The organism is Trueperella bonasi (genome assembly GCF_030811535.1).
Lineage (GTDB): Bacteria > Actinomycetota > Actinomycetes > Actinomycetales > Actinomycetaceae > Trueperella > Trueperella bonasi.
The window spans coordinates 1,554,598-1,612,268 of sequence record NZ_JAUSQX010000001.1; the positions used below are offsets into that span (position 1 = coordinate 1,554,598).

Consider the following 57,671-nt stretch of genomic DNA (forward strand, 5'->3'; position numbering starts at 1 on the left):
CGATCTCGAAATTCTTCGGGGATTCCTCGAAGGGGCTCACGGATATTAACCCGGTGGCGCTGGGCCTGGGAATCGCGCTGGGAATGGCGATCGGCACCGTGAAAATTCCGCTGCCGGGTGGTTCAGCGATGGCGATCGGCGCCGCGGCCGGAGCGTTGATAGTTGGCTTGATTCTTGGGCGGCTCGGGCGGATCGGTGGTCAGGTGACCGCGCTGCCAAATACGACTGGTACCGTGCTTGCCGAGATCGGGTTGCTACTGTTTTTGGCGCAGGCTGGCACGAATGCTGGTGCGCAAATTTTGGCGGCGTTCTCTTCGGGGGCGTGGATCGAGATTCTGCTGCTCGGCGTGGTGATGACCAGCGCACTCGCGATTGGCCTGTTTTTGGTGATGCGCGGACTGTTTAAGATCGGTGCCACCCAGTTCTCCGGCCTGCTCGCCGGTGCCCAGACCCAGCCGGCCGTGCTTGCTTTCGCCAACTCGCGCACGAACTCCGATCCGCGTGTTGCGCTCGGCTATGCGCTGGTGTATCCGGTGGCGATGATTGGCAAGATCCTTGTGGCCACGATTCTCGGTTCGCTGTAGAGCGGCGGTGCTTGCGCTAGGCTTTCAGTTTCTTAGCGCTCGCCGAGCGGCCACCACGCGCTGCCCCTGTCGCTATTTTGTGAGCGCCACGTTTTGCTGCCCGCGGGGGTTCATTTCGCTTTCGGGGGGGGGGGGGGCGGTAAGTCGCCGGGAGGTCGGTAAGCCACAGGATTTCGGGTTTTTGCTGGCTTACGGATCTCCGGGGGACTTTATGGACCTCCCGCGGCGAGATGAAACTCCGACGCCGGCGCTGGGCGAGGTTTGTTCGCAAACGGGGCACTAATCACCTACACGGGGCATGTTAAACGTGTCCCATATAAGTGAAACCTGCCCGGTTTGCAAAGGGAGGGTGAGTCAAGGTGCTACACGGGCGGCTCGCCGAATATGCGCTGGCTTATGGGCCCAACGTCCCGATTGGTGGGACCATTATCCACCCATTGAGACGGTCCGAAATTAATTTGGCGCCGCCGTGATATGCGGATACGCTATTACCATGACGAACATTCTCGTAGTAGTAAGCCAGCGCACCGGTAGGTAACGCTGTCCTGCGGTGCGCCCCTCGAAATCCGAGGGGTTTTTTCATGCCCAACTCAGGACGGCCACCAGGTGCACGGCAAGCTGATACGACGTCGTCGTCGCCCCGAACTCAAGGAGGAAAAATGGCTAAGGCGCCAACCCCGCCCACGGCCGCGGACAAACCAACGATCCGCGAACAGGCCACAGGTGCAAGCGCGGTCATCCGCTCGCTCGAAGAGCTGGGAGTGAAAAGTGTGTTCGGCCTCCCCGGAGGAGCCGCACTCCCGTTGTATGACGCGATTTTCCAGTCCGATAAGATCCGCCACATTCTCGTGCGTCACGAGCAGGGTGCGGGCCACGCGGCCGAAGGATTCGCGGTATCGACGGGCGAGGTGGGCGTATGTATTGCCACCTCCGGCCCGGGTGCATCGAACCTTGTAACCACGCTCCTAGATGCCTACCTTGATTCGGTGCCACTCGTCGCGATTACGGGCCAGGTGGGCGCGAACCTCATCGGCACCGACGCCTTCCAAGAGGCAGACATGATCGGCGCCACGATGCCGTTTGTCAAGCACTCCTTCCTCATCACGGATGCTAATGAAATCCCGGCGCGTATGGCCGAGGCCTACCACCTGGCAAAGACCGGCCGCCCGGGCCCGGTACTTATCGACGTCACGAAGTCGGCGCAAAACGATCCGTGCGAGTTCGTATGGCCGCCCAAGATGGAATTGCCCGGTTACAGCCCGCAGGTCAAACCGTCTTTGCGGCTCGTTCGCGAGGCCGCCCGCCTGATTGCTGGCGCGCGCAAACCCGTTCTTTACGTGGGCGGCGGCGTTGTCCGCTCGCGCGGGCATGAGGAGCTGGCCAAGCTCGTTGAAGCCACCGGAATCCCGGTTGTTACCACGCTCCAGGCCCGTGGCGCCTTCCCGGATTCCGACGAGCACCACTTGGGCATGCCCGGCATGCACGGCACGGTTCCGGCGGTTGCGGCCATGCAAAAGTCGGACCTTCTGATCACGCTCGGCGCCCGGTTCGACGACCGCGTGACTGGCAAGCTCGACGAGTTCGCCCCCGATGCCAAGGTGATCCACGCAGACATCGACCCGGCGGAGATCGGCAAGAACCGCGCGGCTGACGTCGCGATCCTCGGCGACGTGAAAGAAACAATCGCGGCGCTGCTCGACGAAATGAAACCTACCTATGAACAGTACGGCAAACCGGACCTCACCGAGTGGTGGGCGTTCTTGAACCGGCTGCGCGATACGTATCCGGTTGGCTATGAAGAGCCCGACGACGGCCTGATGAGCCCGCAGTATGTGCTGTCCCGCCTGGGTGCGTTGGCTCCCGATTCTATCTTTACGACGGGCGTGGGCCAGCATCAGATGTGGGCGCAGCAATACATTTCGTGGAAGTTCCCGGGGCAACTCGTGAATTCCTGTGGAGCTGGCACGATGGGATTCGGCGTTCCCGCGGCGATGGGCGCGAAGGTCGGCAACCCGGATAAAACGGTGTGGTGTATCGACGGCGATGGCTCGTTCCAGATGACGAACCAAGAGTTGGCCACGTGCCGCCTCAACGACATTCCGATCAAGGTTGCGCTGATCAACAATTCCTCGCTCGGTATGGTGCGTCAGTGGCAGAACCTGTTCTACGACGGGCGCTTTTCGCACACCGAACTGAACACCGGGCACGGCACGGTGCGGATCCCGGATTTTGTGAAGATGGCGGAAGCCTATAACTGCCATGCGATCCGCGTGGAGAAGCCGGAAGACGTGGACGGCGCGATCGAGGAAGCGATGTCGGTGAACGATCGCCCCGTCGTCGTGGAATTCGTGGTCTCGCCGGACTCGATGGTCTGGCCGATGGTTCCCGCCGGAGTTTCCAACGACGATATTTTGTATGCGCGCGACCTGCGCCCCACCCACGAAGATGAGGAGCAAGCATGATTAGCCACCGCCACACTCTTTCGGTTCTGGTAGAGAACAAGCCGGGCGTGCTCGCACGCGTTTCGGGACTTTTCGCGCGCCGCGCGTTCAATATCCACTCGTTGGCAGTTGGCCCGACGGACGATCCGGAACTTTCCCGGATCACGCTCGTGGTTGACACGGATTACGAGTCCTTCGACCAGCTGACCAAACAGCTGAACAAGCTGGTGAACGTCATCAAGATTACCGAGCTCGAGGAGTCGAATTCGGTGCAGCGCGAGCTGATTTTGGTGAAGGTGAAGGCCGACGACGCCTCGCGCACCTCCGTCATTCAGATCGTGGAGCTGTTCCGCGCGCATATCGTCGACGTCGTACCGGATGCGGTCACGATCGAAGCGACCGGCGGGGAAGCGAAGATCAAGGCGTTGCTCGCTGCGCTCGAGCCGTATGGCGTGAAGGAAATCGTGCAGTCGGGTGCGGTGGCAATTGGCCGCGGTGCGCGCTCACTCACGGAAATCGTTGCCGCTGAGCGCAAGCAGCTGCGCGGTGCTTAATAGCCAGCTGTGCGGCGCTTAATAGCCAGCTGTGCGGCGCTTAGTAGGCGGGCGTCAAGGCGCATAATGGGACGCCCGCCCGCCTGCATCACAACCGGTTTAGAATTGAATTAGCCCACCTAAGGAGAAAATAGTGGCAGAGATTTTTTATGATACCGATGCTGATCTGAGCATCATCCAGTCCAAGAAGGTTGCCGTCATCGGCTATGGCTCGCAAGGCCACGCACACGCGCTGAATCTGCGTGATTCTGGCGTGGACGTCGTCGTTGGTCTTCGCGAAGGTTCGAAGTCGATCGCGAAGGCGCAAGACGAAGGCTTGAAGGTTGCCTCGATTGAGGACGCGACGGCGCAGGCCGACGTCGTGATGATTCTGACCCCGGATCAGCACCAGCGTCAGGTGTACGCCGAGCAGATCGAACCGAACTTAAAGGACGACGCCGCGCTGTTCTTCGCGCATGGTTTCAACATTCGCTTTGGCTACATTAAGCCGGGCGAGGGGCATGACGTGTGCATGGTCGCGCCGAAGGGCCCGGGCCACACGGTGCGCCGCCAGTATCAGGATGGCCGCGGTGTGCCAGACATCGTGGCTGTTGAGCAGGATGCCTCCGGGCAGGCGTGGGACCTCGCCCTATCGTATGCAAAGGCGATCGGCGGCACACGCGCCGGTGCCATCAAGACCACCTTCACCGAAGAAACCGAAACCGACTTGTTCGGCGAGCAGGCCGTGCTATGTGGCGGCGTTTCGCAGCTGATCCAGTACGGTTTCGAGGTTCTGACCGAGGCTGGCTATCAGCCGGAAATCGCCTACTTCGAGGTGTTGCACGAGCTCAAGCTCATCGTTGACCTGATCAACGAAGGTGGCCTGACCAAGCAGCGCTGGTCGATTTCGGACACGGCCGAATACGGCGATTACGTCTCCGGCCCGCGCGTGATCTCGCCTGAGGTCAAGCAGAATATGGAAGGCGTGCTCAAGGACATCCAGAATGGCAACTTTGCCAAGCGCTTTATCGAAGACCAGGATGCCGGCGCGCCCGAGTTCACCGAGCTGCGTAAGCAGGGCGAGGATCACCCGATTGAGAAGGTCGGCGTCGAGCTTCGTAAGATGTTCGCGTGGGAAACAGTGGACGAAGATTACGTTGATGGCTCCGCTGCCCGCTAAAGTGGCGGCTGCCCGGTAGGGTACAGGCCGATCGACGGCGCCTAGCTAATCGACGACGTCGAGGAGGGCGGTTCACGTGAGCCGCCCTCCTCGCATATCTACTAGTGCCGGTTCGGATTGCTACTAGCGGCTGCCTAGGGTGGCAACTGAGAGACGCTCGCAACTGACGGACGTCCGTCACAAAATAAGTCCGCCTGCCCGGGTTAAAGTAAAAGCCTGAGCCGAGATAACTCTGAGCCAACGTCTTTAGAGCCGTAACAAATAAGGAGGGCACATGTCTAACGTCCGCGTTGAAAAGGATTTGTTGGGAAGCCGCGAGGTACCGGCCGATGCCTACTACGGTATTCATACGCTGCGCGCGATGGAGAATTTCCAGATTTCCGGGCAGACGATGAATGATTTCCCCGAATTTATCCGCGGAATGGTGATGACGAAGAAGGCGGTGGCGCTTGCGAATCGTGATCTGCGCGTGCTTCCGAAGAAGACGGCCGAAGCGATTGTGGCCGGCTGCGATCTGGTGCTTGATGAGGGCAAGGCGATGGACCAGTTCCCGATCGACATGTTCCAGGGCGGTGCTGGGACGTCGGTCAATATGAATACCAACGAGGTGGTGGCAAATCTTGCGCTCGAGGTGCTCGGGGAGGAAAAGGGCTCGTATTCGGTGGTTAACCCGAATGATGACGTGAATAAGTCGCAGTCCACCAACGATGCGTACCCGACTGGGATTCGGATCTCGATTTACAAGCTGATCGAGACTCTGATTGAGGAAGTCCAGGCGCTCGCGGATTCGTTTGGCAGGATTGCCGAGGCAAATAAGCACGTGATTAAGATGGGCCGCACGCAGTTGCAGGATGCGGTTCCGATGACGGTGGGCCAGGAGTTTGGTGCGTTCCGTACGCTGATGGAGGAGGAGATTCGCTATCTTCGCCAGGAGATGCGTTTGCTGCTCGAGGTGAATGTGGGTGCGACGGCGATCGGCACCGGTTTGAATACGCCTGAGGGTTTCCAGGACGCGGCTGTGCGGCGGCTGGCTGAGGTGAGCGGGCTTGAGGTGACGGGCGCTCCGGATCTTGTTGAGGCGACGTCGGATACTGGCGTGTTCGTCGCGGTTTCTGGTTCGTTTAAGCGGTTGGCGACGAAGACTTCGCAGATCTGTAACGATCTGCGACTGCTGAGTTCGGGGCCGCGTGCCGGTTTGAATGAGATCAATTTGCCTGAGATGCAGGCGGGTTCGTCGATCATGCCGGCGAAGGTGAATCCGGTGATTCCAGAAGTTGTGAATCAGGTGTGTTACAAGGTGCTTGGGAACGCGACGGCGGTGTCTTTCGCGTCCGAGGCCGGGCAGTTGCAGCTGAATGTGATGGAGCCACTGATGACCCAGTGCCTGTTTGAGGATGTGTACATTTTGCGTAGCGCGCTAAAGACGCTGCGTGAGCGTTGCGTTGATGGCATTACTGTAAACGAGGACGTGTGCCGTGATCACGTGATGAACTCGATCGGCATTGTGACCTACCTGAACGATTTCATCGGCCATGATGAGGGCGATTCGATCGGCAAGGAAGCGGCGCAGACCGGTAAGGGTGTGCGCGAGATTGTGCTCGAGCGCGGCTTGATGACGCAGGAGCAGCTTGATGCGGCACTTTCGGTAGAGAACTTGATGAATCCGCGTTACATGGGCAAGATCTATGACGACGAATAGGCGCTGTTCGCCAGCTTTCTTGGCATCAGAGGACCGGATCTAGAGTCCTCATTGCCAAGTCGCTGGCAACTAGCAGCATCTGGTTGTCGTGAGAAACGACAGTCGCATTTGGTAACGCTCCGGCGGTTGCTAGGTGGATGGCGTCCAAAGTTCGGACATGACTCTGTATTGATTCGGCGCGTTGCAAGATGGTTTCGCTTACCGGAACTAGCGCTACGAAATCTAGGATCTCATCGCGCTCCAGAGGTGGGCGGGACTCTCTACGCAATACTGGAGTTATTTCGGTTTGCAAAATTCTTGATGACACGAGATCGGCATGTTCGGCGGCTTCGGTGAACCAATGAACCGTGCCGGGATGACCTTGTAGGACCATAATCGCGACCGAAGTGTCGAGGTAGTAGAGCGTCATCGGTCACCTTTGACCCATTCGATGGTTTCAGTGATCTCGTCCAATGATTTTCTGGGCCAGTTTGGGAGATCCTTAATTCGGGGTCTGTGGCGCGGTGTGCGTGCAGGAATGATTTGCAAGTCTAAATGGTCGCTCATCGGCACGAGCTTGGCAATCGGCCGCTTGTGTCGAGTGATGATGAAAGTCCTGCCGTCTTCGACGGCATTGAGGGCATGTGTGGGGTTTTGCCGGAGTTCCGCTAAAGAAAGTGTGTCCATGAAGAAATTGTAGCTTTATAGTCTACTTAAATCTAGATCTTTGCCTGCGAGGACCTTTGGCTAAATTCGAGGGGAAGTAACCCTCGTGTTTAGGCGCAACTCCTTGAATGTGGGTTCTTTGCAGTTCGAGGCGCTTTCTGTGAAAGCTTGTGTAAATTTGCCCGTTGCTCTAACACTTCACAAGTGAGGGCCCGAGGGTAGTGAGGTTCGGCGGTCTTGCGCCCGTTAGTAAGTAGTGCTTTCAAACATGAGAACTTTGGCGTGCACTCGTTCGATGTTCGCGAACAATTCCTCGACTGCGGGCGAGCTGCCCGCGTAGTCACGTAGCGGACCAACGTCGTCGTAGAGAACCTCGCTGAGCATCTCGAGTGACTCAAGCCGCTCGCGCACGTCGCGCTCCTCGCGGCTCTCTTCCTTCTTTTCGTCCCAGATGGTGTGGGAGGCGAATCCCATGGCTTTGCCGGGCAGGCCGATTTTTTCGTCGTAGCCGGTGGCGATGAGTTCGGCGAGGAAGTAGCCGCACATGTCGATGTGGATTTCGGTGCGGGCCAGGTGAGCGTGGATGGGGGATATGGTGCTACCGGTGCCAACGCTTTCGGCTTCGATGCGGTCGCGCCATGCGCTGACGATGGCGTGTTCACCCCAGATTTCTTCGAGCATGAGGTGAACTTCCGAGGAGCCTTCGCGGTAGGGAAGTGGATCCGTGAGCGTCGAGCGTGCGGCCACTTCGGCCGTCATGAGGTGATCTTGGAAGGCCTCGTAAGATTCAAATCCGATTCCCTTCACTGCGTGTTCAAGCATCTCGAGCGTGGCCTGAGCAGCCTGCTTGCGGTTCATCCCACCGGCACGCAGTTCCGTTTCTTTAGCGAGTACATCATCGTAAATCTCCCCTGCCGTTGAGTAGAGGTCATCGCGGCAGGGACGCTGGCGCACAGACAGGTAGCCACGGCCTTCGGGCAGCGGGGTGACGGTGGCGAATACGTCGTAGGCATCGCCATCGGAAGCGAGATTGCGAACGTAGCCCGCGAACGGTTTGCCCGCTTCGATCAGGTTCCACATGAGTGTGAAAACGGCGCCTGGCATATCCGGGTGGCGAATGATGTTGTGTGGGGCGCCGCGCAGTTCGTCGCGGTCGTAGCGTGCGAGCCGGTTGAATACGTCGTTGGTCAGGCCGATGACCCCCTTCGGATCCGTGGTGGAAAAGAAGAGTTCATCGGGCTGGACTTCAAAACGGTTGCCACTCGGTGTAATTCGCATGGTTTCCATCCTAGAGCGTTGGGTGCAAGAAAATCTGGTCTATCTTCGAAAGCGTGAAAAAAGTATGACTTTCAGCCCTCACATCGACGCTCGCGAGCAAAACATGAGTTTACCGGGTTTAAATTCACGCTCCTTCGAGTACAGAATAATTTTTCGGTATCTAGATATTTATAGGAACAGAAGCACCCCGGCGAGGGAGATGAGGGTGGCAAGTATGCCGGCGATGAGTGATAGCAGTATTGACGTGCGGCCGCGGCTGAGGACCGAGCGGATGTCGACGGCGGCACCCATTCCGACCATCGCTGCCGTGAGGAAGAGGGAGGCAAAGAGATTGATAGTTGTGGGCAGGGCGTGGGAATCGGGTAGGTCGAGCACGGTTCGAAGGATAACCATGGCGAGGAATCCCGCCACGAAGAGTGGGACGAGTGGGGGAGCCTTGATGTCTGACCCCTCGCTAGCCGCTCCAGTTGGCATGGTGGTACGCCGACGCATGGCGAGCCCGACGAGTACGACCATCGGGGCAAGTGTGAGTACACGGCCGAGTTTTGTTGCGACTGCCACCTGTTGGACTTCGGGGGAGACGAAGCCACCTCCGGCTACCACTTGGCCAACTTCGTGGATGGCGGAGCCGATCCACACGCCGGCGGGCATGGCTCCCATGCCGGTGGCATTAATAATGGCAGGGAGGGCAAGCATGGAGATGGTGCCAAAGATGGTCACCCCGGCGAGTGCGGTTGCCGCCGATTCTTCGACGCGGCGGCTGTTTTTCCCGTTGTCGACGACGGCGGACATGGCAGCGATCGCTGAGGCGCCACAAATCGAGGTGCCGGTTGCGACGAGGTAACGATCTGGCGTGTCCATGTTGAGCAGGCGGCCGATGGCGAGCGTACCAACGAAAGTACCGACGACGGTAACGAGGATGGTGAGGAGGGCGCCAAGGCCGAGATCGACGATGACGCGAAGTGAGAGCTGGAATCCAAGCAATACGACGCCAGCACGTAGTACTTTCTTTGAAACGAATGTGAGCCCAGCTTCGGCTGTTGCAGGAACGAGCCCGATGTTGCGCACGAGCATTCCAAGCAGGATGGCGACGAGGAGCGCCGATAGTGCGGGAACTAGAAGGTTGATCACGTAGGCGATCGCGGTAACGACGGCGACGAGCGCAAGCCCGGGGAGAAGTGTGCGCAAAGTTTTCATATCTTTAACTGTGACACTGCAGTGGACTGGAAGTCGAACTGCGGGGCCCATAATCGGGTGGATTGTGTATCAGACCTCATGCGAGATATGGTGGTTAAGTTGAATCAACTCACCTTTCGTAAGTATTTGCTCGAATTTTTTAAGGTGTTATGCTAGTTTCGGATTATCGCCATTTCCGCAGTTAAGCAGTTAAATTGTGAAAGTTGCGATATGCTCCACGCAGGTCGATTTTTAGGACTGAAAATGAAAAATCGTACTTTTACGAGTGCCGTGGCCGCCGTTCTGATGGTCGCCGGTTCTGCAACCGCTGCGGTTGGACAGCCCGCAGATAAAGGTTCTGGCCAGTTGCCCACCCCCTCTTGTTACACGCAAACCCAAATTGAGGAAGCTCTTGCAGAAGCGGGAACTGCCGTCGAAGAAGCTGAACGGGTTCGTGATAAATCTGCTGCTGAACTTGAGATCGCGACCGCGCACCACAGTGAGGTGAAGAATGCGCTAAATGCGTTGCAAGACGACGCTAATGCTATCGCGACTGAAGTTGAAGCTCTGAAGCAGTCACTTCAGGAAGCCGGAGAGGCAGTTGCCAAAGCGCAAGGCGCGTATGATAAGGCTGTTGCTGCTGAAGCGGAAGCGCAGGCTGCTTATGATGTTTGGCAGGCGGCTGTTGCTGCCGAGGCGGAAGCGCAGGCTGCTTATGATGCTTGGCAGGCGGCTGTAGATGCTGAAAAGGAAGCGAAGCGCGTATATGACGAGGCTGTTGCTGCGGAAGCAGACGCGCAGGCTGCTTATGATGCTTGGCAGGCGGCTGTAGATGCTGAAAAGGAAGCGAAGCGCGTATATGACGAGGCTGTTGCTGCGGAAGCAAATGCGCAGGCTGCTTACGAAGCTTGGGATGCGGCTGTGAAGGCTGAAGCAGATGCTCAGGCTGCGTACGATGCTTGGGATGCGGCTGCGAAGGCTGAGGATGATGCGCAGGCTGCTTACGAAGCTTGGGATGCGGCTGTAGATGCTGAAAAGGAAGCGAAGCGCGTATATGACGAGGCTGTTGCTGCGGAAGCAAATGCGCAGGCTGCTTACGAAGCTTGGGATGCGGCTGTGAAGGCTGAAGCAGATGCTCAGGCTGCTTACGAAGCTTGGGATGCGGCTGTGAAGGCTGAAGCAGATGCGCAGGCTGCTTACGATGCTTGGGATGCGGCTGTGAAGGCTGAAGCAGATGCTCATGCTGCTTATGATGCTTGGCAGGCGGCTGTTGCTGCCGAGGCGAAAGCGCAGGCTGCTTATGATGCTTGGCAGGCGGCCGCAACTCCTGAAGAGGAACAACGTCTCCGAGAAGAGCTTGTAAAGGCGAATGAGGCTTCTTTGGATGCTGGCGATGCCAACGTCCGAGAAGATGCTATGAAGGCGGCGAATAAGGCTTCTTTGGAAGCTGGCGATGCCAACCTCCTAGAAGATGCTATGAAGGCGGCGAATAAGGCTTCTTTGGAAGCTGGCGATGCCAACGTCTTGAAGGACGAGCTTGACGCTAAGAGCGATGCCGTTGCGCGTGCATGGAATGAAGTTCTGGCAGCGAATAAGGCTTCTTTGGAAGCTGGCGATGCCAACGTCTTGAAGGACGAGCTTGACGTTAAGAGCGATGCCGTTGCGCGTGCATGGGATGAAGTTCTGGCAGCGAATAAGGCTTCTTTGGATGCTGGCGATGCCAACCTCCTAGAAGATGTTATGAAGGCGGCGAATAAGGCTTCTTTGGAAGCTGGCGATGCCAACGTCTTGAAGGACGAGCTCGATGCGGCGAACGACTCCCTGGCGGCAGCTAGAAATAGCGCCTTGGCCGCTGCGGCTAGAAGTGAAATTGCTGATGGGCATCTTGCAGAAGCAGAAAAGGCTGAACGCATTGCTCGTGCCAACTACGAAGCGGCTCTTGCCAAGGCTAACGAAGCTAAACAAGCTTTGGAGAGCGCCGTTTCTGCTCAAGATGCAGCCAACGAGCTAGAACTATGCTCTGATGTTCCTAGTGATGAGTCCACGACTGAAAAGGTCGATGACGAGCGCACAGTAGAAGAGCAGCCCCAGCCTCAGAAGTCTTCTGAGGAAAAGGCACCTACAGTGACCGTGGCGAAGGCATCCGCTCCAGAAGTACAAAAGCTAAAGAACACCGGAGCAACTACCGACAGTGCGGCGAAGTTCTCCGTCATGGCACTCTTTGGCGGAGCTGGGCTACTTGCGGCCTCGCGGTATTCGCCAAAGCATAAGCGGGGAAAGTAGTTTAGATACTCATAACGGTGCTTGACATCGTGAAGGTGGGCAGATTGGTCAACAATCTGCCCACCTCATTTTTCTGGCTTAGTACTCGCAAGTGCCCACTTCACATCGAAAGCAATGCGTTCGATCCTCTAAGAGAAAGCTATCCAAGTGTTGCTAGTACCAAAATTTACTTCCTCAACTTTGCTATCAATTACTTGTGGAACCGAGATATCGTGCACCAATTGATATAGGTTCATGCGCAGCTTTCCCTTTATAAGAAAGCTTACGTCACTACGATTTTAGGGGCGAAGCACAGTTTGGTCTCCGGCTTTTACCTGAATTTCCCAGTCTCGAAAATCACCGATGATTGGTTGTGCGATGAACTGCAATTCACGAATTTGAGACTTTGCTTGGCGTGGCTTCACCTCAAATAAAGGCAGAATGGCTCCTCGCACTAATTCGCGTTTAGCGTTGGAACGTGGCGTTTGTCCGTTATTTATATTTGCCAGAATTTCAATTAACTTTTGAGGGGCTTCAGTTGTAGTTACCTTGCTTTTGTGGACATATGAGTTAGCGGGATTGATGTCCTGCGTGAAAGGGTGCTGTTATGGCAGGAACAAGGAAAGACTATGCGGAAGTTGACGCGGGAATAACGTGAACAGGCCGCTCGTTTAGCGGTGGATACGGGCAGGCCGATTGCGCATGTGCACGTGAACGTGGGCTGGGTGAACAGCTGTTAGGTAAATGGGTCCGCAAGCATCGTGATGGTCACGAAAGTGAGGCGGCCGGTGAGTTGACCATGGATGAGCGAGCCGAGTTGAAACGGTTACGGCGTGAGGTTTACGAGCTGAAAAAGGATAACGAGTTTTTGGGAAAAGCAGCAGCCTTCTTCGCGCCCGTGCGACCACGGTTGAGCGGTTTGAGTTGATCGAACGGGAGAAGGCAAACTTCGACATCATCCGCATGGCCCGACTACTGAACGTGTCTCGGTCAGGCTATGACGCTTCACCTGTCCACAACTTGCGGTCAACTACAAATTTAGGTAGGAATGCTTAAACGCGTGTTAAGCCGCAAAAAGTTGCGAGCATCAACCCTTGGCGTAGGTTTCGTTCTCGCCGTCGTTGACTCGGGCTGAATGATAGTTCGCCACGTATCCAACGATTCTTGCGCGTTATCATCCACAGATGATTCCTTATTTCCGAAACAGTGCGTTACTCAACCTAGCGAGTATTTATGCTATCGGCAAAGTTCGGGGCGTATGCCATATTCGGTCCACCAATTGAAAATATCAGCCCCAACGCGGGGCTCTTGCTTACACTTTGGCCATGACGATTGAACTTGCAGTTATTCCCGGCGATGGCATCGGCCCCGAAGTTGTGGCGGAAGCTCTGAAAGTGCTCGACGCGGTCTCAGACGGCGAGGTCACCTTTAACAAGACCATCTATGACCTCGGCGCCGCCCGCTACCATCGCACCGGCGAGGTGCTCACCGACGCCGAATTAGCCGAAATCAAGACTAAAGACGTGATCCTGCTCGGCGCTGTCGGCGATCCATCCATGCCCTCCGGTGTGCTTGAGCGCGGCCTTCTCCTCAAGCTGCGCTTCGAGTTGGACCACTACGTCAACCTCCGCCCGTCGAAGTATTACGACGGCGTGCCAACCCCACTTGGCAATCCGGGCGAGATTGATTTCGTGGTCGTGCGCGAAGGGACCGAAGGCCTCTATGCCGGTAATGGCGGAGTGATCCGCGAGGGCACACCGCACGAAATTGCAACTGAAGTATCCGTCAACACCCGTTATGGCGCCGAGCGCGTGGTGCGCTTTGCTTTCGAACAGGCTCAGGCGCGGCGCAAGAAGCTCACGCTTGTTCACAAGCACAACGTGCTGGTCAACGCAGGCCACCTGTGGCGCCGCACCGTCGAAGAAGCCGGCCGCGAATTCCCCGACGTGGAAACCGACTACCTGCACGTGGATGCCGCAACGATCTTCCTCGTCACCGATCCGGGCCGTTTCGACGTGATCGTGACCGATAACCTCTTCGGCGATATTCTCACCGATGAAGCCGGCGCGATCACCGGCGGTATTGGCCTGGCCGCCTCGGGCAACATCAATCCAGATAAAACCTATCCCTCCATGTTCGAACCCGTGCACGGATCGGCCCCCGATATCGCCGGCCAGTCGAAAGCCGATCCGATCGCAACAATCTCCTCGATCGCGATGATGCTCGACTTCCTCGAGTATCCTGAGCTGGGGCGCAAGGTGCGTGACGCCGTCGACGCCGACATGGCCGCCCGCGCCCAAGCCGCCGCCCACGGCCAGCCTCTCGTGCGTACGACGCAAGAAATCGGCGACGCCGTCGTCGAACTACTCGCCCGGTAAAATTCGGCACAACCACGGGCAGCCGCGCTAGAGTGCATACCAGAGCGATGAAGGAAAGAGGAGACATGCGCCAGAACACAGACCTAGAGAATCTTGCCGCCCAGCCAATCGCAGCGGCCGATGAGCTCGCGGGAACGTTCGAAATCCAGCCGCACAACGCGCTGGCCTCCGAAGAGGAACACACGCGTATCTTTGCCAACCTCGGCTTCGGCTCGGACTTCACCGACTACATGGCGCACGCAACCTGGACGGCCGGAAAAGGCTGGCACAACAAAGTCGTAGAACCCTACGGCCCGCTTACGCTCGATCCGGCCGGCGCCGTCTTGCACTACGGCCAAGAAACCTTCGAAGGAATGAAGGCATACCGGCACGACGACGGCTCGATCTGGACCTTCCGCCCCACCTACAACGCGGCGCGCATCAACATGTCCAACCGCAGGCTCGCAATCCCCGAGATCACCCGTGAAGACTTCGTGGCCTCCATCGTGGATCTCGTGCGCGCCGACGCCCGCTGGGTGCCCTCCGCTCCCGGAACCTCGCTCTACCTGCGCCCCTTCGTATTCGCTTCCGAATCCTTCCTCGGCGTGCGGGCAGCCTCGCGCTACGAATACCTTGTGATCGCCTCGCCGTCGGGCGCGTATTTCAAGAACGGCCTGCAGCCGATCGATCTGTGGGTGGATCGCATCTACCACCGCGCCGGCCCGGGTGGTATGGGCGACGTGAAAACTGGCGGCAACTACGCCTCCTCGCTGTTGCCGAAGGTACGCGCGGCGGAAGCCGGCTTCGATGAGGTGCTCTTCCTCGACGCCGCCACCAACACGAACCTTGACGAGCTTGGCGGAATGAACATCTTCGTGGTTATGGCCGACGGTTCGGTGAAAACCCCCGCGCTTACCGGGAACATTTTGCCCGGCGGAACGCGCTCCTCGATCATCCAGCTCCTGGAAGCAAACGATACGGACGTGGCCGAAGAAGCTATCCCGCTCCAATTCGTGCTGGACGGTCTCGAATCCGGTGACGTTGCCGAAATGTTCGCGTGCGGAACCGCGGCTGTGGTGACCCCGATCGGGCGCCTGGCCTCCGAGGACTTCGACGTTGCCGTGCCGGTGGGGGACAAGACCGCCGCCATCTACGATGAACTGACCGCGATCCAGCTCGGCCACGCCGAAGATAGATTCGGCTGGTTATACAAGATCGCCGACGCCTCATGAAGGTTTCCGTCTACGACGCGACGCTCACGGCTTTTGGTGCGACGGCGGATGCGCAGTCGCGAACACGCTTGTACGGCTTTCTCAGAGCCGGCGAAACGCCCGTGACGGCGTAAAGACGGGCCCTCAGTCCCAAACTAGAATCACTCCGCTTAAGCTTCAAGCAATAGTGCCGGGAATGTCCTAAAGGTCGCGTGTGAGATGTATCCCGCGCGCCCCACGGAAGCGAGAATTTGCTTAGAATGGATGTATTCTCTCACAAGCTTAAGGAGCCACACGAGTGACCATCGACGCCGGTTCAATGACGAAGATTAAACAGTGGGACGGTTTTGAAAATGGTACGTGGACATCCATGATCGATGTCCGCGATTTCATCCAGAAAAACTACACCCCATACGAAGGCGGCCAGGACTTTCTGGTCGGCCCAACCGAAAAGACGTTGCGCCTGTGGGATACCCTCGAAAAGGACTACCTGTCGGTCGAACGCGAAAAGCGCGTATACGCCGTCGACACCGAAACACCCGCGGATATCGACGCCTTCGGCCCGGGATACATTTCCGACGACGACGACGTGATCGTCGGCCTGCAAACGGACGTTCCTCTCAAGCGCGCCATGATGCCTTACGGCGGTTGGCGCATGGTGGAAACCGCCATCAAGGAAGCGGGCGAGGAAGTCAACGAGGACGTGAAGGAAATCTTCACGCGTTACCGCAAGACCCACAATCAGGGCGTTTTCGACGTTTACACCCCGCGCATTCGCGCCGCGCGTTCCTCGCATATTATCACTGGTCTGCCGGATGCATACGGGCGCGGCCGCATCATCGGCGATTACCGCCGTGTTGCCCTCTACGGCGTTGACCGCCTGATCGAGGAGAAGAAGAAGGATCTGGACCGCAAGGCAAACGAGCCCTTCTCCCAGGACTGGGCACGCGATCGTGAGGAAATTTCCGAACAGATTCGGGCTCTTCAAAAGCTGAAGACGATGGCGGACAGCTACGGATTCGATATCTCGCGCCCGGCTGACACCGCGCAAGAGGCCGTCCAGTGGACGTACTTCGGATACCTTGGCGCGATCAAGTCTCAGGATGGAGCCGCCATGTCCTTCGGGCGCTTGTCGGGCTTCTTCGATATTTACTTCGAGCGCGATTTTGAGCGCGGCATCCTCACCGAGGAACAGGCTCAGGAAATCATCGACGCGCTCGTGATTAAGCTGCGGATCGTGCGCTTCTTGCGCACCGAATCCTACGATCAGATCTTCTCTGGCGATCCGTATTGGGCTACCTGGTCCGACGGCGGATTTGGCCTGGACGGGCGCACGCTCGTCACCAAGACCTCCTTCCGTCTGCTACAGACGCTGATCAATCTCGGCCCGGCCCCCGAGCCGAACATTACGATCTTCTGGTCGGAGAAACTTCCCGAAGGCTACAAGCGCTTCTGTGCGGAAGTCTCCATCGAAACCTCCTCGTTGCAGTATGAGGCCGATCACCAGATCGCCGAACACTGGGGCGACGACGCGGCAATTGCCTGCTGTGTATCGCCGATGCCGGTAGGCAAGCAGATGCAGTTCTTCGGAGCGCGCGTGAACGCCGCCAAGACGCTTCTCTACGCCATCAATGGTGGCCGTGACGAAATGAGCGGCAAGCAGATCGTTGAAGGCTACGAGCCGATCAAGGGCGATGGCCCGCTCGACTTTGACGAAGTGTGGATCAAGTACGAAGAAATGCTGAACTGGGTAGTAGAAACCTATGTTGAAGCGCTCAACATCATCCACTGGAGCCACGACAAGTACGCCTACGAAGCCATCGAAATGGCTCTGCATGACTCCGATATCGTGCGCACGATGGGCTGCGGTATTGCCGGCCTGTCGATCGTCGCCGATTCGTTGTCAGCCATCAAGTACGCAACCGTGACCCCGGTACGTGACGAAACCGGCCTCATCGTCGACTACATCACCGAAGGTGACTTCCCGCGTTACGGCAACGACGACGACCGAGCCGACGACATCGCAGCCACGATCGTGCATACCGTGATGTCCAAGATCAAGTCGATTCCGATGTACCGCAACGCGATCCCGACCCAGTCGGTGCTCACGATTACCTCGAACGTTGTGTACGGCAAGAACACCGGCAACTTCCCGTCGGGCCACCGCGCGGGCAACCCGTTCGCGCCGGGTGCGAACCCGGAAAACGGTGCCGACACGCACGGTATGCTCGCCTCGATGCTCTCGGTGGGCAAGCTCGACTACACCGATGCGCTCGATGGTATTTCGCTGACGAACACGATTGTTCCCTCCTCACTCGGGCGGAACAAAGACGAACAGATTGGCAACCTCGTGGGCATCATGGATGCCGGCATGGTCGCCAAAGGCTGATAAATAACCACAAGAGCTACACTCGACCGATAGACTTTGGATCAGATCCACAAAGGAGAAAATAATGCCGAAGGTTAAAACCTACGAAGAGCGCCTCGCCTCAATGAAGGCACAGCGCGAAGAAAACGGTGGCGTTCAGGGCCTCTACCACGCCAATGTTAACGTGCTCAATCGTGAGACCCTCGAAGATGCGATGGAAAACCCGGAGAAGTACCCGCAGCTGACAGTCCGCGTTTCGGGCTACGCTGTGAACTTCGTGCGCCTAACACGCGAGCAGCAGCTTGACGTGCTTTCGCGCACCTTCCACGACTCGATGTAATCTTTGAGACAGTTACTGCCGGGCGCGCGGAAATGGTTCCGCGCGCCCGGCGTCGTTTTCCACAAGGACTTTCATGCCAGATAGATCTTTAGATGCTCGCAGATATTTTGCCGGTGAAGGCTCCACGGGTGAATACCGCCCGGAGCCGCTCGAATACGAAGTGCCGCGAGAAGCCGGAGCCGGGCTGGACGGTATCGATCTGGCGCCCGAAATGGACCACTCCGAGCACATCCATGCGGTGCGAGCAGGCGAGGTTGGATCCGTCCATTCTTGGGAACTCGTGACAGCGGTTGACGGCCCGGGCACGCGCATGACCGTCTTTCTGGCCGGCTGCCCGCTTCGGTGCCTGTATTGCCACAATCCTGACACGTTGCGGCTTCGCGATGGCACTCGCGTGATGGCTGACGCCCTGCTGGATCGGATCAGGCGATACAAGACGATCTTCAAAGTAACGAACGGGGGAGTGACCTTCTCCGGCGGCGAGCCGCTGATGCAACCAGCGTTTTTAGCCAGGTTGTTACGCGGAGCGAAAGAGGCCGGAGTTCACACCGCGATCGACACGTCGGGCTTTCTTGGGCATTCGTTGACCGATGAGATGATGGACAATGTCGATCTGGTACTGCTTGATGTGAAGTCCGGGCTGCCCGGCTACTACGAACGTACAACCGGCCGTCCGCTCCAACCGACCTTGAATTTTGGCCAGCGCCTATCGGCCGCAGGCAAGGAAATCTGGATCCGTTTCGTGCTTGTTCCCGGGCTTACCGACGATCCCGAAAACATTGAGGCCGTGGCCGAAATCGTTTCGCACTGGGAGAGCGTGTCCAGAGTTGAAGTGCTGCCCTTCCACCAGATGGCGCGCGACAAATGGGATTCGCTCGGTATGGAATACCAGCTCGAAGGTGTGGAGCCGCCCTCGAGTGAGGCTGCTGAAGTGGCGCGCGAAATTTTCCGGGCGAAGGGCCTCACCACGTTCTAGCAGCCGCACCATCTTCTATGCGCCTTGCGGGATAAACGCTAAGGGTGCCTTCCCTTTGGCGCTCGCCAAATACCGCAGTGCCAACGCGCACCACGGTAGAACCTTCCTCGACGGCGATCTCAAGGTCGCCAGTCATGCCCATCGAGAGCACGGTGGCCGACTCTAGACCCGGCAGAGTGCGCATGCGCTCCGCCAATTCCCGAGTGAGCGCGAAACTCTCCCGCACTTTCGCCTCATCACTCGTGTTTGCGCCGATGGTCATGAGCCCATCCACGCGCACTAAGCCCAGCTCCACAATGGCGCGAGCCAGATCAAGCAGCGCCTCGGGAGCACAGCCGCCCTGCGTCGTCGCCCCTGAAGAATTCACCTGAATCAAAACGGGATACGGCCCCTCCGCCAGTCCCTCGGCAATACGAGCCTCCTGGCGGCGCGCAATCCGCGTGGCCGTCTTGAGCGAGTCAACCGAGTCGATCCGGTCAGCGGCGTCCATCGCCGCGCGCAGCTTATTTGACTGGACCGGCCCGATCACGGCGTTCGACGTCGTAACGCCTGCCTCGCGCAAACCGGCAACCGCACCCTGCAGCTGTTGCACAATATTGTGCCCAAAAGTGTGCACTCCGGCCTCCACCGCCTCAAGTAGGCTCTCCACCGGCTGATGCTTAGCGGCAAGCATCAACGTGACTTCCCGCGACTCCCGGCCGCCGCGCGCCACCGCGTCCGCGATCCGCTCCCGCACCGCCGCAACATTCTCCGCAATCGACATTCCGCCTACCTTTCGCCAAGCCTCATCATGTGAAGCACGAGCTCATCGGCATCATCGGAAGCATCCAAATCGATGACCGCCCACATCGCCCACGTCATCTCCGCCTCATCGCTGGGCGGTTCGGCCGAGCCCTCGTCGTCGAGAATTTGGATCACCAGCCACAGCCTTCCCTGCTTGTGCTCCTCGAGCCACCGGGAAGCCGTGTCCTCATCCGCGCCCGCCTGCAGCAGGTCCGCATATGAGGGCTCTTCCAAAATCGAAAAGAACCGTTCCGAACGCGAATCCGTGCCCGTGCCAAGCGTGGCATACACGTCCCAATACGGATCCATGGCATCGGCCCAGCGATCGCCATCCCAGCCGTCCGCGCCATCCAGACGCTCGAGCAGGTCGTAATCATCGCGATCCAAGGCCTCAACCCGGCGGAACATCGCGTTCCGCACCGCCTTACGCAGGGCATGCCTGTTGCGCGTGAAGGCGATATTGCCATCCTCGTCAGCGCCGAAGGCGGCCTCCTCACCGCTGGTCGCGTCGTCATCGGAAAGAAGGTCCAGTTCGTCGACTGTGACCCGGCCGTCGGCGAGCGCCTCCCATTCATCGAGCAACGAGGAATCAATCGAACGAACGAGCCTGCCCAGCCAGTCGATAATCGCCTCGACCTCGTCGGTACGGAACTCGTATGGAACTGTCTGGCGCAGCGCTCGATACACGTCGGTCAAGTAGCGCAAAACCACGCCCTCCGAACGGGTGAGGTCGAAGCGGGAGACGAACTCCGAGAAAGTCATTGCCTCCTCGATCATCATCCGCACTACCGACTTTGGCGACAGCTCATGGCCTGCCACCCACGGGTTCGTCTGCGCATAGGTGTCGAGGGCCGGTTCTAACAGGTCGGCCAGCGGGCGCGGCCACGTCACCTCATCAGCTAAAGCCATCCGCTCGTTGTACTCCACGCCCTCGTTCTTCAGCTTGCCGATCAGTTCCCCTCGGGCCGCCTTGCGCTGGGCGATCAGCACCGGAGTCGGATCTTCCTGAACAGCTTCGATCACGGAAACGACGTCGAGCGGGTACGTCGCGTCGTCGGGTTCCAGCAACTCTAGCGCGGCCAAACCGAATGGGGAAAGCGGCGAGTTCAACGCGAAATCATCGGGCACATCCTTGGCAAACCGGATCGCGGGCTTACCGGGGTGTGCGGCCCGCCAATCTCGATCTTCATGCACGATCACCTCAGCAGTGCGCAGCGAAGAATAAATATCCAGCGCGCGGCGAATAAACCGGTTGCGCGGCGTTCTCGGCTCGTGGTTATCCGTGAGCATTTTCGCTATCGCCGGCACCGGATCCGGGCGCTGCAACAGATTCAAAATCATCGCGTGATCCACGCGAAACTGGCTGGTGAGCTTCTCGGGTTCCGCGGTTTTCAAACGCTCGAACGTCTTCTCCGACCACGACACCTCACCCTCGGGCGCCTTGACCTTCTGCACCCGCTTGATGCGCGCCGGATCGTCGCCCGCTTTGCGCAAGCGCCGCTCGTTTTCGATCTCGTGCTCTGGCGCCTGCACGACGACGTAGCCAATCGTGTCGTACCCCGCCCGGCCCGCGCGCCCCGCAATTTGATGGAACTCGCGGGCACCCAAGTTACGCATCCGGGCGCCGTCGAACTTCGTGAGCGACGTGATGAGAACCGTGCGGATTGGGACGTTGATGCCCACGCCGAGCGTGTCGGTGCCACAGATCACGACTAGTAGACCCGCCTGGGTTAGCCGTTCGACAAGGCGCCGATAGCGGGGGAGCAGACCCGCATGATGCACGCCCACCCCATTGCGCAACATTTTCGACAGCGTTTGGCCAAAACCCGGGCCAAACTTGAAATTACCCAGCGCGGTGCGGATGCGCTCGCGCTGCTCGGAAGAAATCAGAGACATCGACATCAGCCCCTGCGCCTGAGCCACCGCCTCCCGCTGCGAAAAATGGACCACGTAGACGGGCGCCATATGCGTTGCCACCAGCTCTTGGATCTGCTCGCCAACAGGCTCCAGCGAATAGGTGAAGTGCAGGGGAACGGGCCGGACGGCGTCGTCGACGATCGAAACTGGCCTGCCCGTGCGCTCCTGGAGGTCTTCCATAAAAAAGCTTGTATCGCCCAACGTTGCAGACAGCAAAACCTGCTGCGTCTGCGGCAAATCGAGCAGCGGCACCTGCCAAGCCCAGCCGCGCTGCGGATCGCCGTAAAAATGGAACTCGTCCATGACGACGACGCCGACGTCGGCCTCCGGGCCCTCCCGCAATGTGATGTTCGCTAGGATCTCGGCGGTCGCACAAATGATTGGCGCACCCGCGTTAATCGAAGAATCGCCCGTGATCATGCCAACGTTATGCGCGCCGAACTGGCCAATCAGATCAAAAAACTTCTCCGAAACCAGGGCTTTCAGCGGCGCCGTATAGTACGCCGTACGGCCGGTGGCCAGGCCAGCGAACAGCGCCTGCGAGGCAATCAGCGATTTACCGGAACCCGTGGGCGTCGCGACGATCACGTGATCGCCCGCCACGATATTCAGCAAGGCCTCTTCTTGATGCGGATACATGTGCTTGCCCGTAGAAGCAAACCACTGTGTGAATGCATCGTGGATCGCCTTTGGAGACGGGGAAAGGCCGTGCTCATCCTCAAGTTTATCCAGCGCGCGATTAAGGGAGGTCACATGGTCTCCGCAACTCGGATGAACGTTGCCCCAAACACCGCAAACGCCCTCCTGATCCGCAACCTCTAGCCATCATATACAAAACGGCGGCCAACCGAAGCCAGCCGCCGCTATCCGTACATCGCCTGGGACTCGAACCCAGAACCCCCTGATTAAGAGTCAGGTGCTCTAGCCAGTTGAGCTAGCGATGCGCAACGATGTTTAACTCTAGTTCCATGCCCAAGCTCGGAGCAAATCAATATCGCCAGTTTTGCTTGTGAACTCGCGCACGTGACCCCTTGAGGCGGATCTAGTGAAACACGATTTACCCACACATTAACAGCCGAAATAAACTAGAGTGACAAACGTGGCTACACCTAAAGTTTTTCTAGCAACGTCCGAATACCTGCCCAACCTCGATCAGGATGAGCAGGATCTGCCAGATGCGCTTCGCGACCGCGGGATCGAGCCCGTCGTCGCCGTTTGGAACGATCCGGGCGTGAACTGGGGTGAAGCAGACCTCGTCGTCGTTCGATCCGTTCGTGACTATGCGAAGGACCCGCAAGCATTCATCACATGGGCCAAGTCTATTCCACGCATCGCCAACTCGGCGACCACCATGGAATGGAACATGGATAAGCACTACATGCAGGCGCTAGAGAAACTAGGGCTGCCCGTCATCCCAACCACCTGGCTCGAACCGGCACACAAGCTCTCCAAGCAGCAAATCCATTCGCGCTTTCCAGCGCATGGTGACTTTGTGATCAAGCCGGCGGTCTCCTCGGGAGGGCGCGGTACAGGGCGGTACACGGCCACCGACGCGAAATCGCGCTCCGAAGCGATCGAGCACGCGCAATACGAACTTGAAATGGGGCGCACTGTGATGGTGCAGCGCTACCTCGAAGAAATCGATGTGGCCGGGGAAACTTCACTGATTTACCTCAACGGGCTCAGCTCATACCAGGTGGAAAAGGAGCCCATGCTCCACCCGCGCTACCGCAACCCGATCGATTCTGGCGTGATGGAAGAAGTTGCACACTCCACCGATGCCTCCGAGGAATCTTGGCGGTGGGGCGAACGCATCCGGCAAGCCCTGCATGCGCATATTAAGAACATGTCCGGGCGCGACGAGCTCTTGCTGTTCAACCGTGTGGATCTGGTTCGCGGTGCGCCGGAATCGCCCGAAGAGTTCTACGTCATGGAAATTTCACTCATTGACGGCTCGCTATACCTATCCTCAGACGAGGATCACCTGACCCGGTTCGCTGACGCGATTCAGATGCGTGCGTTCTGGTAACCCTGCGCCGGCGGTGAGGCTGCACCGGCGGTGCGCCCGCTCGGGCAGTGGTTCTGCTTCGGTGATCGTATTCACCGTGGGCAATTTCGTGGTGGCAAAGAATCGTTGGTATAGTTTTCTATCGTTGCATCTGAGCACATGGTGCCTGTAGCTCAGTGGTAGAGCACCTGGTTGTGGTCCAGGATGTCGCGGGTTCAATCCCCGTCAGGCACCCCACGAGGCGGATCTTCGGATCCGCCTCTTTTGGTGCCACTATCGCCAGATCCGTGAAAAAAGCATGATCCTGGCGCCTTGCATCGACGTTCAGGCCCAAAACCGCGGTTTTGCGGGTTGATTTTCCCGCCACGTGGGCCGCCCGGGGTCCGCCAAGTGGGCCGCCGTGCCCGCTCGCAAGAAATTAACGGAGTCCAGCCTTAGAAAACTCTCATCTGTAGCGACTTTCGCCCACAATTATGGTGGAATGACTCCATGACTCAATCTCCGGACCGGTACGACCAGCATCGAGCTCGCGATCACGCTTACATGGTGGCGGCCGAACACGGCACGGAAGCGATAACCGAACCCTCAAGCACCATAAGCGGCGAGCGCGGCATTGAGCCTGGTATCGAACCCGGTATCGAACCCGGCACGGAGCCTAACGATGGTCACGGCATGGCCGCTAACACCGGCACCAGCAACGATCCCACCGCCAACCCACCGCAAACGATCGACACGAGCGCCGAAGTGGCAGCATTCCTAGTCTCACCAGAGGCCAGATCGATAGTGGAAGCGGCAATCGAGTCACTCGGATGGACCCTCGTCGACTATTCAACCGATAAGCCGTACCTGCGCCCAGGAGCAGGCGTTTCTGTGGGATATTTCGTCACGGCCCGCGCAACAGACCGCGAATTTTCCACCTACCTCACAGCCTCCACCGAAAAAGTTGATACCTCTAACGCCGTCCTCACCTTCACCGACCCTAGCGGAATTGTGGTCGACCCGATTCACGTCTGGCAATTCCCACACGATCCCTCGTTGCCCGGTCTGCCTGAGGCAACGCACGCTCAGCACATGAGCCAGAAGCTTGGTATCCCCAACCTGACGGCCGACATCATTGTTTACCGGCCAACCAGGCGCGCTGTCGTCGAATATAAAAAGGACGGCCAGTCGGTTGCTTTCGGTAAAGTCCTCCACCCGGAAACTGGACGCGAACTTGTGCGCCGTACTAACGCCGTCGCCGAGGGAAAAACACCCATCCCAGCCGTCGTCTACTCCACAGACACCGGGATAGTGATCTCGGAAACCGCCCGCGGGCACTCCTTTTCCAACGAAATCGCATTCCGCACCGACCAGGCGAAAATCAAAATCGTAGAATTCGAACGGATCCTCGATTCCCTCAGCCCGGCCGTGGCAGCCCTCAACGAGCATTCCTCGTGGGCAAAACGCATCCACCACTACGCGAAAACCGCACGCGAAATCCTGCCCGCCTACGCCAGCGACATTGACCGAATCACCAAGATGGTCACCGAAATTATTAACGCGGACTACGGCGGCCCAGACGTGGCCACACACGGCGACTTTTTCGAAGCCAATATTTTGATCGACGACGACGGCCGGCTCACCCTCATCGATCTCGACCACGTTGGACCAGGTAAACGCAACGACGATTGGGGATGCCTGCTCGCACACGTGTCCGTGCTACCTTTCCTTACCGAGGCGCACTGGGTGGAAGCACATCCTTCCGAGCCCTACCGTGAGCGCCTCGAATACTTAAACCCAGGTGGAATGCGATGCAGCTTCTACCCGCGTTCCGAAGAAGTGCTCGAGGCCTGGTGTGCCTACCTTGAAACGCGCACTAACGCCTACGATCTGTATGCGCGAACGACGGCGGTGGCGCTGTCGATGGCGTCAAACTCGGACGTGAATAGTTCTCCGCGTGAGGCGGAAGCGCGCATGCGCAGGGTGCTGTGGTGGGAAGAGCGTACGCGATCGAAAGCACCCGGAGCATACAAACAACCCGCACGCCCACCGCGCAATGGCAAGTCAGATCGGTGACAACGCGGCGTGCTAGGTTAGCGCGATACGAGGCGGTATCCCATACCGCGAACGGTTTCCAACCTCGCGGTGCCGATCTTTTGCCTCAAATAGCGAACGTAAACATCCACCACGTTCGAACCCGGATCAAAGTCGTAACCCCACACGTTATCGAGCAACTGAACGCGGGAAAGAACCTGATCTGGATGAGTCATAAAGAATTCGAGCATCGCGAACTCGCGCGCTGATAGCTCTTCCTCTTTACCGGCCACGTTGACGCGCCGCGAACGCAGGTCGAGGGTCAGATCGCCCACGGTTATGACAGTGGTGTCGCCGGAGTTGCTGGCGGACTGGTGGGCGTTTCGCAGGCGCAGGCGCACCCTGGCCAGTAGCTCCTCGAACCGGAAGGGCTTGGCCATGTAATCATCGGCACCGGATTCGAGGCCGGAGACCGTGTCCTCAACCGAGGAGCGGGCAGTCAAAATGATCACAGGGATCGAAACGCCCTGGCCGCGCGCCTGTTCGAGTACCTCGAATCCGTCCATGTCTGGAAGGCCGATATCGAGGATTGCCAGATCGTAGCCGTCGGTGAGCAGGTGGTAGACGCCGTCGCTCCCGTTGTCAGCAATGGTCGTCTGATAGCCGGCTGCTTTTAAACCCTTTGCGATGAACGAGCTGATACCCGGCTCGTCCTCGATAACAAGTATGTTTGCCACGATAGTCCTTCCAAAAAGTACTACTTATCTGATTCTACGATTATTTCGTCATCCAGCGGCAGCACCACTGAAAACGTCGATCCTTTACCAACCGTTGAGGTCAGGGCCACGTCACCACCGTGTGCTTGGGCGATTCCGGAGACGATCGACAATCCGAGGCCCGCCCCCTGCCGCGAGGGATCGACCCGGCCAAATCGCTCAAAAATGCGGGTTTGATTTTCGGTCGCAATTCCCTCGCCCTCGTCCGCAACGGAGAGGTAGAGCTCCTTCGGCTGCGCGTGCGCCCCACCTTTGACCTGCGCAGATAACGTGATCTTCGAACCGGCTTCCGAGAATTTCACGGCGTTGGCCGCCAGCTGCAAAATTGCCTGCAGCAGGCGCTGTGAATCACCTTCGACGACGACGGGAGCGACCACCCCGAGCTTCCAGTTGCGTTCACCCAGCTGGCGCGCATGCGAATACGCTTCGTGCATCAGATCGGTGACATCCACGGGGCCGAGCCGCAAAAAATCAGGCCGCTCGGTTTTGGCGAGTAGCACGAGATCGTCGGTAAGGCGCCGCATGCGATCGAGTTCTCCAAGAGCCAGATCACGGGTATCTTGCACGTCACCTGGATCTTCGGGGTCCATTAACTCAAGGTGCCCCTGCACGATCGTCACCGGCGTGCGTAACTCGTGCCCGGCGTCGTCGAGCAACTGGTATTGGGAGGTAAAGGCCGCGCCCATCCGGTCAAGCATCGCGTTGAATGAGCGTGAGACGTCGGCCAGATCATCGGTGGATTGAACTTCAATCCGCTCGTCGAAATTACGTTCGGTGATGCGCGTTGTTGCTTCACGCAGGCGCTCGAGCGGGGCCATCACGCGCCCGGCAGCCCACCAGGCGGCGAAGCTCGCCCCCAAAATCGTGATAAGAGCGATCACGAGGTATGACAAAATAAATCGGCGAACCGGTAAAAGTTCCTCGCCAATGTCATGGACGAAGACGATTGCTCCCTGTTCGGTTTCACCCACGACGACGGGTACGATCAAGATGCGATAGTGCGCGGTGGCAGTTCGGGTAGCTTCCCACTCGATGAAATCGGAGGCGGTGAGCGGGGTAATGAATTCGATCAGTTCCGCATCTTCTTGCACCGGGATTCCCAAGTTGCCCTGATGGAACGTGAGCTCGCCGCCAACAAAGCCAAGCATTCCCTCGTTTTCTATGGGAATCTGCTGCTGCATGAACTGCACGATAAATTCGGCCGTGTTGGCGGGCTGATCGGCGTAGAGGGTTTCTTCGTCGGCTGTGCGCGTGGCAAATCGAACGACTTCGTCCTCTGAGTGCGCCAGGTGTGCATCGATTGAATTGACGGTGCCGCGATACTGAATCACTGAAACCAGCACGCCAACAACCGCCATCGACACGGCGGTGATCAGGAGAATGATCGCCGCAATGCGCGAACGCACGGTACCCCAGCCAAGGGCCTTGCGCAGGCGGCCACTCGCCTTGGGCTCCTCGGATGCGTGTGATTTCATGCCGTCATTGTGCGTGACTATTGTGAGAAATAGATGAGAACTATTCGAGCGTTTTCCCAGCTTCCTCGGCGCGGGTGCGGGTCAGATCGTTGGTAATCGTTTGTGCCGCTTCGCGAGCTTCATCCGACGTGGGGCCCTCGCCTTCGGGCATGAGAATTGCTCGGTAGTACCGCAGTTCGTCGATTGAATCGTAAATATCGCCGAGGGCGGTGTGATTGCCCGTCTTTTCAGGCGCCGCGAAATAGGTACGCGGATACCAGCGTTTGGCAAGTTCTTTCACGGATGAAACGTCGATAATTCTGTAGTGGAGATGGGCGTCAAGATCGGGCATGTCACGTGTAATGAAGTTGCGATCCGTGCCAACCGAATTGCCGCCTAGCGGTGCTTTGCGGGCCTCTGGTACGAGCCTTTTAATGTAATTAAGCACCTGAGTTTCAGCTTCGTTAAGCGTGGTCCCCGAATCCCATTTGTTGATCAACCCGGTTGTGGTGTGCATGTCGCGGACGAAGGGATCCATCTGCTCTACGGCTTCGGCGGACGGTTTGATCACGATGCTTAGGCCCTCGTCGAGCGGCTGCAATTCGGCATCGGTAACGACCACGGCGATCTCAACCAGTGCATCGATCGAGAGATCAAGCCCCGTCATTTCGCAGTCGATCCAGACAATGGGCGTAGTTTGCGCAGAAAATGTACTCACGGCCAAAGCCTACATTATAAGAAGATGCGCCCCCAGCAGGACTCGAACCTGCGACACATGGCTTAGAAGGCCACTGCTCTATCCGCTGAGCTATGGGGGCGTGCAAGCAAATGTTACCTTTCCCGGGGCGACGTGGGCTAATCGCGGGTGCTCTTCATCCAAATAGTGGTGTTTATAGGACACAATAGGAGCGTGAGTACTCCAGCTTATTCCCGCGCACGCCTAACGGGCCTCGTGTCTCGAACACTTGAGGCTCTTAACAACGCGCACCTGCCGTTAGACATGCCAGGATCGCGCGAGCTTTCCCGATCCCGCCAGCAGCTGATCACCCAGCTGGAAAGCCGGATTTTACCGCACCTGGAGTCTACTGAGTTACCGGCGGTGATCGTGTTTGGCGGATCCTCGGGAGCGGGCAAGTCCACGCTCGTGAATTCGCTTGTGCGTGAGGAAATCTCGCCGGCTTCGGTACTGCGTCCCACAACTCGCACGCCCGTCGTCGTCATGCACCCAAACGATCATCCAAGGCTGAAAAACCACGCCCTGTCGAAGATGGGTAAATACGTGACAGTGGATTCGGCCATCGAAGGGGTCGTGCTCGTAGACGCCCCAGATTTGGATTCGGTGGACGATTCCAACCGCGAACTATCTGCCCGCCTGATTGACTCGGCAGACCTGTGGGTTTTTGTGACGACGGCGGCGCGGTACGGCGACGCCGTCGCCTGGGATACGCTCCAGCGCGCCAATATGCGCGGGGTTACCTGCGCGGTGGTCTTGGACCGCGTCTCGCAAAGTGCGCTCGCCACGGTCCGTAAAGATCTGGCCAAGCGCATGGGCGAGATGGGCCTGTCAGAAAGCCCGCTTTTCATTATCCCCGATGCCGGGGCTCACAGTGGCCTCCTGCCCGAAGACTACGTTCGCGAGCTGCGTGAATGGCTGGAAATTGTTGCGAAAACAAAGGCTGGGAACTCACTCGTTGATCGCACGACGAACGCGACTTTGCCCCGGCTTCGCACGGATCTATTGTTTTTAGCGGACGCGGTGGAAGCTCAGGCCAACGCTTTGACCGACCTGAAGGACAAGGCCTACGAAGGCGCGCAAGAACCGGTTGACAAACTCCTGACCAACATTTCAAACGGCCGCTTTGGTCAGGGCGCGCCGACGACGTCGTGGCTCTCGCTCGCCTCCACGGGCGGCCCGCTTGCGGGAATGGTCGCGAGCCGAAAGCCCGGACTCTTTGAAAGGCGGGCTGGAGCGCGCGATCACGCAATGACGACCATCTTCGATGCGATTCTCACCTCGGCCAGAGTTGCGCTAACCCAGGGGCTGACTGCCGCGCAGGCGAACGTCAACGAGGCATGGCGAACCGACGTCGTGAACACTGAAAAGCTCCTCGAAGAAGCGAACGCCAAACTGGATATTGATCCGATTGTCAATCGGGCGCTCGCGAACTGGAAGGCGGACATTGCGGCAAAACGCGTGCAAGACAATCCGTGGCTTGGCCCGGCCGGCTTCGCGTCGTTGATCGGGGTGGCGGCTGGCGGTATTGCCGGAGCACGCAAGGTGGCTGAGGAGCTTGGCGTCAAGGAGCTTGTTTTCGAGGCGCGGGAGGATCTCAACGATCGGGTGCGCGAGGCGCTCGATGAGCTCGTGGCCGTTTACACGAGCGTTGTCGATAAGGTGGACGTTGGTGACGCGACCACACTGCGCCTGCGCGCCAGTGAACTGTTAAACGGATAGGACGAGGATGGACACGCAATCTTCACACGAGGTTATTGAGCGCCTCCAAACGCTCAAGCGTGCGGTGGCAACGGGCGGCCGATACTTCGATCCGTACGTGGCATCGCGCGCCCAGGACGATCTGCGCCGCACCCAGGAGCGGATGCGGCTCGGCATCGACACGACTGTAGCCGCGCTGGTGGGTGGTACCGGCTCTGGGAAGTCGACGATGTTCAACGCGATCACCGAGCTGAGTTTCGCGGATTCTGGAGATATTCGGCCGACGACGGAGCGGGCCGCCGCGTGCACCTTCAACGTGGACGCCGAAGAGCTGCTCGACTACCTCGAGGTGGACGAAGATAGGCGTATTGAACACTCCTCGATCCTGACGGCGGGCAAGGATAACCTCGATGGGCTCGTGCTGTTGGATCTGCCCGATCACGATTCGGTGAAGCTTGCCCATTCCGCGCAGGTTGACCGGCTGCTGCCCATGGTTGATCTGCTCGTGTGGATTGTTGATCCGCAAAAGTATGCCGATCAGGTGCTGCATCAGGATTTTCTGGCCGGGCTTGCGGGCCGGCAAGACGCGATGGTCGTGGTGATGAATCAGATCGATCGGATTCCCGAGCCCGAACGCGCAACGATCTTGGGTGATCTGCGCAAGCTTTTGAACGATGACGGGCTTGAACGGGTGCCGATAATTTCTGCCTCCGCGCTTACCGGTGAGGGTGTGTCTGAGGTTCGCGCGAAATTGGCGGAAGCGGTGCGCGGGCAGTCCATTAACGCCCAGACGGCGGCTGCTGAACTGGACGCCATCGCGGCCCGGTTGCGGGAGAATTTGGGTGAGGTGGAACCGGATTTCTCGGAAGGTGCCGTCAATGATATTAACGATCGGATCGTGCGGGCCTCGGGTATTCCATCGGTCGTTGAGTCGATTCGGATGTCGGGCGAGTCCTATCAGGCTCCCGCTCTAGTGGTGCCCGAACAGCCGGCGAATACCATGGTGCACGCGATTCGGGACGCCTGGGTTGCATACGTGCGGCAGGGTTTGCCGCACGTGTGGCAGGAGGCAGTGGTTTCGAAGGTTTCCTCTGCCGATAAGTTCCGGCGGGAATTGGGTAACGCTATTCGAACGACGCCGCTACCTTCGATTTCGCGAGCGCCCGCGATCGTTGGGCTCGTGTTACTGGTTGTGCTTGTACTTGGCTGTGTGGCGGTAGCGGTGTTTGCTCCGTGGGAGGTGCCCGTGCGGATCGGCGTGGGTGTTGGGGCCGCGCTCGTTGGTGTGATCGCAATGTGGCTCGGAAGAAGGGCTGTGAAGTCAAGTGCGCATCGGGCCGCCGAACGCTATGACGAAGCTATTCGCAATGCGGTAGCAAAGACGACGGACGAGCACCTTATTGATGGCCCGCGAGGGATTTTGGAACAGCATCGAGTAACGCGAACCGAGCTGTCCTCGGAGGTGTTTTATAGGCAGCGCAGGTAGCCGGTGAATGTCGGTGCGTGGTTCTCGCTCATTCTTTTGAACCTTGCCGGGGCAGCCTCGCCCGCACGCTTTTGCGGTGACCGCTGGGATTCAGACCGGGGTGCTTTTTGGTGCACGCTCACGGTGCTGGGAGCTGCCGCGTTGCTCAATGCCTATCCCGATGTGCTTGGACTCGTGCAGGTTGTTGGTGGCGCCTGGCTGTTGTACATGGGTGTTGGAATGATCCGCGGGGGCGTTCTTTGTGGTGGCGGCGTGCCTGCTCGTGTTTAACGGAATACGCGAGTTGCTCGATTAGGGCTCGGTTGCCCGAAAACTTCTCCACAGCAGGCGGTGGTGCGAACCGAATCCACATTTGGGGGTAGGAGCGAGGCACGGATTTTCAGACCTTGGCAAAGTCGGATGTACATCATTCGACTAAGGAGACCTAATGAACAATACCTACGTAACTATTCGCGGCTGGATTGGCGGCGAACCCAAACTGTTTTCGAATAACGACACCAAATCCGAAGGGGAAGCCACGCGGGCGACCACGATCTTCCGCGTCGGGGTCACGCCCCGCTACTTTAATCGTCACGAGGGCCGGTACACCGACGGGGTAACCACCTGGTACGCCGTGCGCTGTTACGGGGCTCTTGCCACGAATGCGTCGCTCTCTTTGAAAAAGGGCATGCCCGTGATCGTTCGCGGCCGGCTCGTCACCCGTCTGTGGAACGATCGGGATCAGGTCCAGCAGCGTGAGCTCAGTATTATCGCTGATTCGGTGGGCGTTGAGCTGTCAAACGGAATTGTGAATTACGTCAGGCGGGCTGACATGACCTTGCCACCTCAGCCGGGAGAGCCCGGGTGGGCTGGCGACGATTCCGTGGCTGAAGCTCGCACGAAGCCCGAGGAAGGGTGGAACGGCACCGGCTCCCACGGAACAGATACCGACGCGGGTGAGCCGGCCGTCGTCGTCGATGAAGATGGCGTTTTGATCGAGCACGGCCCGGAAACCGAATCCGAGTACTCAGAACCAAGTGAGCGCGAAGAAGCCTTCGCTTAAAGGGAGGGCGTGCGCCCGGTGAGACCAACTGCCTAGGTGCACGCCTTTGCTCCAACCGGTGGATAAATTAGGCTTGAGGGTGGTTGTAATCGTGATTGGAGTGCAGTGGCTGAGTTTATTTACCAGATGATCAATACCCGCAAGACGGTGGGCGATAAGGTCATTCTTGACGACGTGACGATGGCGTTCTTCCCCGGGGCGAAAATCGGCATGGTCGGCCCTAACGGTGCAGGTAAGTCAACGATTTTGAAGATCATGGCGGGCCTGGACAAGCCGTCGAACGGTGAAGCGCGGCTGTCACCCGGCTATTCGGTGGGTATTCTCTTGCAGGAACCACCCCTGACCGAAGATAAAACCGTGATCGAAAACGTCCGTGAAGGCGTGGCAGATATTCTCGCCAAGGTTGACCGCTTCAACGAGATCGGCATGGAGATGGCCGATCCGGATGCCGATTTTGATGCGCTCATGGAAGAGATGGGCAAGCTGCAAACCGAGATTGACGCCGCCAACGCCTGGGATCTGGACGCCCAGCTGCAGCAGGCGATGGACGCGTTGCGATGCCCGCCGCCGGACACCCCGGTCAACGTGCTTTCCGGTGGTGAACGCCGCCGCGTCGCATTGTGCAAGCTTCTCCTTGAAGCGCCAGACCTCCTGCTCCTCGACGAGCCGACCAACCACTTGGATGCCGAATCCGTGCTGTGGTTGGAGCAGCATCTGAAACAGTACCAGGGCGCCGTCATCGCGATTACCCACGACCGCTACTTCCTCGACCACGTGGCCGAGTGGATCGCAGAAGTTGATCGCGGCAAGCTTTACCCGTACGAGGGTAACTACTCCACCTACTTGGAAACCAAGGCCGAGCGCCTAAAGATTCAGGGGCAAAAGGACGCCAAACTGCAAAAGCGGCTCAAGGACGAACTCGAATGGGTCCGCTCGTCGGCGAAGGGACGCCAGGCCAAGTCGAAGGCCCGCCTGCAGCGCTACGAGGAGATGGCTCGCGAGGCCGAATCGATGCGCAAGCTCGACTTTGAAGAGATCCAAATTCCGCCAGGCCCGCGGCTTGGCAACGTGGTCATCACGGCAGACAAGATCAAGAAGGGCTTTGGTGAGCGCGTGCTCATCGAGGACCTCTCGTTCAACCTGCCACCGAACGGAATTGTGGGCATCATCGGCCCGAACGGCGTGGGTAAGACCACGCTGTTTAAAACCATCGTCGGCCTTGAACCACTTGACGCCGGCGATCTTAAGATCGGCGAAACCGTCAAGCTTTCCTATGTGGATCAGACCCGGGCGGGTATTGATCCGGAAAAGACGCTGTGGGAAGTCGTCTCTGACGGCCTTGACTACATTCAGGTAGGAAAGGTTGAAATGCCATCGCGAGCCTACGTCTCAGCATTCGGCTTCAAAGGTGCAGACCAGCAAAAGAAGGCCGGAGTGCTCTCGGGTGGTGAACGCAACCGGCTCAACCTGGCACTGACCTTGAAGCAGGGCGGCAACGTGATCCTCCTCGACGAGCCGACCAACGATTTGGATGTGGAAACCCTGGGCTCACTCGAAAATGCGCTCCTCGAATTCCCCGGCTGTGCCGTGGTGATTACCCACGATCGTTGGTTCTTGGACCGCGTGGCCACCCATATTTTGGCCTGGGAGGGCACCGAAGAAAATCCGGCTAACTGGTACTGGTTCGAAGGTAACTTCGAAGCATACGAAAAGAACAAGGTGGAACGCCTCGGCGAGGAAGCAGCTCGCCCGAGTGCGATGACCTACCGCAAGTTCAAACGTGACTAGAGGAGTGCCCCCAGGCGACTAGGCGCCTCGCGCCTAGTCGCGCGAACGCACCATGCCCTCTTGAGCCATGGTGGCAACGTGGCGGCCGTCTTGGAAAAACTTCGCAAGCGACAGCCCGCGGCCACCTTGCGCGCTTGGGCTGGTCAGTTCTGCGAGCACCCATTCCGACATGTTGATGTCGCGATGCCACCAGATCGCGTGGTCGAGCGTAGCCAGCGAAAGCTTCGGATTCGTCCAGTGCATGCCGTGCCGGCGCATGATCGGCTCCAACATGAACTGATCCGAACTGTAGGCAAGGATTGCACGGTGAAGAAGCTGGCTTGCATCTTCGGGCATGCGATTGCGCAACTTGAACCAAATAAGCACCGGATCATCACTTGGCTCGGCGGGCTTCATCCAAATTGAGCCGCCCACGTGGCGCATATCGATCGCGTTCGTCGAGCTCATCACGCGTGCGGCCGGATGATCAATGCTCGCAAATAGCGTTACTGATGATTCCAAAGTTTTAGGATCAGGCGCATGTGGCATGCGCTCTTCGTGTTCGACACCTGGCTGGATTTCTTGGAACGAGGCGCGGGCCGTAAAAATCGTTTTCCCATGTTGAGAGGCGTGAACGCGCCGGGTTGAAAACGAGCGACCATCAAGAATTTCTTCAACGTCAAACTGGGTTGGCACATCGAGATCGCCCGGGCGCAGGAATGCTGCTGTGATCGAATGGATTTCACGGCTCGCATACTGATTGGCGACGGTGGCGCGCGCTGCCACGACGGCCTGAGCGAACACCTGACCCCCGTAAACCCGACCCGAAATCTGGTGCAGATTCGAGCCTACATAGGAATTTTCTTCGCGAACTTTCATGCGCAACGTGCGCATAACGGAGGAAAGTGGTTCATCGGGCGGGCTTGGAACGGGCAAGTAGGTCATCTCAACAGTTTTTCGGGTCGACGCCGCTCCCGTCAAATCATTGCGCCTGGGGGCGTACTTTTCAGCTAGCTCACAATATGCGATGAGTTTCACAAGGATCGCGAGGTCTGGCAAACTAGATAAAGACACTTTTAAAGGAGATGTAATGACGCATGGCGATGTAAGCCGACGACTCATTCGGTCATTGGCCGATAGTTATGGCGTGGCCACGGACTTTTGGGATTTCGACGGAAACTACCGCGAGATTCCCGTCGCTACTTTGATCGCGGTGCTCAAAGCGATGGGCGTCGATGCGTCAACGAATCAATCGATCAAACACGAACTGAAAATCCACACCGAACGTATTTGGCGCAGGATTTTGCCCTCGTGCACGGTGGCACGAAACGATCGTGAGACCGTATTCCAAGTACATATCCCACACGGCGCACGAGTGTTAGTCGACGCAGTTACCGACGACGGCGCAACGTTCGGCGTGCGTCAGATCGAAGACTTCACAGAACCACGCTACATCGATGGGAATCTGCTGGGCCAGGCTTCCTTTGCCGTACCTGAAGGAATGCCCCTCGGGTACCACAAGCTCAAGGCCCGGGTAGAGCACAACGGGAAAGTGGCACAAGCGCAGGCAACCCTGATCGTCACGCCGACCAGACTAAACGTCAGTGATAAGCTCGCAGGGCGGGCCTGGGGGATGATGGCACAACTGTATTCAACCCGTTCGCGTGAATCCTGGGGAATTGGTGACACCGCAGACCTAGCCGAAATGGGCTCGCTATTTGGTGATCTGGGCGCCGATTTCTTGCTCGTCAACCCATTGCATGCTGCCGAACCGGTGGAGCCGATGACTCCCTCGCCCTACCTTCCAGTCACGCGGCGGTTCTTCAACCCGATCTACATTCGCCCCGAGGACATCCGCGAAGTTGCCTACATGTCCGGCCCCCAACGCTCTTTGGTCACGTGGGCAGCGGAGAACGTCAAAAAAATGTCGCTCGAAAACCACATCATCGATCGAGATTCGGCATGGAAAGCTAAACGCGAGGCTCTGGAAGTTATATTCGCGGCAGGCCGCTCCCACATGCGGCAACGTGATTTTGAGCGTTTCCGCGAAATGGAAGGCGAAGGCCTCGAAGACTTCGCGCTGTGGTGCGCGCTTGTCGAAAAGTATGGCAACAACTTGCCCCAGCACCTTCAGAACGTCGATTCGCCCTACGTGGCACGCGAACGCCGCGCGCTACAGGAACGGATCGATTTTTGGGCTTGGCTGCAATGGGTCATGGACGAACAGCTCAAGCGAGCCCAAGAAGAAGCACGCATGGCTGGCATGCGCATCGGTATCTCCCACGATCTCGCCGTTGGCGTTCATCCGTGCGGTGCGGACGTGTGGATGCTCCCGGACGCCTTCGCTCAAGGAATTGGCGTTGGCGCACCACCGGACATGTATAACCAGCAGGGCCAAAACTGGAGTCAGCCGCCCTGGCGCCCGGACACCCTCGAAGAAATGGACTATGCGCCGTTGCGGGACATGGCACGAACAGTGATGCGCCATGCGGGTCTGCTCAGGGTGGATCACATCATGGGTCTTTTCCGGCTCTGGTGGATTCCGGACGGCATGTCGCCCGTCGAGGGAACCTACGTGCGGTACAACCACGAAGCGATGGTGGGCGTCCTGCTTCTCGAAGCCCACATGGCGGGCGTCGTCGTCGTTGGCGAAGATTTGGGGACCGTCGAGCCGTGGGTGCGCGAATACCTGAGCGAACGTGGCATTTTTGGCACATCGGTATTTTGGTTTGAAAAGGACCACGCCGGTTGGCCAAAGCAACCCGATGACTACCGCACTGACGTGCTCGTTTCCGTGGATACGCACGATCTGCCACCGGCCGCCGGCTATATTGCAGGCGAGCATGTGGACCTGCGGGAAAGCCTAGGTTTGCTTGTCCAACCGGTTGAACAGATGCGCGAGGAAGCCAACGAGGAACGCAGGCGAGTGGAATACCGACTGCGCGAACACAGCCTCATAGAAAAGGATGCCTCCGAACGCGAAATCGTCGAGGCTCTCCACCGTTACGTGGTCCGTACTCGATCGCCCATGATTCAAGTATCGTTGGTTAATGCGGTCGGGGAACGCCGCGCTCAGAACCAGCCCGGCACCGATCAAGAGTATCCGAACTGGCGTATTCCATTGGCGGACGGTACCGAGCAGGTAGTCCTGGTTGAAGATCTGGCAGATAATCCTCGGCTGGTCTCGCTTGTAAACGCGTTGAACGATGAAATTGGGTCCGCGCAGGGCTAAGTTTGAAAGGGTGGTCGCCAGCCACCGGACCGGAAGGCAATTATGGACATCGAGGCTCTCCTGACCGCCGTTGGCGGGCGGGAGAATATTCGCACAATTGAGGATGAGCTCACCCGAATTCGGCTCGGTGTCAACGACCGCAATTTCATTGACGAGCAAGCAATCCGCAACCTTGGGGCCTACGGTGTGGTGATCCAAAAAGAAGCGGTTCAGCTGATCCTCGGGCGCGAAGCCGTAGAGATTGCAGCCAAGTTGGCTCAGCTAGGAGCCGAGCAAAGCGGAAATTAGAGCCGGTGCTCGTACATCCCTATCGCCTGCATGAGCGCAAACATGGTGATTGGCCCTACGAAGGTGAAACCGTGGCGTTTGAGTTCCTTGGCAAGGGCTTTTGACTCCTCGGATTGGCCCGCGTCGGGGCCTTCGCCGATGGGATCCTCGGGCGCGAAAGACCAAACTAGGTCAGCCAGGCTTCTGCCCTTTTCTTCAAGCGCCACTGTTGCGCGAGCGTTCCCGATGGCCGCATGGATCTTCGTTTCGTTGCGAATGATAGCTGGATTGCTCATGAGGCGCTCGACGTCACCGTCGGTATAGCGGGCAACCTTGGCCGGATCGAAGCCGTCGAATGCTTCGCGAAAAGCCGCGCGTTTCTTTAACACCGTTTCCCACGAGAGCCCCGATTGGAAGCTTTCAAGAACGATGCGCTCGTAGATTCCAGGGGTGTCACAGACGATGTACCCCCACTCGTTATCGTAGTAATCACGCAATAGCTCGGATGAGTTTGCCCAGTCGGGCCGGTTTGTGTTCATGAAGCAATCGTAGAAGAAGCAGCCAGCTCGCCGCGGGCACCCGAGCGGGAAATGTGGATAGACAGTGCATCCCGCGGGTTCGTGGAAAAGCCACTAGGTGCCACGCCCTGATATTCGCGTGTGGCGTATGAGCCGCCGTCGCAGATGAAAAATTGGCAATAATGAAACCATGAGTGAAAAAGTGAACTTTTGGTTTGATCCCTCCTGCCCGTGGACGTGGATGACGTCGCGTTGGCTGGCAGAAGTTGCCGAACTTCGCGATCTGGACGTGACGTGGCGGGCCTTCTCCCTGTACGAACTCAATCGAGGCCGCGACCTTCCCGCAGACTACCGCGAACACATCGACGAAATCGAGGACTGGGGCCGCGTGACCATGGCCGTCGCGCACGAGGCACCGGACAAGCTTGCCGACTTCTACACCGAACTTGGCACCCGCGCTCATAACAATGACGAACCTAAGGTCGATCAGACGATCGTGGCAGCCCTAGAAGCCGTTGGTTTGGACGACGAGCTTCTCGAGCGCGCCAAGGCGGGAGAGTTCGACGACGCCGTGCGCGAATCTACCCAGGAGGCACTCAAACTCGTTGGCGACGACGTCGGCGTGCCGATCATCGAAACGGCAGGCACCGCCTTCTTCGGGCCTGTCATGTCACCCGCACCCAAGGGAGACGACGCCGCGAAAGCCTGGGATGGCACCTTGGCACTGGCGCAGACGAAGGGCTTTTTCGAGCTGAAGCGTTCGCGGGATGTCGGCCCGATCTTCGACTAGAACGTTTTAGTCAGCGAGTGGCGCGGGCTGGTCGGAGCGCCGGCGAATGTGAACCGTTCCGGCGTGGTCGATCTCGAACTTCGTGTCAGCTTCCCGCCCGTGCTTAAACGGTAGAAGCGAAACGATGCCTACCACAATCGCACCCCAAATCAGACCGAAAATGGTCGAATACAGAGTATCGACAAACCAGACGAAGAAACCTCCACCCGTGCCAGCGATAGCCGTGGTGATGGTGTGGCCGAGCTCGTAGGGAGCCGACCAGACGATTTCGTCGAGCCCCACGAGCACGATGTGGCCGCCAACCCACAGCATTGCAACTGTTCCGATGGCCGTAATAGCGCTCATCACCTTGGGCATCGCGGCAAAGAGGCCGCGGCCAATCTTTTGCACCACTGCGTTGTTGCGCTGGGTGAGCCACAGGCCGAGGTCGTCCATCTTCACCAAAAGCGCGACTACGCCGTAAATGAGCACGGTGATAGCAATCGCCACGACGATCAGAATTGCCGCACGCATCCACAACACTTCATCCGTGACTTCGTTGAGGGAAATCACCATGATCTCCGCCGAAAGAATGAAATCCGTGGTGGTCGCTTCACGAACGATCCGATCTTCGGCTTCCTTGCCCTTGACCACAGCCGGGGCATCGGCTTTCGTTTCCTTACCGCGCCGGAGTTTGTCAATGATCTTATGCGCACCCTCGTAGGCGAGATAGGTGCCCCCGAGCATCAATAGTGGCGTGAGCAGCCACGGAATGAACTCGGAAAGCAAGAGTGCCACCGGCACGATGAAGAGCAACTTATTGCGTAGCGAACCAAAGAAAATTCGCTTCATGATTGGGAGCTCGCGCGATGGCTTGAGGCCATCCACGTATTGCGGAGTGACCGCCGTATCGTCGATGACCACACCGACTGCTTTCGAGCCAGCCTTGGCCGCGCCTGCGGCGATGTCATCGATCGACGCGGCGGCAACACGAGCCAGTGCCGCAATGTCATCCAACAGCGCGATGAATCCAGTAGCCACGCGGGCTCCCTCCACTATTTAAATATCAGCAAGGAAAAGATTACCGCACTGCCGCAGGCTAGCACCTACCAGATGCGGACGCGTTCCTCGGGATCCAGCCACAGCTCATCACCTTCGGCGACGTCGAACGCCTCGGCAAATGCATCCACGTTCTTCACCACACCGTTACACCGGAATTCGGCGGGGGAGTGCGGATCGATCGCCAAATACTGGATAGCGATCTCGTCGCGTACCTTCGTCTTCCAGATTCGTGCCCAGTTGAGGAATACGCGTTGAATGCCGGTGTATCCTTCAATTTCCGGGGCGCCCTCGCAACCGCCGTGGCCCTCGCGTTCCATCGCAATATCGTAGGCCTTAAGCGCGATCGACAGCCCACCAAGATCGCCGATATTCTCACCCAGTGTGAATTCGCCGTTCACATGATGTTCTGAATCGCCCAGCTGTGCGGGAGTGTACTGCTCGTATTGGCCAACAAGGGCCTTGGTGCGCTTTTCAAATTCCTCGCGGTCCTCGTCAGTCCACCAGTTGTTGAGCCGGCCTTCGCCGTCGTACTTCGAACCCTGGTCATCAAAACCGTGGCCGATCTCGTGGCCGATCACCGCGCCAATGCCGCCGTAATTGTAGGCGGGGTCGGCATCCGCGTCAAAGAATGGCGGCTGTAAAATCGCGGCCGGGAAAGCGATCTCATTACCCACCGGGCTGTAATAGGCGTTGACCGTTTGCGGATTCATAAACCACTCGGTGCGATCCACCTCGGTGCCGAGCTTGCTGATCTGCCGGTCATGCTCGAAACGCGCGGCCGCCCGAACATTGCTCACCAAGGCGTCGGTGATCTCCAGCTTCGAATAATCGCGCCACTCTTCTGGGTAGCCGATCTTCGTTACGATCTTGCCCAATTTGGCGAGCGCCTTTTCCTTCGTCGCGTCGGTCATCCAATCGAGGTTGCGGATCGAGTCATCGTAGGCAGCAACCAAGTCCGCAACGAGTTGTTCCATCTTCGCCTTGTGATCGGGCGGGAAATGCCGCTCCACATAAACCTTGCCCACAGCTTCGCCAAGCACCGAGTTAACAAGGCTCACGCCACGCTTCCAACGATCGCGAATCTGCTCGGTGCCGGAGAGCACCTTGCCGTAGAAATTAAAGTTTGCCTGAACAATCTCCTCGCTCAAGAAGGGCACGCGCGCGAGAATGGCCCGCCAGTGGAGGTACACCTTCAGCTGCTCGAGATCGGCCCGCTGCCACTCTTCACCAAAGCCAGCAAGCGCATCGGGAGTCATCACAAGGAAGTTTGGGGCGTTGCTTGGCCACAGATCCATGGCATCGAACGCCGCATCCCAATCAAATCCGGGCGCCTTTTCCTTGAGCTCATCGAAAGTCATGACGTTATTCGTCTTGTCAGCATCGCGCGAATCAACAACGCTCATGTGGTGCGACGCAAGTTTCGTCTCGAAATCCATGATGTGCTCAGCGGCGGCCTTCGCAGCGGTGTCATCCTCGCCGGTTGCTAGCGAATAGAGCGTGGGAATGAAATCCCGGTACTTTTCGCGATATTCGGCGTAGGCATCCTCACGATAGTAGGCCTCATCGGGCAGGCCTAAACCGGATTGGTAGAGCCATGGAATGTATTGGCTCGGATTGTTTCGATCGGCGTGAATGTCTAGCTCAAACGGCATGGGGACACCGATGGCATAAAGCCGGCCAACTACGATTTCCAGATCGTCCTTATCGCGAGCCTCACGGATCAGATCAAAATCGGCTTGCAAAGGCGCCGCGCCGAGTCCGTTCACGCGATCGACATCCATGAACGAATCGTAAAGATCTGCAATCTTGCGGATCTCGCTGCCTTCGTAAGTATCGGGGTCCTCGTTGACCTTGGCAGTGATCTCATCAAGAATGTCGCGCACGTCACGCTCTGCCTGGAGCCGAAGATCGGTAAAACCCCCGGTGGAGGACTGGTCGGCAGGAATCTCGGCCTCGCTGAGCCACAGGCCATTGACGTGCCGGTACAGGTCATCCTGCGGGCGCACGTCAGCATTGATCGCATCAATAATTTCTCGCGTTGTGTTATCCATGTTCACAGTCTACGGGGAAAAGAGGCAAGCCGAAACGAAATGCGGACGCTTGACGCGAACAGCACCCGCCAATCTACAGGCCAACTATACTGGTGGCATGCGTATACATATTGCCGCCGATCACGCGGGTTTTGAATTACGGGAACATCTGATCGAACACTTGGAAGCCGATGGGCACGACGTCGTGGACCACGGATACAAAGAATACGACGCACTGGACGCCTATCCACCCGTGTGCTTTGCAGCTGCGCAGGCAGTTGTTGACGACGCCGGATCGCTCGGCATCGTGATCGGCGGCTCCGGTAACGGCGAGCAAATGGCCGCAAATCTGGTCAAGGGCGTGCGGGCCGCGCTCGTGTGGAACGAATCGACGGCGCAACTGGCGCGAGAGCACAATAATGCCAACGTGATCGCACTGGGAGCGCGCCAGCATTCACTCGAAGAGGCGGCCCGCTTCGTCGATATTTTTGTGGCTACCGGTTATGACCCGGAATCGCGCCATCAGTCGCGTATCGACATGCTTCACGCGTACGAAGACGGCCAGCGCGAGTTCTAAACTCACGCCGGCCGTCTATTTTAACCGCGGTTAAATATAAATCGCGGGGTCGATCAGGTGCTCGGTCGCCTTCTTTTCTCGATTCTTTGCGGGTATCCCGACGGCGATATTGTCCGATGGGACATCCTTAACGACGACGGCGTTGGCGCCGATCCCGACGTCGTCGCCGATAGTAATCGGGCCTAAAACTTTCGCGCCCGAACCGATCGTTACTCGGTTACCAACCGTCGGATGCCGCTTACCGGGCCGCATCGATGTGCCACCGAGTGTGGTGCCGTGGAAAATCACCACATCCTCACCAACTTCGGCTGTTTCACCAATGACCACGCCCATGCCGTGGTCGATGAAGAGCCTGCGGCCAAGCTTTGCGCCGGGATGGATTTCCACTCCCGTGAGCCCACGCATCACCTGGGAAAGCAGGCGTGCCGGGAGCTTGAGCCGCTCGTCGGTGTTCCACATAGCGTGCGCGACCCGATAGGCCCACACTGCGTGAACGCCGGGATAGGTGAGGAACACTTCGAATTGGTTGCGGGCGGCGGGATCATTGCTGACCGCCGCCCGTAAGTCTTCGCGCATCTTTTGAAGTAGACCAACTTTAGACATGGCTAGTCAACGAGCCCTTCGAATAAGGATGTGGACAGGTAGCGTTCGCCAAAGTCCGGGATGATGACCACGATGTTCTTGCCCGCAAACTCGGGGCGTGCAGCGAGCTCACGTGCCGCCTTCAGCGCCGCGCCGGACGAGATGCCGACCAGTAGCCCCTCCTCGTGGGCTGCTCGGCGTGCGGTTGCCACGGCATCCGCGCTCGCGACGGTGACGACCTCATCGTAGAGCTCAGTATCTAACACGTCTGGCACAAAATTCGCACCGATACCCTGAATGCCGTGAGAGCCCGCCTCACCTTTGGACAGGAGCGGCGATTCGGCCGGTTCCACGGCGACTAGGTGGATATCAGGGTTCTTTTCCTTGAGATATCCACCCGCGCCCGTCAGCGTGCCGCCGGTGCCAATGCCTGCAATGAAGGCGTCGACCTTGCCGTCCGTCGCCTCCCAGATCTCCGGGCCGGTTGTTGCCCGGTGGATAGCCGGATTGGCGGCGTTAGCGAACTGGGAGGCAAGGATTGCCCCGGGGTTTTCTGATGCGATTTCCTTTGCCCGATCAACCGCTCCCTGCATGCCCTTTGCCGGTTCGGTTAGCTCGAGCGTTGCGCCAAAGCCGCGCAGTAGTGCACGGCGTTCCTTGGACATGGAAGCTGGCATCGTCAAAATTACCTTGTAGCCCCGTGCGGCCCCCACCCAAGCTAGTGCGATTCCGGTGTTTCCGGAGGTGGCTTCAACGATGGTGCCACCGGGTGTGAGTTCGCCGGCTTTCTCTGCGGCGTCGATAATGGCCACGCCGATACGATCTTTAACGGAATTTGCCGGATTGTAAAACTCGAGCTTTGCGATAACGTTTGCGTTTTCACCTGTGAGGCGATTGATTCGAACGAGGGGAGTTTTGCCAACGATCTCGGTGACATTATTAAAAATTGTCATGATGATCCTTAAATAGAAACCGGTTGATGGTGCTCTTTAGGCGAGCGAGCCTGGGTGGCACACATGCACGAGGGCACAGAAATTAAGGTCTGCCACCCTAAAGACACATGCAGCAACACATCATGGCGGTCATCATGTTCATGGATGACGTCCTCTCTGTGCGTTGCCGAATGTCTATTCGTGCGGTATTTGAAAGATCAACAAAGTCATTCTACATCCTCAGCGAGCTAGATCAAGAGCGTTCACCATGTGGGAAACGATCCGTGTTTGACTTCGTGAATGATTGTGCCCACGTCAATTGGGGTTGCTTCGCCAGCGCTCAGTTCAGCCACTTGCTCGGCAAACTCTTCCGGATTTCCAACTGCGACGTCGATGTTCACGCTTACCGCGCCGTATTTGACGTCGACGATCTCGTAGTCTCTGCTGCGCAACTCCGCCTCAAGCTTGCCGGCATGCGCATGGGAAACCGCAACGCGCTGGCGCCGATACGTCACCTGTTTGACAAGTCTCGCGTCTGACAGCACGGCCCGTACGGAATCTGAATACGCACGCACAAGCCCACCGGTTCCCAGTAGTGTGCCGCCGAAATAGCGAACCACAACCACGCAGATGTCCGTCAAATCGTGCCCGGTTAATACATCAAGCATCGGCCTGCCTGCCGTACCCGAGGGTTCGCCGTCGTCGGAAGAATTAAGAACCGGATTAGCTTCGAGCTGCGAAACCACGTAAGCCGAACAGTGATGGCGCGCATCGGGGAATTCGGCGCGGGCATCGGCAAGCACCGCGCGAGCTTCATCGACCTGCGAAACGCGCCGAGCGATCGAAATAAACCGAGATCTTTTGATCTCAAGTTCGGCACGTAACTCTTTCGTGGTGGCAAGGCGCAGGTCGGTCATAGCGCTATTATTGCAGGGTCCGGTGCAGCCCGGCGCCGCAAAGGTGATGCGGCCACGTGTTTCCGAGCACAGTTAGCCCCGGCAATGTGGCGCGAACTTGCGCACGTGGGCTAGACTCGAACACTGTCTGCTCGGAGCCGAAGCTCCGAATTTTTGAAGTGTTCACGCTTTGCAAGCGTGAAGGCACATGAGTACCGAAAGGAGCGGTTGGAATGGCAGTTCCCAAGCGCAAGATGTCACGCAGCAATACCCGCTCTCGCCGCTCCCAGTGGAAGGCTCAGCTCACAGAGCTTCAGCCGGTCCGCGTTGGTGGTGTTGAGAAGCGCATTCCGCGTCGCCTCGCAAAGGCAGCGCAGAAGGGTCTTATCGACCTCGACTAAGTCTTGAGTAAAACGAGTGTGAGGGCTTTCCCGAACGGGGGAAGGCCCTCATTTTTTCGCGGTCGAACATCCGGGGGCAGTGATACTCTCGTGGACTTGTGTTACACGCGGCGCCGGCGAATACGGCGGGGGATCGGTCTGGCCCACAGAGATCGCTGTTGCCTACGGAGGTCGGTCTTGCATCCGGGGATCGTTGTTGCATCGGGAGGTCGGTAAGCCAAGGAAAACGCGAAATTCCTTGGCTTATCGATCTCCGCGCGGCTTATGAACCCCCGGCGGCGCTTTGGATCCCCGCGGGTACGTCTACGCGATGGCGGGCGAGTACGGTTATCAGCGCTCCAATAACCCTACCCGCGCCACGGCAGAGGCTGCGCTTGCGAATGTCGAAGGAGCTGAATTTGCTTTCGCATACACAAAGGGAATGGCCGCAACCGCCGCCGCCCTCGAGATCGTTAGGCCGGGGCAAACAGTTGTTTTCTGCGACCAGCTATACGGTGGCACCTATGTTTTAGCGGATGAAATCATGGCGCGCAGAGGTATTGACATCGTTGACGCCGACTATCTGAATGAATGGACCGCCGCAGACTTGCCAGACAATCTTGGCGCTATTCTCATCGAAAGCCCCACCAATCCGGGCTTGCGAATTATCGATATTGAACATGCGGCCAACCTTGCACACAGTGCTGGCGCCTACCTCTTTGTAGACAACACGTTCTGTACCGCCTACCTCCAACGTCCGCTCGAACTAGGTGCAGACGCGAAATGGGCAACGCGCTATCGCCCTTCGACTCCTCATCCCTCTTGCGCGGCCTGAAAACAATGGCAATCCGAATGGATCGCGCGCAGGAAAACACGCTTAAGATCCGCGAATATGTGGAGGAACACCCGGCGATCGACAAGGTATTTTATCCGGGTTGGTATTCCGAACGCGAAGCCGACATTCACGCTCGCCAATCGTCGGGTGACGGCGCGGTAATCGCGTTCAATGTCAGTGCCGACGTCGATCTGTCAGCCTTCCGGCAAAATCTGCGGCTCATCAATGACGTGGTGTCCCTTGGATCGGTGAAAACCCTGCTCTCGCACCCTGCCACTATGACCCACGAAGACATCACGGACGAGGAACGTGCACGCACGGGAATCACGGAGCGGATGCTCAGGCTCTCCGGCGGAATCGAGGCCGCAGACGATATCATGATAGACCTAGGCACTGCTTTAGGGAAGGCGGTCAACAATGAGTCTGATAACGGGAGTCGTTAAACGATCGGCATCCGGTTCCCCGCGGAGCATACCGCTTTCGCACAGCGGGATTTTCGATCATGACCTGGCCCAGCAATACGCTAAATTCGTAGCCGCCGAACCATTGACTCACCTGCCACCGATGGCCTTTCACAATCTGTGCTTCCCAAGCACGGCGCGTGTGCTTGGCGAGCCTGCGGTTCCAGCCCGGCTGCCGGGGCTCGTGCATGAAAGTCTCACGTGGGAAATCCTTGAACCGTTACCGGTAGGAGTGCCCGCTACAGCGAGTTCACTCATCACCAGGACCAAGCGCAGGCGCGGCGTGGCAATCGAAGTAACATCGGTTGTGCACGCGGGGGATGTGCGGCACTACGTCGAACGCGCGGTGTATTTTGCGCGCAGACCTCTACGCGGCAAAGACTACGACTTCGTGCACCCCGATGCGGCTCTCTGGGAGGGCCCAGCTATTCCCGATTTGCGTACCCAGTTTGGGCTCAACGACGTCGGCGCGCTCGATATCGGGCAGCGCGCGGCGATCGCACTGCGCAAGTTTGAAGCTCATGCCGGGCGCCGGTGGGCGAAAATCTCCGGGGACGTCAACCCGATTCACATGTCAGCTTTAGCAGCGCGGCCATTCGGATTCAAAACCGCGATCGCCCACGGTGCGGCTATCGATGCCTGGGTGCATGCGTGTCTTGGCGTGGACGGCTCGGAACCTGCTTCGGGTGCCACAAAATTCCGAGCACCAACGCGCATCCCTAATGAGATCGAACTCGTTCCCTTCGGCGAGGGGCTGTATGGCGTGATTGAACGTCGATCGGGCCGGGATCTCGTACACGTGTGGCTCGAAGGTGAAACGCAAAAGGAAAGAGCTCAGTCGAACCCGAATCGCATCGTTATTCCGCGGGTTAACGGGCGGGCGAGTTCGACGGCGCTTGGGCGCTCAGCGTTCGCGGCTGCGGCTGGCACTGACGGGCAGATCCGCGAGTTGGTGGAAACTACGCGCAATTGGCGGAAGAGCTATCGGGAACCCGTGCGCGAGGTCAGCGTGATCGACGATCCGATGCGAGGAGGGGAAGCTGCAAGGCGCGGGCTCGACTATCTCGAAAGTCAGGTTACGACGGCAGGGGGCTTACCGATTGGCCAGATTGTAGCGGCCACCGATGCTCCCGACGGGGAGCGGATCACCGGTTCCGGTAAACGCCGGGAAAGCCTATCCATTCCATACCGGGGCCGACAGCTCGAAGGTGACGCCCTACGGAATCAGATCCAAGAGTGGGCAGCAAACGGCACTATGACGGCGATTGCGGCGCAACGCTTGCATAAGGTGGCTGACACCCCACAGTGGCTCGATCTTACTGACACCACGATCGGCGTCTTGGGCGCCGGTGCCGAACTGGCCCCAACGCGCTTTTTGCTCGAATACGGCGCAACAGTCGCCGCCGTGATCCGCCCGCAGTCCGCGCGTTACGCAGCGCTAGTTTCCGACGCCGAAAATCTTGCGGGCACACTTGAGCTCTCACCCGAGCTCGCGTCGGATATCGTGAGCGAAACCGGGGCAGTGGCGGGCTGGATGATCGATCGAAAGCCGCACGCCGTCGTCGAAACTTTGTATTCACCCGGAGTGGATTTCGTGCTCCTTGAGCTTGGCGCCGACGCCATTATGCGAAACGTAGCTGAAACTACGAACGCCATGCTCGCCTGGTACGGCACCCCAACCGACGCATACCCAATTGGAGCCAACCGCGAACGCGCCGGTGGAGTTGCGCAAGGTGAAAGGCAGAGAAAACCGCTTGCCGCTATGCGGGGCACGCCAGCGATTCGCGATGGGATCTACAATGGGATCGTCGACTATCAGGGGCCAAACTATATCCTTGCGAAACGGATCGGGCGCTGGCGGGCATCGGCGCTCGCGGCTGCTGGAAAGAAGGTTTCCTACAATGTGGCGCCCATGGCTGCCACCGAATCGGTATTCATTTCAAAGACCCTCAAAGCGGCCTATCGTGGCATGGAAAAACTGGGTATCGAAAGCTTCGAGGCCGATACCGCCGCTGCGATCATGGCAACCCTCCTCGTGTGGGACCTGCGTAACCCGCACACGGCAAACGCCGATTTCCTCACCGAAGCGGGAGTACCCAGCGGGCTGTGGAGCCAAAACTTCGAAGCTCAAGATATCCTTAAACGCGCCGTGCTCCTTGGGAGCGGGGCATACCTGCGGATGTACGATAAATAATCATGCGAAAATCAATAGCTTTGCTCCTAGCTCTCGCGGTTCTTGGTGGATGTAGCTCCTCGGGTGAGGACGCCGAGATCCCCACACCAACCGCTGAAGTAACCAGCGAATCGCCTTCGCCAACGCCGGAACCGACGCCGGAGCCCACACCTGCCGCCACCGATCAGCCAAGCGATGTGAAAACGAGCAGAGACGGCGAAAGTATCGTCTACACCTTGGCGGGCGATGAGCTTTCGCTGGTGTTGCCAAGGCAATGGTCGAATATCGTCGATACCTCGAAAGCCTTCCCGGTCGCCGTGCAGAACCCGGAAAACACGCAGCGGATCGTCATCGGCGAAATTGGGCCTGCTCGATTGACGCTGGAACCCGAGCCCTACCGAGAGCTCCTCGTTGAACAGCTTGATGTGGACGACACCGAGGTTGCCTATATCGGCACTCGGTACGCGGGCGATCAGACTTATCCAACATTCTTTGTGAACACCTACGACTATGCGGCCTGGATTTTCTTGGTCGAAGCTGACGATCGGTTATTCGAGCTCACCGTCAAAGGGGATACCTACGCCGAAGGCGCCGCAGCGTTGGACCTTCTTGAAACTTTGCAGAACTTTTCCTAGAGCCTCGCCGTCACGAGCGCTATGCCGCGTGCTCCTTCCGGCGGTTCTGGCAAAAGAGGTACTTGCCTGACGTGAAGTGGCCCCGTGTGCTTTTCTAGTTTCGCGATCTGTTCAGATTCCAACTCGTGACGGCGCCGTAAAAATTCTCCCGCGTCGGTGGGAGATCTACGATTGACGATCACAGAGCACAGGGTGACATCCATCGATCGCAGTTCCTTCACGGTTTCGATCGCCTCAAGCACCGGCATAGGTTCAGCCAAAGTTACGACGACGAAACCCGCGTCGCCGGTTCTTAAGCCATCCCGCAAAGCGGCGAGCCGCTTTTGCCGCGCTATGAGAGTGCGGCGCAGGTGGGTATCGCGATCAGTTTCCCGCTCGGCATTTTCGGCTCTCTTGCCAACAATTGAGCCAAGCACAGCCGAATGGTGATCGGCACGTGAGCGAGACTTTAACAGCTCTTCAGTCCATGTAGACAGTTGCTCTGGAAGGGTGAGCAAATGAAGGGTGTGCCCGGTCGGGGCGGTATCGAAAATGACGAGGTCGTATTCGGTGCCTGCGAGCTGAACATTTTCCGCCACTCTCTCGAGCATCGCAGCTTCGTGAGATCCTGGCGCATTGCGTGCCGATTCTAGGTGGCGCTTGGCTGGGCCATGCATGTTTTCAGGGAGCATGCGAAGCATCTGGCGATAAACGGCGTCGAAATGTTTTTTAACCAGAGTTTTGGGATCTATTTCGACGGCGTCAATCAGACCCGGTTGGTGGTCACCCAACGATTGCCGAACTATATCAATCTCCCCGGTCACATCCTCGGGGCGGAGAAGAGGAGTAATGCGGTCAGAAAGACCGGTTTGCCACAGGTGGCCAAGATTGTGTGCCGGGTCGGTGGAAACGAGGAGTACGCGCGCCCCTTGTAGCATGCGGCCAAGTGCGATGGCTGAGCTGATCGACGTCTTGCCGACGCCGCCCTTGCCACCAACAAAAAGGATCCGGCGCTCGCCAATATCTGTTAACAACATGAGATGTGGTCCAAAGGTGTGCGTGGCATCCCCATCCTGCGGTGCCACGCGTGGAAATCTTCGAAAACATAAGGGAGAAGTTCAGCGTTGTAGAACGCTGCAGGATCTGGAACACCGAGAGCCTCGCCGAGTACCACGAGGGTGAAAAAATCATCTTCGTCCCGTTTTTCCCGCGCAATGGCCTGCGAGAAGCCTCGTGCGTAATATTCTTCAAATGCGCGATTAGCCGCGACGAGGCGCGCCCAAACACGTTGGGCGCGCCCCTTTCGTTGGTCACTCATTTAGCTATCGGATTCGGCACGAGCCCATTCGTATGTGACATCGGCGTCCGGTTCCTCGGGAGGTTCGTTCTTCGCGCGGCGCATGGCGAGCACCGCCTCAACTGCCACCCACACGGAGCTGAGAATAATGATCGCATCGATAGCGAGCAGCAGGTAATCCGGGTTGTCCGGATTCATGAAGCTCATCGCCTGGTCGATCGCCGCCCAGAACGCCATGACGAACACGAGCGTCAACGGAATGAGCGCAGGAAGAGGATTGCGGCGCTTGCGCAGCAGCATCACTGTGATCAGTGACAGGGTCAGCGATGCGAGCAACTGATTCGACGTGCCAAAGAGCGGCCAGATTCGCAGACCGCCTCCACCGTCAAGGCCTTGCGAGAAGGTCATACCAATGCCGAGTGCGACGACGATTATAGTCGCCACATACTTGCCGACCCGGATGTTGACGGTAGATGCCGCCTCCTGGACCACGAAACGCATGAGACGCATGCCGGTGTCCATCGTCGTCGCCGCAAAAAGCACTGCCATAGTTGCGAGCACGGTACCCGAAAGCGAGGCCGGTAAACCGATACCCTGCTCCATCAGGTTACCGCCACCCTCGACGAAAGCGGCAACACCGCCGTTGCCGTACGCGGAATAAATTTCTTCCCACCTGGCAACCGTGCCAAAGCCACCCGCGACGGCGAGGATCGTACCGAGCGAGAGCAAACCTTCGCCAACAGCACCGAAGTAACCAACAAAACGTGCATCCGTCTCCTTATCGAGCTGCTTGGACGACGTACCCGAGGAGACGATTCCGTGGAAGCCAGAAATAGCGCCACAGGCAATCGTCACGAACAGTAGAGGTACGATCGACGGCGTTCCCTCTGGCGTGTTCGAATTCCAGAATGGAGCGACGACGGTGGTAGCGTCTGTTCCAATGATCGTACCGATCAGAACCGAGGTGTAAAGCAGGGCCAAGCCAACGAAGAGCTGGACGCCATTGATGTAATCGCGCGGCTGAAGAAGCAGCCACACTGGCAGTGTGGAAGCGATCGCACCGTAGACGAACAGGGCGATAATCCAGAACGCATTCGGGCCAATGCCAAGAAAGTCATCCGGAAGAACCACGGGCACCTTGTCGCCAATAAAGATCAGCGTGTAAAGAATGACGACGCCGAGCACAGTCACTGGCAACAGGGGCAGTTTAAGGCGGTAAATCGCAAATCCGACAAACAGCGCCACGACGATCGCACCCCAGGCAGGAATCACCGACGACGGGGTCGAAATGAATAGACCGGTAATAACGACGGCGAATGCCGTGACAACCATCAGGAGAACTAGGAAGATCACCACGAGGAATAGGTATGATCCGCGCTGACCGATGTAGCGCGAAGCGATCGAGCCGATGGAGCGGCCCTTGTTACGCTGCGAGGCCCACAGAGCGCCGAAATCGTGCATGCCCGCGAAGAACACGGTTCCGAGCGTGACCCACAAGAATGCGGGCCCCCAACCCCAGATAATTGCGACCGCCGGGCCAACAATGGGCGCGGCTCCTGCCACGGAAGTAAAGTGGTGCCCCCACAAAATGTATTTGTTTGTGGGAACGTGATCCACGCCGTCGTCAAACTCGTGTGCGGGCGTGACGAAATTGTCATCCAGCTGATAAACCTTGCTGGCAAGGTACTTGGAATAGACAAGATAACCGAAGGCAAAAATCGCCAAACCGATTAGCATGATCCATAAAGAGCTCATCTTTGTGCCCCTTTGTGATTCAAGTAGCCAAAGCTACAACTGTGCATTGTTTTTAGATCGCTTCGTCTGCGTGTTTGACGGTGCTCGGCGATCCTGAGCCGATTGTGGCAGATTTTTTCACAAAATGCCACTGTTTTAAACCGTGCGTTCCCAGGATTCGACATCCCCTTCGACCGTGGTAAATAGTGGATGAGGAACGATCCGTGTGCTGGCTTTCCATTGGGGAGCAGTGAGAGTGCCCGGGGAACGTTTTTCGAGCTTCGAGCACAGCCATTCAAGCTCGTAGGCGAGTTGGCCGGTTGTCACGGGGATTAGTGGCGAATAGTTAGTAGTCGGGTGCGTGATTTTTGTGCGATCGAAGTTATAGCCACGTGAATCGGCTTCCTCAAGCACACCGGAAAGATAGGCGCCGACGGCGTGCACTGGCTCAGCCTGCTCCCTGAATCGGATGAGCTGCGGGTGCTTGGTGTAGCCGCGGGTGAGACCTTGAAGGACCTTCTGCGCCAATAGCGTTTCTCGCCACAGAGCGACCAGCCCCGCGGCGTCGAGGTAGTTGGGGTGAAGGCTCCAAAGTCGCATGTTTCTCCGCTCGGATTAAAACTCTTTTCATCATAGTGGGTCTCTCTGAAAATCCTGTGCATGGCAATGCCCCGCCGTGCGCGTGCTAGACCTCCATGTTGGCCTATGGCCGGAGCACATTGAACTGCGCAGGTGGCTCTGGGGAGTTGGGGCCAAAGCCCGAAAGGTTTATTAAGGCGCTGAACCGGCGCCTCTGGAACTTTCGGGCGGGCTTTTTGCTGGAGCCGTTGAGCGCTTCGGGAGAGGGCGACCGCGAGCCGCTGAAGTTTGCTTTTACCCTAAGAGTCGAATGTATTGTGGTCTTGCTTTCATCGCGTGGATGATTAGTTCGTTACCGCTATCAAAAAGCAAGACGACAGTCTCTAGAAGGCGTCCCGAATTGTCGAATCCTAGTCTCAATTCTCGTTGTGGGTTCTCGTCGTCTAGTGGCTCTATCCAGAGCGCCCAGATAGCGGCATGAAGAATATCAGCGTCCGACAGCGAGTGTTGTGAAGCATGCTTTCTAGCCGAAGCATGGATGGAAATCGTCATGCCAGTGCAGCATTACGGATCAGTTCGGAGCGAGTGATGTTCAGTTTCTTAGCTCGTGCATCGATAGTTTCTATCTCCTCCGAAGTGAAACGTACGGCGACAACTTGGCTGGGTGTAGCACCTCGACCGGGTCGTCCTCGCCCTCGTTTAAGTAGCGCATCAACATCGTAACCGGCCTCAGCTTCTTCCGCCCACTGGAGAATCTGTTGTTCGGTTACGGCGGCACCTTTAATCGTTTCTGACATGCAAATATCGTATTACGAAAAAGTGCGCCAGGAAAGGGTGGGCTTTAGATTTAAAGGTTTGTTGACAGGGCATGGGGGATCCCTAACTGACCGCACAAATGGTTGCGCACTAGGTCATCCCAAAAGCGTGTCTATTACCGCTCTGTGTCTAAAGAGGGCGACCGCGAGCCGAGCTTACGAATCCCTGCGCCAATACCGGCACCTAGAGCGGAGATCAGCATTCCGCCAAGTAACAGTTCAAAAGCAGGTCTGCCCAAATTGTTGAATGTGATCATGTTACCCGCATTGAAAGTTGCGTATTTGGCGAGCATCGCTAGGAAACCGAACACAGGCGCGGCGGCCCATTTCCACTTTCCCCAGTAATCGTTCTTCCCGATAATGATTGAAAGTATGAGGGTCGTGACGGGCAGCATGATCCAGAAATACCACAGAGAAAAGCCGATCCCTTGTGTGTTGTCGATAAAGAACCAGAACGCAATGATTCCTGAAGACCACATGGCGAGATAGGACAGGATTAAAAGGAGCATAGCCTGGCGGTTCTTGCGTTTGACTGCGTTGGTACTCTCGTCCAGAAACTGAAGATAGTTAGACATATTCCCCTCCGTTGTTTTTTCTTTTAGAAGCTCATCGAGGCTGATCTGGTCAATGTCGCTCATTTTGACCACGCTTACGATGTCGGGGCAAGGTCTTCCCGGTTTCTCAGTTCGAGATCGTTTGCCTGCTAACTCCGAGGCTGTCGGCAACTGTCTCCTGAGTGATGCCTCGAGCTTTGCGACCTTCTTGTAGCCTTTTTCCGATGTTCATCTGCCACCACCTTTCAGTGTGGTTCTCATCGTAAAAGTTCCGTTCTGCGTGGTCTATCAAAAAGCTTTATAAACCGGGCTTTTGGATGGAAAAAAGCTTTGACAAAGGCAGGATCATCCATTTGCGCCGGACCGAGCGATCATGTGCGATTCGATCAGTGACGGCTCGGTTTACGACTTGTGCCGAGTCTTAGTTTTGCGAGGTGGCCGAGGAAAAGCGCGATTCACGTGGGTGGCATAGCGGGTGTATTCGGCGCCGAACTTGTTCTCTAGCCAGCGTTCTTCGGTGTGTTTCATCAAGACGCTCAGTGCTATCCAATAAACGAACGGTAAAGCTAGCAACCACCAGTTCGCTTGCACGAGTAGTAGACCAGAGTTCGTGATGTCGCCGCCTGACGCAAAGCCTAAATAGTTCAGAATGCTGGCTATGGCCGCCAAGGTGAAGATTCCAGCAATATAAATTGGCCCCACGCCGAAAACGGCAAGGTGCAAATAAGCCTCCTTGCTCATGGGGGTATATTTCATATGTCGAAAATCGGATGTGACGCTTAGCGGCAACGAGCTAGTCGACGTAGCATGAGCATGCACGGGCTCTTATAGGCGAGGTTCGTCTCCGCATCCAGCAGAGATTAAGAGCTACGAGCAAGTTTTTGAACGGAACGGAAATAGTGGAGCCAAAGACCTCGCATTTGATAAGGGGCGAGATTGCCGCGAATCGGCTGCTGAGCAGGGGTTTTGCTGATTCGAGTACCGTTGCGCCCCTTCTTTTGGGGTAGTCATGCGGGTCGTCCGGAGCGGTTCTAGCCGCCGTTGCTGTGCGCTGCACGACGGGGGTCTGGTTCGGTGCTAGCGTTGGCGAGTTCAAGGTGAGGGGTGCCCGAGGGTAGGTCGAAGACATCAGACGAAAATATGCGGTGACAGAACTGCCGACAAACCGACGAACCCCACCAACTGGATGCCCGCAAGACGTGGCAAGCGTGATTTAGTGGTACTTTCCGTGTGTGAGCCCAAGGATTTGTGGTTCTATCAAATGCGTTTCCAGTACACTGTGATCAGAAGCCGCACAGTGTTGCGGTTCTTCCTCCGAAGAACTTTGCGACATCCAAGTTGGTAGTCGCTTGACGCCTACAAGCCTAGGAACTCGGCAACTTCAAGGTCTGTTAGAGCCGTTTAAGGGGATTCGACATGATTCAGGTCAAGAGCAATGAATCTTTGCGGAATGTTGCAAAGGATTCGTTAGTTGGAATACAGCTGTTGACGGATTCAGTTTTCTTTGGAATTAACGGAGCTGGAAAGACAACGGTATGTGAGGTACTGAGTCGGGCAACCACTTTCGATGATAAGCGGAAAGACAATAGTGAACCTATTCTTCTCTATGCGTTTGACGACCAATGGCGAAGAGACAAGGTTGGCGACTTCATTGAAGGCGGGGCAGCCCAAGGTGTCACTACTGTAGTCCTAAGTGATGACGCTGGTGACCTTGAAAAGAAGATGCGGATAGCGCAAGAAGAGTGGGAATCAGCTAGAAAAGATGTTGCGGCAAAGCAGGAAGAAGAAGATGACAAAAGCAAGAGCCTAGAGGGGATCGTTGAAAAGGTTGCGAACGGCGTCCGGGAGGACCTTAAGGAAAAGTGTGCAAATTTAGGAGGGCGGCAGTTTCAGCGCCGCGAAATACGTGCATTGCTGGAGAGGGGCGAAGCCTCACCACTGGCCCAAAATGAGGTTCAGGAAAACATACGTATAGCAAACTCTGATGATCCTGGTTTCCTTCCTGATTTACCGAATCTCCCGGATGGCTGGGTCTTTTCCGATGAACTCTGGCAGAAGACTGCCGAAAAATCGTCAACTGCTCAGACGGTGGCCATGGCTATAAACGATTGGGTTCGTGAAGGCATGAATAGGCATAAGGTTGGGGACTCATGCCAGTTTTGCGGGGGTGAAGTTTCGGCGCAGAGACTAGTAAGCCTTGAAAATGCAATCCGAGAGGTCGAGGCAGAGGCTCCCGCACTAGTCAAAAGTGAACTAGGAGAATGCAAGAGCGCCATATCAGCACTAAAGGCTTTCGAAGTGGTTCTAAAAGGGACTAATCTCGATACTTCAATTTACAGTTCAGAATTATCTTTGCAGAAGGCGGAGGTACTGCTTGAAGTGCAGGCTGTTTTAGTGCAGCTTGATGACTCTGCGAACATTCTTGGCGATCGCGTGAGAGATCCGTACGGCTTGATTCAAGGAGATAAGCCAGATGTGCGATTCTCTGCACTTCAAGCAAAGTACAACGATCTTCAAGGCTCACATGACAACGTCAGTGCAGAGATAGCCAAGCACTCTGCCAACAAGGAATCTGCCATTGTGCTTCTGAAGAAGCACTGCTGCGCCGTAGATGGGGCAGGATGGAGCGAAGCC

The 57,671-nt window shown here is 57.6% G+C and carries 50 protein-coding genes, 3 tRNA genes and 2 pseudogenes (2 of these 55 only partly in view); 29 read left to right on the top strand and 26 right to left on the bottom strand.

The window, feature by feature from the left end; genetic code table 11:
* From J2S70_RS07135 to aspA, 5 genes are all read left to right on the top strand, one after another.
* On the top strand, positions 1-584 hold the 3' portion of the coding sequence (locus tag J2S70_RS07135; RefSeq protein WP_307683038.1) for an aspartate:alanine exchanger family transporter. It extends 1,018 nt beyond the left edge of the window; 584 of the gene's 1,602 nt are visible here — the last part of the coding sequence; its start codon lies beyond the left edge, outside the window; the stop codon is at positions 582-584.
* Positions 585-1,243: 659 nt separating this feature from the next.
* Positions 1,244-3,046, top strand: coding sequence for an acetolactate synthase large subunit (locus J2S70_RS07140; protein WP_307683039.1), 1,803 nt, complete (start codon positions 1,244-1,246; stop codon positions 3,044-3,046).
* Entirely contained in the window at positions 3,046-3,579 is a 534-nt protein-coding gene (gene ilvN / locus J2S70_RS07145; protein ID WP_307683389.1) for an acetolactate synthase small subunit, read from the top strand. Before J2S70_RS07140 ends, ilvN begins: the two co-directional genes overlap by 1 nt.
* Before the next feature lie 130 nt (positions 3,580-3,709).
* Positions 3,710-4,738 (top strand): ketol-acid reductoisomerase, encoded by a 1,029-nt coding sequence (gene ilvC / locus J2S70_RS07150; protein WP_307683390.1) that lies wholly within the window; start codon positions 3,710-3,712, stop codon positions 4,736-4,738.
* A gap of 274 nt (positions 4,739-5,012) precedes the next feature.
* Positions 5,013-6,437, top strand: coding sequence for an aspartate ammonia-lyase (gene aspA, locus J2S70_RS07155; protein ID WP_307683040.1), 1,425 nt, complete (start codon positions 5,013-5,015; stop codon positions 6,435-6,437).
* A 25-nt stretch (positions 6,438-6,462) separates the two neighbouring features.
* Here the strand turns inward: aspA and J2S70_RS07160 are convergent, their stop codons facing one another.
* From J2S70_RS07160 to J2S70_RS07175, 4 genes are all read right to left on the bottom strand, one after another.
* Entirely contained in the window at positions 6,463-6,846 is a 384-nt protein-coding gene (locus tag J2S70_RS07160) for a type II toxin-antitoxin system VapC family toxin (RefSeq protein WP_307683041.1), read from the bottom strand.
* Positions 6,843-7,103 carry a type II toxin-antitoxin system Phd/YefM family antitoxin gene (locus J2S70_RS07165; protein WP_307683042.1) on the bottom strand — a complete coding sequence of 87 codons (261 nt, stop codon included), beginning with the start codon at positions 7,101-7,103 and terminating at the stop codon, positions 6,843-6,845. The genes J2S70_RS07160 and J2S70_RS07165 overlap by 4 nt, the downstream gene beginning before the upstream one ends.
* A gap of 225 nt (positions 7,104-7,328) precedes the next feature.
* On the bottom strand, positions 7,329-8,360 hold the full coding sequence (locus J2S70_RS07170) for a PAS domain-containing protein (RefSeq protein ID WP_307683043.1): 1,032 nt from the start codon (positions 8,358-8,360) through the stop codon (positions 7,329-7,331).
* Between the two features lie 168 nt (positions 8,361-8,528).
* Complete coding sequence (locus J2S70_RS07175; protein ID WP_307683044.1) at positions 8,529-9,557, bottom strand: YeiH family protein; 1,029 nt, start codon at positions 9,555-9,557, stop codon at positions 8,529-8,531.
* Positions 9,558-9,800: 243 nt separating this feature from the next.
* Here J2S70_RS07175 and J2S70_RS07180 point away from each other — a divergent pair, with 243 nt between their 5' ends.
* The 7 genes and pseudogenes from J2S70_RS07180 to pflA all read left to right on the top strand — a co-directional run bounded on the left by J2S70_RS07180 (position 9,801) and on the right by pflA (position 19,050).
* Positions 9,801-11,819, top strand: a complete 2,019-nt coding sequence (locus tag J2S70_RS07180; protein ID WP_307683045.1) for a coiled-coil domain-containing protein — start codon at positions 9,801-9,803, stop codon at positions 11,817-11,819.
* Positions 11,820-12,513: 694 nt separating this feature from the next.
* A pseudogene (locus J2S70_RS08900) lies at positions 12,514-12,726 on the top strand (transposase); the annotation flags it as partial.
* 397 nt (positions 12,727-13,123) lie between these two features.
* Entirely contained in the window at positions 13,124-14,176 is a 1,053-nt protein-coding gene (locus tag J2S70_RS07185; protein WP_307683046.1) for a 3-isopropylmalate dehydrogenase, read from the top strand.
* 65 nt (positions 14,177-14,241) lie between these two features.
* The gene (locus J2S70_RS07190) at positions 14,242-15,387 is read left to right on the top strand and encodes a branched-chain amino acid aminotransferase (protein WP_307683047.1); all 1,146 of its coding nucleotides are present in this window, start codon (positions 14,242-14,244) and stop codon (positions 15,385-15,387) included.
* 298 nt (positions 15,388-15,685) lie between these two features.
* On the top strand, positions 15,686-17,755 hold the full coding sequence (pflB, locus tag J2S70_RS07195; RefSeq protein WP_307683391.1) for a formate C-acetyltransferase: 2,070 nt from the start codon (positions 15,686-15,688) through the stop codon (positions 17,753-17,755).
* 64 nt (positions 17,756-17,819) lie between these two features.
* The gene (gene grcA2, locus J2S70_RS07200; protein ID WP_307683048.1) at positions 17,820-18,074 is read left to right on the top strand and encodes an autonomous glycyl radical cofactor GrcA2; all 255 of its coding nucleotides are present in this window, start codon (positions 17,820-17,822) and stop codon (positions 18,072-18,074) included.
* Positions 18,075-18,147: 73 nt separating this feature from the next.
* A complete protein-coding gene (gene pflA / locus J2S70_RS07205; RefSeq protein ID WP_307683049.1) occupies positions 18,148-19,050 on the top strand; it encodes a pyruvate formate-lyase-activating protein in 903 nt (300 codons plus the stop codon).
* Here the strand turns inward: pflA and J2S70_RS07210 are convergent.
* The 3 genes from J2S70_RS07210 to J2S70_RS07220 all read right to left on the bottom strand — a co-directional run bounded on the left by J2S70_RS07210 (position 19,037) and on the right by J2S70_RS07220 (position 22,694).
* Positions 19,037-19,813, bottom strand: a complete 777-nt coding sequence (locus J2S70_RS07210) for a YggS family pyridoxal phosphate-dependent enzyme (RefSeq protein WP_307683050.1) — start codon at positions 19,811-19,813, stop codon at positions 19,037-19,039. The genes pflA and J2S70_RS07210 overlap by 14 nt on opposite strands.
* A 5-nt stretch (positions 19,814-19,818) precedes the next feature.
* Positions 19,819-22,503, bottom strand: a complete 2,685-nt coding sequence (locus J2S70_RS07215) for a DEAD/DEAH box helicase (RefSeq protein WP_307683051.1) — start codon at positions 22,501-22,503, stop codon at positions 19,819-19,821.
* 117 nt (positions 22,504-22,620) lie between these two features.
* Positions 22,621-22,694, bottom strand: a tRNA-Lys gene (locus tag J2S70_RS07220).
* Positions 22,695-22,849: 155 nt separating this feature from the next.
* Between J2S70_RS07220 and J2S70_RS07225 the strand changes: the two genes are divergently transcribed.
* The 3 genes from J2S70_RS07225 to J2S70_RS07235 all read left to right on the top strand — a co-directional run bounded on the left by J2S70_RS07225 (position 22,850) and on the right by J2S70_RS07235 (position 25,813).
* Positions 22,850-23,779: an ATP-grasp domain-containing protein gene (locus J2S70_RS07225; protein ID WP_307683052.1), complete on the top strand. Its 930-nt coding sequence runs from the start codon at positions 22,850-22,852 to the stop codon at positions 23,777-23,779.
* 141 nt (positions 23,780-23,920) lie between these two features.
* Positions 23,921-23,995 (top strand) — tRNA-His (locus J2S70_RS07230).
* A gap of 252 nt (positions 23,996-24,247) precedes the next feature.
* The gene (locus tag J2S70_RS07235; protein ID WP_307683053.1) at positions 24,248-25,813 is read left to right on the top strand and encodes a phosphotransferase family protein; all 1,566 of its coding nucleotides are present in this window, start codon (positions 24,248-24,250) and stop codon (positions 25,811-25,813) included.
* A gap of 17 nt (positions 25,814-25,830) precedes the next feature.
* On the opposite strand, the gene J2S70_RS07240 is transcribed toward J2S70_RS07235, so the two are convergent.
* The 4 genes from J2S70_RS07240 to J2S70_RS07255 form a co-directional block, all read right to left on the bottom strand.
* Positions 25,831-26,508 carry a response regulator transcription factor gene (locus J2S70_RS07240; RefSeq protein ID WP_307683054.1) on the bottom strand — a complete coding sequence of 226 codons (678 nt, stop codon included), beginning with the start codon at positions 26,506-26,508 and terminating at the stop codon, positions 25,831-25,833.
* A 20-nt stretch (positions 26,509-26,528) separates the two neighbouring features.
* Positions 26,529-28,022, bottom strand: coding sequence for a sensor histidine kinase (locus J2S70_RS07245; protein ID WP_307683055.1), 1,494 nt, complete (start codon positions 28,020-28,022; stop codon positions 26,529-26,531).
* A gap of 40 nt (positions 28,023-28,062) precedes the next feature.
* Positions 28,063-28,719, bottom strand: a complete 657-nt coding sequence (gene orn / locus J2S70_RS07250; RefSeq protein WP_307683056.1) for an oligoribonuclease — start codon at positions 28,717-28,719, stop codon at positions 28,063-28,065.
* A gap of 27 nt (positions 28,720-28,746) precedes the next feature.
* Positions 28,747-28,819 (bottom strand) — tRNA-Arg (locus tag J2S70_RS07255).
* Between the two features lie 92 nt (positions 28,820-28,911).
* Between J2S70_RS07255 and J2S70_RS07260 the strand changes: the two genes are divergently transcribed.
* From J2S70_RS07260 to ettA, 5 genes are all read left to right on the top strand, one after another.
* Complete coding sequence (locus J2S70_RS07260; RefSeq protein WP_307683057.1) at positions 28,912-30,456, top strand: dynamin family protein; 1,545 nt, start codon at positions 28,912-28,914, stop codon at positions 30,454-30,456.
* A 7-nt stretch (positions 30,457-30,463) separates the two neighbouring features.
* Positions 30,464-31,921, top strand: coding sequence for a GTP-binding protein (locus J2S70_RS07265; protein ID WP_307683058.1), 1,458 nt, complete (start codon positions 30,464-30,466; stop codon positions 31,919-31,921).
* A gap of 3 nt (positions 31,922-31,924) precedes the next feature.
* A complete protein-coding gene (locus tag J2S70_RS07270; protein ID WP_307683059.1) occupies positions 31,925-32,191 on the top strand; it encodes a LysE family transporter in 267 nt (88 codons plus the stop codon).
* 157 nt (positions 32,192-32,348) lie between these two features.
* Positions 32,349-32,963 (top strand): single-stranded DNA-binding protein, encoded by a 615-nt coding sequence (locus J2S70_RS07275; protein WP_307683060.1) that lies wholly within the window; start codon positions 32,349-32,351, stop codon positions 32,961-32,963.
* 105 nt (positions 32,964-33,068) lie between these two features.
* Complete coding sequence (gene ettA / locus J2S70_RS07280; RefSeq protein WP_307683061.1) at positions 33,069-34,751, top strand: energy-dependent translational throttle protein EttA; 1,683 nt, start codon at positions 33,069-33,071, stop codon at positions 34,749-34,751.
* 33 nt (positions 34,752-34,784) lie between these two features.
* Here the strand turns inward: ettA and J2S70_RS07285 are convergent, their stop codons facing one another.
* Entirely contained in the window at positions 34,785-35,804 is a 1,020-nt protein-coding gene (locus tag J2S70_RS07285) for an acyl-CoA thioesterase (protein ID WP_307683062.1), read from the bottom strand.
* 16 nt (positions 35,805-35,820) lie between these two features.
* Between J2S70_RS07285 and malQ the strand changes: the two genes are divergently transcribed.
* Together malQ and J2S70_RS07295 are read left to right on the top strand one after the other, a co-directional pair.
* The gene (gene malQ, locus J2S70_RS07290; protein WP_307683063.1) at positions 35,821-37,962 is read left to right on the top strand and encodes a 4-alpha-glucanotransferase; all 2,142 of its coding nucleotides are present in this window, start codon (positions 35,821-35,823) and stop codon (positions 37,960-37,962) included.
* A gap of 42 nt (positions 37,963-38,004) precedes the next feature.
* The gene (locus J2S70_RS07295) at positions 38,005-38,250 is read left to right on the top strand and encodes a PTS transporter subunit EIIB (protein WP_307683064.1); all 246 of its coding nucleotides are present in this window, start codon (positions 38,005-38,007) and stop codon (positions 38,248-38,250) included.
* On the opposite strand, the gene J2S70_RS07300 is transcribed toward J2S70_RS07295, so the two are convergent.
* Positions 38,247-38,768: a DNA-3-methyladenine glycosylase I gene (locus J2S70_RS07300; RefSeq protein ID WP_307683065.1), complete on the bottom strand. Its 522-nt coding sequence runs from the start codon at positions 38,766-38,768 to the stop codon at positions 38,247-38,249. The genes J2S70_RS07295 and J2S70_RS07300 overlap by 4 nt on opposite strands.
* Positions 38,769-38,937: 169 nt before the next feature.
* Here J2S70_RS07300 and J2S70_RS07305 point away from each other — a divergent pair, with 169 nt between their 5' ends.
* The gene (locus J2S70_RS07305) at positions 38,938-39,537 is read left to right on the top strand and encodes a mycothiol-dependent nitroreductase Rv2466c family protein (RefSeq protein ID WP_307683066.1); all 600 of its coding nucleotides are present in this window, start codon (positions 38,938-38,940) and stop codon (positions 39,535-39,537) included.
* A 6-nt stretch (positions 39,538-39,543) separates the two neighbouring features.
* Here the strand turns inward: J2S70_RS07305 and J2S70_RS07310 are convergent, their stop codons facing one another.
* Together J2S70_RS07310 and J2S70_RS07315 are read right to left on the bottom strand one after the other, a co-directional pair.
* Positions 39,544-40,557, bottom strand: a complete 1,014-nt coding sequence (locus tag J2S70_RS07310) for a DUF808 domain-containing protein (protein WP_307683067.1) — start codon at positions 40,555-40,557, stop codon at positions 39,544-39,546.
* Positions 40,558-40,622: 65 nt separating this feature from the next.
* Positions 40,623-42,629, bottom strand: coding sequence for a M13 family metallopeptidase (locus tag J2S70_RS07315; RefSeq protein WP_307683068.1), 2,007 nt, complete (start codon positions 42,627-42,629; stop codon positions 40,623-40,625).
* Between the two features lie 97 nt (positions 42,630-42,726).
* Here J2S70_RS07315 and J2S70_RS07320 point away from each other — a divergent pair, with 97 nt between their 5' ends.
* Positions 42,727-43,185, top strand: coding sequence for a ribose-5-phosphate isomerase (locus tag J2S70_RS07320; protein ID WP_307683069.1), 459 nt, complete (start codon positions 42,727-42,729; stop codon positions 43,183-43,185).
* Positions 43,186-43,215: 30 nt separating this feature from the next.
* Here the strand turns inward: J2S70_RS07320 and epsC are convergent, their stop codons facing one another.
* The 3 genes from epsC to J2S70_RS07335 form a co-directional block, all read right to left on the bottom strand.
* Complete coding sequence (gene epsC / locus J2S70_RS07325) at positions 43,216-43,788, bottom strand: serine O-acetyltransferase EpsC (protein WP_307683070.1); 573 nt, start codon at positions 43,786-43,788, stop codon at positions 43,216-43,218.
* A 2-nt stretch (positions 43,789-43,790) separates the two neighbouring features.
* On the bottom strand, positions 43,791-44,723 hold the full coding sequence (gene cysK, locus J2S70_RS07330; RefSeq protein WP_307683392.1) for a cysteine synthase A: 933 nt from the start codon (positions 44,721-44,723) through the stop codon (positions 43,791-43,793).
* Between the two features lie 239 nt (positions 44,724-44,962).
* Positions 44,963-45,616: a YigZ family protein gene (locus tag J2S70_RS07335; protein ID WP_307683071.1), complete on the bottom strand. Its 654-nt coding sequence runs from the start codon at positions 45,614-45,616 to the stop codon at positions 44,963-44,965.
* A gap of 212 nt (positions 45,617-45,828) precedes the next feature.
* On the opposite strand from J2S70_RS07335, the gene rpmF reads away from it, so the two are divergent.
* The 4 genes and pseudogenes from rpmF to J2S70_RS07355 all read left to right on the top strand — a co-directional run bounded on the left by rpmF (position 45,829) and on the right by J2S70_RS07355 (position 50,079).
* Positions 45,829-45,996: a 50S ribosomal protein L32 gene (gene rpmF, locus J2S70_RS07340; protein WP_307683072.1), complete on the top strand. Its 168-nt coding sequence runs from the start codon at positions 45,829-45,831 to the stop codon at positions 45,994-45,996.
* Positions 45,997-46,306: 310 nt separating this feature from the next.
* Positions 46,307-47,253 (top strand): annotated as a pseudogene (locus J2S70_RS07345) (trans-sulfuration enzyme family protein).
* A complete protein-coding gene (locus J2S70_RS07350) occupies positions 47,228-49,465 on the top strand; it encodes a MaoC family dehydratase (protein WP_307683073.1) in 2,238 nt (745 codons plus the stop codon). Before J2S70_RS07345 ends, J2S70_RS07350 begins: the two are co-directional and overlap by 26 nt.
* Positions 49,466-49,467: 2 nt before the next feature.
* Positions 49,468-50,079 (top strand): hypothetical protein, encoded by a 612-nt coding sequence (locus tag J2S70_RS07355; protein ID WP_307683074.1) that lies wholly within the window; start codon positions 49,468-49,470, stop codon positions 50,077-50,079.
* Here J2S70_RS07355 and J2S70_RS07360 read toward each other — a convergent pair.
* The 8 genes from J2S70_RS07360 to J2S70_RS07390 all read right to left on the bottom strand — a co-directional run bounded on the left by J2S70_RS07360 (position 50,076) and on the right by J2S70_RS07390 (position 55,778).
* Positions 50,076-51,095: an ArsA family ATPase gene (locus tag J2S70_RS07360; RefSeq protein WP_307683075.1), complete on the bottom strand. Its 1,020-nt coding sequence runs from the start codon at positions 51,093-51,095 to the stop codon at positions 50,076-50,078. The genes J2S70_RS07355 and J2S70_RS07360 overlap by 4 nt on opposite strands.
* Positions 51,086-51,376: a cory-CC-star protein gene (locus J2S70_RS07365; protein ID WP_307683076.1), complete on the bottom strand. Its 291-nt coding sequence runs from the start codon at positions 51,374-51,376 to the stop codon at positions 51,086-51,088. The genes J2S70_RS07360 and J2S70_RS07365 overlap by 10 nt, the downstream gene beginning before the upstream one ends.
* Positions 51,377-53,110 carry a carbon starvation CstA family protein gene (locus J2S70_RS07370; RefSeq protein WP_307683077.1) on the bottom strand — a complete coding sequence of 578 codons (1,734 nt, stop codon included), beginning with the start codon at positions 53,108-53,110 and terminating at the stop codon, positions 51,377-51,379.
* 135 nt (positions 53,111-53,245) lie between these two features.
* Positions 53,246-53,689 (bottom strand): pyrimidine dimer DNA glycosylase/endonuclease V, encoded by a 444-nt coding sequence (locus tag J2S70_RS07375; protein ID WP_307683078.1) that lies wholly within the window; start codon positions 53,687-53,689, stop codon positions 53,246-53,248.
* Positions 53,690-54,216: 527 nt separating this feature from the next.
* On the bottom strand, positions 54,217-54,465 hold the full coding sequence (locus J2S70_RS07380) for a plasmid mobilization protein (RefSeq protein ID WP_307683079.1): 249 nt from the start codon (positions 54,463-54,465) through the stop codon (positions 54,217-54,219).
* A 134-nt stretch (positions 54,466-54,599) separates the two neighbouring features.
* Complete coding sequence (locus J2S70_RS07385; protein ID WP_307683080.1) at positions 54,600-55,121, bottom strand: hypothetical protein; 522 nt, start codon at positions 55,119-55,121, stop codon at positions 54,600-54,602.
* 43 nt (positions 55,122-55,164) lie between these two features.
* Positions 55,165-55,269: a helix-turn-helix transcriptional regulator gene (locus J2S70_RS08905; protein WP_407702638.1), complete on the bottom strand. Its 105-nt coding sequence runs from the start codon at positions 55,267-55,269 to the stop codon at positions 55,165-55,167.
* Between the two features lie 170 nt (positions 55,270-55,439).
* Positions 55,440-55,778 carry a methyltransferase family protein gene (locus J2S70_RS07390; RefSeq protein ID WP_307683081.1) on the bottom strand — a complete coding sequence of 113 codons (339 nt, stop codon included), beginning with the start codon at positions 55,776-55,778 and terminating at the stop codon, positions 55,440-55,442.
* Between the two features lie 675 nt (positions 55,779-56,453).
* On the opposite strand from J2S70_RS07390, the gene J2S70_RS07395 reads away from it, so the two are divergent.
* Positions 56,454-57,671: the 5' portion of an AAA family ATPase gene (locus tag J2S70_RS07395; RefSeq protein ID WP_307683082.1), read on the top strand. 1,044 nt of this gene lie beyond the right edge of the window; the window shows 1,218 of its 2,262 coding nt (coding positions 1-1,218); its start codon is at positions 56,454-56,456; the stop codon falls past the right edge of the window.

Excerpts from the sequence above, each read along its gene's own strand:
- J2S70_RS07160 (WP_307683041.1), bottom strand. The coding sequence starts at position 6,846 with ATGACGCTCTACTACCTCGACACTTCGGTCGCGATTATGGTCCTACAA.
- malQ (WP_307683063.1), top strand. The coding sequence starts at position 35,821 with ATGACGCATGGCGATGTAAGCCGACGACTCATTCGGTCATTGGCCGAT.
- grcA2 (WP_307683048.1), top strand. The coding sequence starts at position 17,820 with ATGCCGAAGGTTAAAACCTACGAAGAGCGCCTCGCCTCAATGAAGGCA.
- J2S70_RS07305 (WP_307683066.1), top strand. The coding sequence starts at position 38,938 with ATGAGTGAAAAAGTGAACTTTTGGTTTGATCCCTCCTGCCCGTGGACG.
- J2S70_RS07235 (WP_307683053.1), top strand. The coding sequence starts at position 24,248 with ATGACTCAATCTCCGGACCGGTACGACCAGCATCGAGCTCGCGATCAC.
- J2S70_RS07190 (WP_307683047.1), top strand. The coding sequence starts at position 14,242 with ATGCGCCAGAACACAGACCTAGAGAATCTTGCCGCCCAGCCAATCGCA.
- J2S70_RS07185 (WP_307683046.1), top strand. The coding sequence starts at position 13,124 with ATGACGATTGAACTTGCAGTTATTCCCGGCGATGGCATCGGCCCCGAA.
- J2S70_RS07375 (WP_307683078.1), bottom strand. The coding sequence starts at position 53,689 with ATGCGACTTTGGAGCCTTCACCCCAACTACCTCGACGCCGCGGGGCTG.
- J2S70_RS07275 (WP_307683060.1), top strand. The coding sequence starts at position 32,349 with ATGAACAATACCTACGTAACTATTCGCGGCTGGATTGGCGGCGAACCC.
- rpmF (WP_307683072.1), top strand. The coding sequence starts at position 45,829 with ATGGCAGTTCCCAAGCGCAAGATGTCACGCAGCAATACCCGCTCTCGC.
- J2S70_RS07140 (WP_307683039.1), top strand. The coding sequence starts at position 1,244 with ATGGCTAAGGCGCCAACCCCGCCCACGGCCGCGGACAAACCAACGATC.
- J2S70_RS07320 (WP_307683069.1), top strand. The coding sequence starts at position 42,727 with ATGCGTATACATATTGCCGCCGATCACGCGGGTTTTGAATTACGGGAA.
- J2S70_RS07180 (WP_307683045.1), top strand. The coding sequence starts at position 9,801 with ATGAAAAATCGTACTTTTACGAGTGCCGTGGCCGCCGTTCTGATGGTC.
- J2S70_RS07265 (WP_307683058.1), top strand. The coding sequence starts at position 30,464 with ATGGACACGCAATCTTCACACGAGGTTATTGAGCGCCTCCAAACGCTC.
- J2S70_RS07170 (WP_307683043.1), bottom strand. The coding sequence starts at position 8,360 with ATGCGAATTACACCGAGTGGCAACCGTTTTGAAGTCCAGCCCGATGAA.
- J2S70_RS07300 (WP_307683065.1), bottom strand. The coding sequence starts at position 38,768 with ATGAACACAAACCGGCCCGACTGGGCAAACTCATCCGAGCTATTGCGT.
- J2S70_RS07365 (WP_307683076.1), bottom strand. The coding sequence starts at position 51,376 with ATGAGTGACCAACGAAAGGGGCGCGCCCAACGTGTTTGGGCGCGCCTC.
- J2S70_RS07355 (WP_307683074.1), top strand. The coding sequence starts at position 49,468 with ATGCGAAAATCAATAGCTTTGCTCCTAGCTCTCGCGGTTCTTGGTGGA.
- J2S70_RS07370 (WP_307683077.1), bottom strand. The coding sequence starts at position 53,110 with ATGAGCTCTTTATGGATCATGCTAATCGGTTTGGCGATTTTTGCCTTC.
- J2S70_RS07335 (WP_307683071.1), bottom strand. The coding sequence starts at position 45,616 with ATGACCGACCTGCGCCTTGCCACCACGAAAGAGTTACGTGCCGAACTT.
- J2S70_RS07210 (WP_307683050.1), bottom strand. The coding sequence starts at position 19,813 with ATGTCGATTGCGGAGAATGTTGCGGCGGTGCGGGAGCGGATCGCGGAC.
- J2S70_RS07360 (WP_307683075.1), bottom strand. The coding sequence starts at position 51,095 with ATGTTGTTAACAGATATTGGCGAGCGCCGGATCCTTTTTGTTGGTGGC.
- pflB (WP_307683391.1), top strand. The coding sequence starts at position 15,686 with ATGACGAAGATTAAACAGTGGGACGGTTTTGAAAATGGTACGTGGACA.
- J2S70_RS07315 (WP_307683068.1), bottom strand. The coding sequence starts at position 42,629 with ATGGATAACACAACGCGAGAAATTATTGATGCGATCAATGCTGACGTG.
- J2S70_RS07380 (WP_307683079.1), bottom strand. The coding sequence starts at position 54,465 with ATGTCAGAAACGATTAAAGGTGCCGCCGTAACCGAACAACAGATTCTC.
- J2S70_RS07295 (WP_307683064.1), top strand. The coding sequence starts at position 38,005 with ATGGACATCGAGGCTCTCCTGACCGCCGTTGGCGGGCGGGAGAATATT.
- J2S70_RS07245 (WP_307683055.1), bottom strand. The coding sequence starts at position 28,022 with ATGAAATCACACGCATCCGAGGAGCCCAAGGCGAGTGGCCGCCTGCGC.
- J2S70_RS07175 (WP_307683044.1), bottom strand. The coding sequence starts at position 9,557 with ATGAAAACTTTGCGCACACTTCTCCCCGGGCTTGCGCTCGTCGCCGTC.
- J2S70_RS08905 (WP_407702638.1), bottom strand. The coding sequence starts at position 55,269 with ATGAACATCGGAAAAAGGCTACAAGAAGGTCGCAAAGCTCGAGGCATC.
- epsC (WP_307683070.1), bottom strand. The coding sequence starts at position 43,788 with ATGTCTAAAGTTGGTCTACTTCAAAAGATGCGCGAAGACTTACGGGCG.
- aspA (WP_307683040.1), top strand. The coding sequence starts at position 5,013 with ATGTCTAACGTCCGCGTTGAAAAGGATTTGTTGGGAAGCCGCGAGGTA.
- J2S70_RS07350 (WP_307683073.1), top strand. The coding sequence starts at position 47,228 with ATGAGTCTGATAACGGGAGTCGTTAAACGATCGGCATCCGGTTCCCCG.
- J2S70_RS07390 (WP_307683081.1), bottom strand. The coding sequence starts at position 55,778 with ATGAGCAAGGAGGCTTATTTGCACCTTGCCGTTTTCGGCGTGGGGCCA.
- J2S70_RS07385 (WP_307683080.1), bottom strand. The coding sequence starts at position 55,121 with ATGAGCGACATTGACCAGATCAGCCTCGATGAGCTTCTAAAAGAAAAA.
- pflA (WP_307683049.1), top strand. The coding sequence starts at position 18,148 with ATGCCAGATAGATCTTTAGATGCTCGCAGATATTTTGCCGGTGAAGGC.
- J2S70_RS07165 (WP_307683042.1), bottom strand. The coding sequence starts at position 7,103 with ATGGACACACTTTCTTTAGCGGAACTCCGGCAAAACCCCACACATGCC.